Origin of the sequence: Demequina sp. NBRC 110053, assembly GCF_002090095.1 — a bacterium.
Taxonomy (GTDB): domain Bacteria; phylum Actinomycetota; class Actinomycetes; order Actinomycetales; family Demequinaceae; genus Demequina.
Window position 1 is genome coordinate 115,344 of record NZ_BBRJ01000002.1, and the last position, 57,038, is coordinate 172,381.

Genomic DNA, 57,038 nt, shown 5'->3' on the forward strand with positions numbered 1-57,038 from the left:
AGGGGCTGATCGCGCTCGGCGTCGCCGCCGGCGACCGGGTCGCCATCCTGTCCCGCACGCGCTACGAGTGGACGGTCCTCGACTTCGCCATCATGTCGGCGGGCGCGATTCCCGTGCCCATCTACGACACCTCATCCGAGTCGCAGATCGACTGGATCACCTCGGATGCCGAGGTCAAGCTCGTGGTCGCGGAGACCACGGCTCACGCCGCCAGGACTCGCGCGGCGGCCGCTGACGAGGAGAGCCCCATCGAGACGGTGCTCACCATCGACGACGGCGCGCTCGACGATCTGATCGCCCAGGGGCGCGAGGTCACCGACGATGCGCTCGCCGCGAGGATCGCGTCGCTGGGGCACGACTCGCTCGCGACCATCATGTACACCTCGGGCACGACGGGCCGTCCCAAGGGCGTGCGCCTGACGCACTTCTCCTATGTGCGCCACATCGCGGGCATCCAGGACACCATGGGCGCCGTCCTGTTCGAGGAGGGCGCGTCCACGGTGCTGTTCTTGACGCTCGCGCACTCCCTCGCACGACTCGTGGAGATCGCGCTGGTCGCCTCGGGCATGGTGATCGGCTTCTGCCCCGACCCCTCGAAGCTCGTGCCAGCCATGCAGTCCTTCCACCCGACGCTCGTCCTGGCCGTGCCCCGAGTCTTCGAGAAGGTCTACAACTCGGCGGAGCAGAAGGCCGCCGCGGGCGGCAAGGTGAGGATCTTCCGCTGGGCGGCGAAGCAGGCCATCGACTACTCCAAGGCGCTCGACGCCGGGGGGCCGTCGATCGCTCTCAAGGTCCGCCACGCCGTCGCCGACCGCCTCGTGCTCTCCAAGATCCGCGAGGTGCTAGGCGGCAAGGCGCATTGGGCGATCTCCGGCTCGGCACCGCTGGGAGATCGCCTCGGGCACTTCTACCGCGGACTGGGCCTCACGGTGCTCGAGGGCTACGGGCTGACCGAGACCAATGCCGCCTCCCACGTGAACGTCCCCGAGCTCGCCAAGATCGGCACCGTGGGGCCCCCGCTGCCGGGCATCGAGGTGTCCATCGCCGAGGACGGGGAGATCCTCATGCGCGGCGAGCAGCTGTTCGAGGGATACCACCGCAACCCCGATGCCACGGCCGAGTCCATCGCCGACGGCTGGTTCCACACGGGAGACATCGGCGCCGAGGACGAGGACGGCTACCTGACCATCACGGGCCGCAAGAAGGAGCTCATCGTCACCGCGGGCGGCAAGAACGTCGCGCCGGCGGAGCTCGAGGATGGGATCCGCTCCTACGTGCTCGTGAGCCAGTGCGTGGTCGTCGGCGATGCGCAGCCCTTCATCGCCGCGCTCGTCACCCTCGACGCCGAGGCGCTACCCGGGTGGCTCAAGGCCAAGGGCATGGAGCCCATGACCGTCGCTCAGGCTGCGCAGGACGAGCGCATACTCGCGAGTCTTCAGAAGGCCATCGATCGAGCGAACACTGCGGTGTCGAAGGCGGAGTCCGTCCGCACCTTCCGCATCCTCGAGGACGACCTCACGGTCGACAACGGCATGCTCACGCCGTCGTTGAAGGTCAAGCGGGGGCGAGTCCTCGAGCAGTACGCCGAGGTCATCGACGAGATCTACGCGGCGAAGCACTCGCACAGCTGACACCGGGCGCGCGGCGCGGCGACACCGGGCGCGCGGCGAGCTGAGCGCGCCGACGGCCCGGGCGTCCGATGTGGGCGCGAGGGAACGCCACGGCTCGGCCGCACCGGCCGGGCCGCACTCGCGGCTGTCAGCTGGCGCGGTCGCCGCGCACCAGGCGCAGCGGCGGAACCAGACCGCCGCGCACCAGGGCGTCGACGGCTGCTGCCTGGTCGTCGTCCATCTCGACGGGCTCCGGCTGGCGCACCGGGATCGTCAGGAAGGACACCACGCAGTCGCCGCACGCCTTGCCGCGGACCTCGCACGTATCGCAGTCGATGATCATGGGGATCACGCTAGGGACACCGACTGACATCGCCTCAGCTGCGTCGCTCCGCGGTCAGCGGTGTCACACCCGCGGCGTACTGTCGTGCTCATGACCGTGACCGCACAGGCGACCCTCGCCGACTTCGGCGAGCCGCTCTCGCAGACCACCTTCGTCGTGGTGGACCTCGAGACCACCGGCGGATCGCCCCGCGACTGCGCGATCACCGAGATCGGCGCCGTCAAGACCCGCGGCGGAGAGGTCGTGGGCGAGTACCAGACGCTCGTCGATCCCGGGCAGGCGATCCCGCCCATGATCGTGGCGCTCACGGGCATCACGCAGGCGATGGTCACGACCGCTCCCCGCATCGGCGAGGTGCTGCCGTCGTTCCTCGAGTTCCTGGGCGACGGCGTGCTGGTCGCGCACAACGCCAGGTTCGACGTCGGCTTCCTCAAGGCGGCGTGCGCTGCGGAGGGATACGACTGGCCACGGCCGGAGGTCGTCGACACGGTCACCCTGGCGCGGCGTGCCACGACCAAGGAGGAGGCGCCCAACAAGAAGCTGTCGACGCTTGCCAGGGTGTTCGGCACGGCCGTGACTCCCAACCACCGGGCTCTCGAGGACGCTCGAGCGACGTCAGAGGTGCTGCACGGCATGCTGGAGCGCCTGGCCGCGTTCGGCATCACCCACCGCGAGGATCTCGACGCCCTGCGCAACCCGGTGCCGGCCACCCTCCGTCGCAAGGCCACCATGGCCGACCGCCTGCCCGCCAAGCCCGGCGTGTACGTCTTTCGCGGCCCGCGCGGCGAGAGCCTCTACGTCGGCACCTCGCGTAACCTGCGATCGCGAGTGAAGTCGTACTTCACCCGCGGCGAGACGCGCCGCGGGATCCGCGAGATGCTCGAGCTCGCTGTCGACGTGGACGCGACGGTGTGCGCGAGCGAGCTCGAGGCGAACGTGCTCGAGATCCGCATGATCGACGCCCTGCGACCACGCTACAACCGCCGCTCGATGCGACCCGAGCGCGCTCGGTGGGTGCGCCTGACCGACGAGCGCTACCCCCGTCTCGCAGTCTCGAAGGCCGCCGCCGGGCGAGACGGCTGGCTGGGACCCATGCGCTCAGGCTCAGCAGCGCGCGAGGCGATCACGGCGCTCGAGGACGCGCTCGGCGTACGGACGTGCACGACCCGCCTCACGATCGAGCCTCGCGCGGGCGCGCGCGCGTGCATCCTGAAGGACACGGGCGCATGCGCGGCGCCGTGCGTTCGGGGCGCGAGCGCTGGGTACGAGACCGCTGCCGAGAGCGCGAGAGCGGCGCTGGCGGGCGAGGTGTCGTCGGTGGTCGAGGCGCTCGCGGGCGCCGTCGCGAACCACGCGGAGCGCCTCGACTACGAGCGAGCGAAGGAGGTGCGCGACTCGCTCAGCGCGGTGGTCGACGCGGCGGCCCGACAGGAGCGACTGCGGTCTCTCGCCGCGTGCAGGATCGTCGCGGTTCGCCGCATCGACGACCGTTGGGAGCTGATGGCGACGGCCGGGGGCGCGCTCACGGGGGCCTCACGAGTGGAGCACGGCGTGTGGGCGGCCGCCGATGCGCTGCGCTCCACGTGGGACGGGCTGGACCTCGGCGCGCCGGTGCTGATCGAGGAGCAGGAGCTGATCCTCAGGTGGCTCGAGCGCCCTGGAACTCGGTTGCTCCACGTCGACGGCGAGTGGGCGTCGCCCGTCGACGGCGCAGGTCGACACCTGCGCTGGGTCGAGGCCAAGCGCGCGGACCCGGCGGACGGCAGCACGCGCCGCTGACGCCGGATCGCCGCGACGGTGCTACGACCGCGACGCAGCCGCCCAGCGCTCCAGCACGCCAGCGGCGGAGCCGGAGTCGATGGCGGATTCGGCGATCGAGATACCGGCGGCGAACCGCTCCGCGATGGTCCCCGAACGCGTGCCGTCGAGCGTCGCGTCCGCGACGAGGCCGGCCGCGGCGTTGAGCACGACCGTGTCCCTGACAGGGCCGTGCGCCCCCGCGAGGACCTCTCGCGCGACCGCGGCGTTCTCCTGCGCCTCGCCTCCCCGCAGATCCTCGAGACGGATCGCCGGCATCCCGAGGTCGGCGACGGGATCGAGGCGCATCTCGAGCACCTCTCCCCCGCGGACCTCCCACAGCGTCGCAGGCGCCGTAGGCGCGAGCTCGTCGAGCCCATCGTCTCCGTGGAAGACCAGCGCCTCGCGCCCCTGCGAGGCGATGACGCCTGCGAGGACTGGGGAGACCCGCATGCTCGACGACCCGATGGCGGTCGAGGCTGGCTGCGCTGGGTTCGTGAGAGGCCCCAGGATGTTGAACGTGGTGGGGATGCCCAGCTCCTTGCGGATGGGCATCGCGAAGCGCATCGACGGGTGGAACACCTGGGCGAAGCAGAACGTGATGCCCACCTCGGTCGCGAGCTCGGCCACGTGCGCCGGCGGCAGCTCGAGGTTGACGCCCAAGGCGGCCAGCACATCGGCGCTGCCCGACTTCGACGTCGCCGCCCTGTTGCCGTGCTTGACCACCGTCAGCCCGGCGCCAGCGATCACGATCGACGCCATCGTCGAGATGTTCACGGTCTGCGCCCCGTCGCCCCCTGTGCCGACGATGTCGACGGACCGGCCGGGCACCTCGAAGCGCACCGCGTGCGCGAGCATGGCGGCCGCGAGGCCTGCCACCTCCGCAGGCGTCTCGCGCTTCACTCGCAGCGCGGCGAGGAAGCCAGCGACCTGAACGGGAGAGGCCGCGTCGGTGAGGACGTCGTCCATGACCGCGGCGGTCTCCTCCGCAGTCAGGTCCTCGTGCTCGACCAGGCGTGACAGCAGATGCTGCAGAGTGGCCACGGTGCCTCCTCGGGCGGGTGGTCGGACGAGATCAGGCGGTGTGCTCAGCAGGCGCGAAGAAGGAGTCGACCGTGTCACGCACGGCGAACGGATCGAGCGGGTGCGCGACGGCGGCGTCCGCCTCCGACCACGTCGCGAGCCACGCGTCACCTGGCCTGCCGACCAGCAGCATGATGGGCGGGCAGTCATAGATCTCGTGCTTGATCTGCCGGCAGATCCCCATGCCGCCGGATTTGGCGGCCTCGCCGTCGAGGATCAGCAGGTCGAACCGCCTGGTGTCCACCGCGCCGATGACAGCGTCGTGCGTCGCCGTCTCGAGCCACTCGATCTCACGACCGTGCGTCGAGGAGCCCACCGCGAACCGCACCTTCTCGCGAACATTGCGGTCATCGCTGTACAGGAGGATGCGGGCCTTGGCGGATCCGACGGCGCTCTCGCCGCGCTTCGCCACGTCACTGATGCCAGTCATGACGGCCATTCTGTCACGAACTCTCGACCGCATCGGCTGCTCGACGAGGAACCTCCTGGACAGGCCGCGCGTTCTGGCCTCTAGGACGAAAGTCTTAGGCAATAATGGGTGCCATGTCCCACGCGACGACGACTGTGCCGTCCCCCATTCACGCGACCCGACCCAATCAGGTCGCGGTCGGAACCATCGTCTGGCTCTCCTCCGAGCTGATGTTCTTCGCGGGCCTGTTCGCGATGTACTTCACGCTTCGCGCGCAGGTGCCGGACGTCTGGGCCGAGCAGACGCAGCTGCTGAACATCCCCTTCGCACTCGCGAACACCACCATCCTGGTGCTGTCCTCGTTCACCGCGCAGGCAGGCGTGTTCGCCGCGGAGCGCTATCAGCGCCGTCGCGAGGGCTCGATCTGGAACGTCCGCCGCTGGGGCATGCACGAGTGGTTCGTCCTGACGTACATCATGGGCTCGATCTTCATCGCTGGCCAGGTCTTCGAGTACGCGGAGCTGGTGTCGCACGGCCTGACGATCTCGTCCAGCCCCTATGGTTCGGTCTTCTACCTCACCACCGGCTTCCATGGCCTCCACGTCCTGGGCGGCCTGATCGCCATGCTGTTCGTCCTGGCGCGCTCCTTCGCGGCCAAGAAGTTCGGCACGCACGAGGCCACCACCACGATCGTCGTGTCCTACTACTGGCACTTCGTCGACGTGGTGTGGATCGCCCTGTTCGCCGTGATCTACCTGGTTCAGTAGGGATGTCAAGCACGATGCACGCAATCGCCCGCAGGCGTCACCACCGCGCAGCCCCCCTGCTGCTGGTGCTGATGCTGCTCGCACTCATCACCGGCGTGGCCGCCGTCGCGGCTCCGAGCGCTACCGCCACCACGGAGGCCTCTGCCGACGACATCGCTGAAGGCGAGCGTCTCTTCGCCGCCAACTGCGCGTCATGCCACGGGCTCGACGCGCAGGGCACCGAGGGCGTCGCGCCGTCGCTCGTGGGCGTGGGCGCCGCGGCGGTGGACTTCCAGGTCGGCACGGGTCGCATGCCCATGCAGGCCTCGGGTCCCCAGGCTCTCGCCAAGCCCCCGCAGTTCGACCAGGAGGAGATCAACCAGCTGGCCGCCTGGGTCGCGTCGCTCGGCGCCGGTCCCGCGATCCCCACCCCAGAGCAGGTCGACCCCGAGCTGGGCGACGCCGCGAACGGCATGCTCGTGTTCCGCACCAACTGCGCGATGTGCCACGGCTCGATCGGCGGCGGAGGCGCCCTCACTCAGGGCAAGTTCGCGCCGTCGCTGCTCGAGACCACGCCCGAGCACATCTACGAGGCCATGCTCACCGGCCCGCAGTCGATGCCGGTCTTCAACGACGCCAACATCACGCCCGAGCACAAGCGCGACGTCATCGCCTACCTGGACTTCCAGAGCAATGGCTCACCCGGCGGATTGAGCCTGGGCGCCATCGGACCTGTCTCCGAGGGTCTGTGGGCCTGGCTGGTCCTCCTCGGCCTGATCATCGCCAGCACCATCTGGGTAGGAGCCCGTTCCTCATGAGCGCCCCCGAGAACCGCACCGACCACACCGACCTCACGGATCCCGACGTCCACGACGCGAGTCATGGTGACGGCGGAGGCGACGTGATGAACGGCTTCACGAACCCCGGACTGGGCGAGCACCGCCCGCGCAAGGCGGACGTCGACGACAAGGCCGACAGGCGGGCCGAGCGCCAGACCGCGGCGCTTTTCGGCATCTCCATCCTGGGCACCGTCATCGCGCTCGTCGCCTACTTCGTGCTGAACGACCACGACGCCGGCGATGTCGCGTCGATCCGCCAGGTGAACATGTGGATCGGCATCGGCCTGTTCCTCGCCATGATCGGCATCGGCCTGGGCGCGATCCACTGGGCGAAGTCGCTGATGCGCGACCACGAGATGATCGAGGACCGGCACGAGCTGCGCAGCTCCGACGAGGCCCGCGCAGGCGCGATCCAGAACCTCAAGGACGGCGTCGAGGACTCCGGACTGGGCGGCCCCAAGCGTCGCTCGGTGCTCAAGGGTTCGCTCATCACCGCGCTCGCCGTCGCTCCCCTCGCCGTGCTCGTCCCGCAGATCGGCAACATGGGCGGGGACTGGAACGTCTCGAAGTTCCGCCACACGCTGTGGGGCGCCGGCGTGAAGCTGACCCGCGACCCCGACGGCGCACCCATCCGCGCGGCCGACGTCACCATCGGCTCCGTGTTCCACGTCATCCCCGAGGGCCTCAACGAGCTCGACCACCACCACCTGATGCAGGAGAAGGCCAAGGCGGTCGTGCTGCTGGTGCGCCTCGACCCCGCGGACCTGAAGATCCAGGAGGGACGCGAGGACTGGTCGTTCGACGGCATCGTCGCGTACTCCAAGATCTGCACACACGTGGGCTGCCCCGTCGCCCTGTACGAGCAGCAGACCCACCACCTGCTGTGCCCATGCCACCAGTCCACGTTCGATGTGTCCGATGGCTGCAAGGTGGTCTTCGGGCCCGCGAAGCGTCCCCTGCCCCAGCTCCCCATCGCCGTGGACGACGAGGGCTACATCGTCGCTCAGGCCGACTTCGACGAGCCCATCGGGCCGTCCTACTGGGACCGCCTCAAGGGTGGCGACGTGACCGTTGAGGAGGAGTCCCACTGATGGGCGCCAAGCTGAACTCCGCTGCCGCTGGCACCGCCAACTGGGCTGACGAACGCACCTCGATCGGCGGGTTCGTCAAGTTCTTCGCACGCAAGCTGTTCCCCGACCACTGGTCGTTCATGCTGGGCGAGATCGCACTGTACTCGTTCATCGTCCTGCTGCTGTCGGGCGTGTTCCTCACGGCGTTCTTCGTCCCCTCGATGACCGAGGTGCACTACGAGGGTCCGTACGAGACCATGCACGACGTCGCGATGACGGAGGCATTCGCCTCGACGCTCAAGACCTCGTTCGAGGTGCCAGGCGGCCTGCTGATCCGTCAGATCCACCACTGGGCCGCGCTGCTGTTCCTCGCGGCGATCATGACCCACATGTGCCGCGTGTTCTTCACCGGCGCGTTCCGCAAGCCGCGCGAGCTGAACTGGCTCGTGGGCTTCACCCTCATGGTCCTGGGCCTTGCAGCCGGCTTCTCCGGCTACTCCCTTCCCGACGACGTGCTGTCGGGCAACGGCCTGCGCATCATCGACGGCGTGGTGAAGTCCATCCCGATCCTCGGCAGCTACATCTCGTTCTGGATGTTCGGCGGCGAGTATCCCGGTGTCGACATCATCCCCCGCCTGTTCACGATGCACATCCTGCTCGTGCCGGGCCTGATCCTCGCGCTGATCGCGCTGCACCTGTTCCTGGTCTTCCTGCACAAGCACACGCAGTACCCCGGCGGCGGCAAGACGCACAAGAACGTGGTGGGCCTGCCGCTGTTCCCCGTGTACACGGCGAAGGCCGGCGGCTTCTTCTTCGTCGTGTTCGGCATCATCGCGCTGGTCGCATCGGTGTTCACCATCAACCCCGTGTGGAACTACGGCCCCTACGATCCGTCACCGGTCTCCGCGGGCACGCAGCCCGACTGGTACATCCTCTTCGTCGACGGCGCACTGCGCCTCATGCCCGGATGGCTGTTCGGGCTGCCGCTGGAGTGGGAGATCTGGGGCTACACGCTGTCCTGGAACATCCTCATCCCCGCGGTGATCGTCCCCGGGATCTTCTTCGGGATCATCGCGCTGTACCCGTGGCTCGAGGCCTGGGCGACGGGCGACAAGGGCGAGAAGCACGTGCTCGACCGGCCTCGCAACGTGCCGGTGCGCACGGGCATCGGCGTCGCGCTGATCACCTTCTACGTGATCCTCGTCATCGAGGGCTCGAACGACATCGTGGCCAACCTCTTCCATCTGTCGCTCAACGACATCACGATCTTCTTCCAGTGGGGCATCTTCATCATTCCGCCGCTCGCGTTCTGGATCACGAAGCGCATCTGCCTGGGTCTGCAGCGCAAGGACCGCGAGCTCGTGCTGCACGGCCACGAGACCGGCACCATCGTGCGCTATGACCACGGCGAGTACATCGAGGTGCACCGTCCGCTCGACGAGCAGGAGCTGTGGCTGCGAGTCTCCTACGACAATCACACCCCGCTCGAGATCGCTCCGGAGCTCAACGACCACGGCGTGGCTCGCAAGGGCTACCGCTGGGATCGCTTCAAGCAGCGGCTGTCACGCTTCTACTACGAGGAGCGCGTCGAGCCGGTGACGCGCCTCGAGCTCGAGGCGGCACACCACCACCACGACGCGCAGGGCGCGCACGAGGCCGCCGAGGCAGAGGAGTCGAGCGAGCGGCTCGATGACGAGTGGGAGCAGCTCGAGGACGGCGCCAAGCGCTAGTCGCGATCTGGGCTCGTACGAGAGGCCGGTCACCCCGGGGGTGGCCGGCCTCTCTTCATCCCCCGAGGAATCCCCTGGCACCGACGTGTGTTGACACGCGAAGGTGCACCCTGCGGGCCGGTTCGCACGGCGCTAGGCTCGGGTGGTCACCCTGCTCAATCACTGCGTGGCGACCGCTCGCCACGCCCGAACCGGGAGGAACCATGGCTGACTACACGTTGCCTGACCTGAGCTACGACTACGGCGCCCTGGACCCGCACATCGCGGGCGAGATCATGGAGCTGCACCACTCGAAGCACCACGCGGCGTACGTCGCAGGCGCGAACACCGCACTCGAGAAGATGGCCGCCGCGCGCGAGTCGGGCGACTTCGGGCCCATCGCCGGCCTCGAGAAGGCGCTCGCGTTCAACCTGGGCGGCCACACCAACCACTCGGTGTTCTGGACCAACATGTCGCCCGACGGCGGAGACAAGCCCACCGGCGAGCTGGCCGCGGCCATCGACGAGCACTTCGGCAGCTTCGACGGCTTCCAGGCGCACTTCACCAACAACGCGATGACGATCATGGGCTCCGGCTGGTCCATCCTCGCGTGGGACAGCATCGGCTCGAAGCTGGTGATCGTGCAGCTGTACGACCAGCAGGGCAACGTTCCCGTCGGGCTCATCCCGCTGCTGATGCTGGACATGTGGGAGCACGCGTTCTACCTCCAGTACAGGAACGTGAAGGCCGACTACGTGAAGGCCTGGTGGAACGTCGTGGACTGGGGCAACGTCCAGCAGCGCTTCATCACGGCGACCGCGACCCAGGGCCTCATCGTCCAGTAGGCCGCACACCACTCCACGCCGCGGGGCGGGTCCGATCGGACCCGCCCCGCCGTGCGTCAGCACGAGGACGATAGGTTGTCACCATGTCAGTCAACGCCCTGAGCGACTCCAGTGCGCGCAAGCCCGCCTTGGCAGCGGAGCAGCGGTCGTCGCTGTGGCTGCTGCTGGCGAGCCTGGTGGTGCTGCAGTTCGGCTACCCGGTGACGGACGCGGGCACGTGGTGGACGGTCGCCTACCTTCTCGTCTATGGCGGGGTGATCGCCTTCGGCGTGCGCACGGTGCGGCCGGACCCTCGGCGGTACTGGCCCGTCGCCGCGGCGTCGGTCGCCCTGGTCGTCGGCGGCACGTGGTTCGCCGTCCAGCAGGACAGCGTGCAGGCGACCGGCGCGATGCTCTGCGGCGTAGGTCTGCTGCAGCTCACGCTGCTCGTCGTGCTCCTCACCCGCCTGATCCGTCCGCCGGACGACGCGCACACCGTGGACCTGCTGCTCGTGGCTGTGTGCGCCTACCTTCTGATGGGCGGCGTGTTCGGCGTCGCCGCGAGCCTGATCGAGTTCGGGCAGCCCGGGAGCTTCGTCGACAACGCCCACGGCGCGGTCGAGGTCGGCTGGCAGAGCCTCTTCTACGGCAGCTTCGTGACGCTCGCCACCCTCGGCTACGGCGACGTGGTGCCGGTCGAGGCCTGGGCACGCGCGTTGTGGTCGTTCGAGGGCGTAGCGGGAACGCTGTTCCTCGCCGTCGTGATCGCGAGGCTAGTGGGCGTGGCCGGGTTCGCCGAGCGCGACCGTCGCTCCAACGCGTCCTGACGGCGGCGCCGATCGCGCGCACCTCAGCGCTGCGTGCACCTCACCTGGTCGGAGTTCGCGTAGAGTGCTAGCACTGCGCTGACGACGGCTCCCGGTCGTCGTCAGCGGTCTCACCGGGCAAGGAAGTGCGGTCGAGGCGACCGGCGCTGACTCTTGGCGGTGAAGATGGCGAAGCGACGTCGCTCCGGTCAGGGGCGTGCCCGCCCGCAGCGGATGGAGCGCCAGGCTCCCTCGGGTGCCGTGCTGACGCGCCCGCGCGTCGCTCGCCCTGCGGCGCCGCGCGCGTGGACCAGGCGGTCCCTCACCTGGGCGGCAGGAGCGATCCTCGCGGTCGTCGCCGCCGGGTTGTTGCTGCAATCGCTGCCGGGAGGCGCGCTCCCCGACCGCGTTCAGGACGGCATGACGCTGGCGATCAGCGTCATCATCGAGGCGATGCCCTTCGTGATGCTCGGCGTGCTGCTCGCCGTCGTCGTCGAGGTGTGGGTGCCGTCGGGGGTTATCGAGCGCTGGCTGCCGCGCCGACCCGCCATGCGCCGTGCGGCGCTGTCGCTGCTCGGCATGCTCATCCCTGTGTGCGAGTGCGGCAATGTGCCGTTCGCCCGCGGCCTCCTCATGCGGGGGTTCACCGTCCCCGACACGCTGACGTTCCTCATGGCGGCCCCCATCGTCAATCCGATCGTGATCATCACGACCCATCAGGCCTTCGGCTTCTCCGATGGCATACTGGTGGCGCGACTGCTCGGCGGCTTCGCGATCGCGAACGTCATCGGGTGGCTGTACAGCCGTCATCCGCAGCCGCAGACGCTCCTCACGTCGCGCTTCCAGGCCGCATGCGACACGCCGCCCGACCATGTGCACGGCTCCCGGACCACCCGCTCGGTCGCGCAGATGGTGGTGGAGCTGCGCGCGATCATGCCCGCTCTGATCCTTGGCGCTGCGCTGGCGGGCGCGATCCAGGTGGTGGTGCCGCGCGACGTGCTGGTCTCGATCGGCAGCGATCCGGTGCTCTCGATAGCCGCCATGATGGCGCTGGGCGTCGTGGTGGCGATCTGCTCCAACGTGGATGCCTTCTTCGCGATGTCGTTCGCGTCGGCGTTCACGCCAGGCTCCATCGTCGCCTTCCTGCTCGTGGGCCCCCTGATCGATGTCAAGATGCTCACGCTGCTGCGGACCACGTTCACGACGCGCCTCCTCGTCGGGATGATCGCCGTGGTCATTCCCAGTGCCTACCTCATCGGATCGGCGGTGAACCTCCTTGCATGACCTCTGGGATCGATGGCTCGGCGTCGGGCTCGCCACGCTGCTGGGCGTCGCCACGCTGGTGCTGACCGCGACGGATCGGCTGTCGCTGTACATCAATCCGTCGAGCTCGTGGTTCGCGGTGGCGATGGCCGTCGTCGCGGTCGGCGTGGGCGTGGCGGGGATCGCGATGCGCCGTGGGCTGGAGAGCGACCACGGTCACGACCACGGCGACGGCGGCGCTCACGGCCATGGCTCGCGAAGCGCCGGCGACGGTTCAGCCACCACCATGCACGACGTGCCAGGCGATGAGGACTCGCCCCTCTCGCCCCAGCGTCTTGCGCCCCTCGCGACGGCGACAGGCGGCTCGTTGGCGTCCGTCGTGGTGCTGGCCGCATGGGCGCTGCCTGCCACCACCTTGTCGGTGGACGTGGCGGCGAGTCGCGCCTCGGACACTCCTGCGCTCTTCGGTGGCGAGGAGACCGTCGAGCTCGCCCGCAGCGGCGACACCGAGTCCTTCGGGATTCCCGAGTGGGCGACCGTCTTCGCATCCACCACGACGCCGGAGACGTTCCGGGGCGACCAGGTGGAGCTGCTGGGGTTCGTCATGGAGGATCCGGACTCGCCGGATCGCTTCCTCCTCACCCGGATGGTGATCACGCACTGCGCGATCGACGCCCAGCCCGCCTACCTGCCGGTGACTGACGCGGGTTGGCAGGCGGACCTCGAGGCGGGCGACTGGGTCGACGTGAGCGGCACGATCACTCTGACGGACGGCTCACTCGCGATCGATCCCACATCGGTGACCCCGGTCGATCAGCCCGAGGACCCCTATGAGTACTGAACAGTCAGCACGCGCCTTCCGCTGGCTCCTGACCCTCACCGTGGCGACTCTCGTCAGTGCGAGTGTGGTTGCCGCAGTCGTCACCTCCGCTCAGGGACCGCGCGTGACCGACGTGCTCGCAGACGCCGAGTCCGCGACCGTCACCCAGGGAAGCCGGGTCATCTTCACGTCCAATGTTCCCCTCACCGCGGTCGAGCCGTCGCAGGTGACCATCGAGCCCACGACGGCCTTCACCGTCGACACGGCGGGCCGCACCGTCGGCGTTCGCCTGGTCGAGGCGCTCGCGCACGACACGGAGTACACCATCACCGTCGACCGCGTGGTCGCCGTCGGGGGCGGCCCGCCGGCCACGTTCTCGACCTCCCTCCGCACGCCGCCAGGAGAGCTGCTGATCCTCCAGCGCGAGCCTGAGGGGCCCGACCGGATCGAGCGACTCACGATGGACGGAGAGTCGCTGGGCACCATCTTCGAGCACGACCGCATCGAGGACTTCCGTGCGACCCAGCACGGTGCCCTCGTAGCCGTCTCGGCCGACAGCGGCGCGGCGACGCTGATGCTCGTGAGCGACGAAGGGACGCAGGAGGTGACGGTGCCGGGACATGGCCTGCTCTCGCGACTGCAGGTTTCTGAGGCGGACGACCGGTTCGGCTACCTGTGGACCGCGCTGCCCAGCGCCCTGCCAGAGGACCAGCAGTCCGGGCTCTTCATCGGCGACCTGGAGAACCCTGGGGCCGAGCCGACCCTGGTCGAGATCGGCGACGGGGCGCCGCTGCTCACCGACTTCAGGCTGATCCCCCGATCGACGTCCGTTCTCGCCCTCGACACCTCGCAGCAGCTCCTGCTCGCGGATCAGACGTCGGCGACCGATCCGACCGTGCTCGGAGGAGCACGGTGGATCGACGACCTGGCCCGCTTCGAGCTCACCGCGCTGATCCGCACCCAGACCGGGCCGCAGCGGATCGACCTGACCACCGGCAGCCTCAGCGCCGTCGAGGTCCACGACGAGCTCGGCACGCCCTACGCGGCAGAGGACCTCGGGGACCAGGGCGTGCTCCGCTCCTACCTCCGCTTCGCCGAGAACGGACCACTCGAGTCCCAGTCGGTCGTGCTCGACGGGCCCGATGGCGAGTCGGTCGTGGTGGCAGAGGTCGACTCCGATGACGCCCTGGTGCAGGTGTGCGCCGCGCCCACGGGCGCGCGCGTGGCGGTCGCGGTCGCGCCGCAGATCGTCTCCAACCCTCTCGACGACCACCTGATGGCGGTGCCCGAGCGCGTCGAGACTCGGGTGGTCGAGGTGGAGTCGGGCGAGGTGCTGTTCACGGTTCCCGGCTTCGCCGCCTCGTGGTGCAGGGTGCCTGCGATCTAGCCCGTCCGCACACCGGTGCCGGGCGACCCTGCCCGCGACAGTGGTCGAGTGGCCCGCGCTGTGATCAGTGCGCGTGGAGGCCCGTCGAGAACTCCATCACCCAGCCGACGAGGCCGACGACGCCGACGATCACGGCGGGCACCATGATCCACCAGCCCACGGCCATCGCGAGGAAGGCCAGCGCGGCGCCGATGCCGATGACCAGGGGCCACCAGCTCCACGGCGAGAAGACTCCCTGCTCGCCCGACTGCTCGGAGATGTCCGCGGTGTTGTCGTCCTCGGGACGCATGCCGTGCCGCTTCTCGAGCATCTTGAAGTAGATGCCGACCATGACGAACATCCCACCGGTCAGCAGGATGCACGTGATGCCCACCCACTCGGACCATCCGGTGAAGATGCCGTAGGCGAGCGCCGCCACGAAGAAGAAGACCGAGGGGATCCAGAACACATTGGACTCGAGGCGCATGGGTCAGCCCTCCTTGCCGTTGGCGGTCGTCACCGGTGCGTGATCGCTGTCCGAGCCGCTGTGAGCGGCGTGGTCGCGCGCTGCGGCCTCGGGGTGATGCAGATCGAACGCGGGGCGCTCCGAGCGGATGCGCGGGATCGACGTGAAGTTGTGGCGAGGCGGTGGGCAGCTCGTCGCCCATTCGAGCGAGTTGCCGTAGCCCCACGGGTCGTCCACGGTGACCTTGGGCGCGCGCTTGGAGGTGATGTAGACATTCCATAGGAAGGGCAGCGTCGACAGCGCGAGGATGACGGCGCCCACGGTCGACAGCTGATTCATCCAGGTGACGCCATCCTCGGGCAGGTAGTCGACGTAGCGACGCGGCATGCCCTCGGCGCCGATCCAGTGCTGGATGAGGAACGTGGTGTGGAACCCGATGAACAGGAGCCAGAAGTGGATCTTGCCCCAGCGCTCGTCGAGCATCCGGCCGGTGAACTTGGGCCACCAGAAGTAGAACCCCGCGAACATCGCGAACACGACCGTGCCGAACACCACGTAGTGGAAGTGCGCCACCACGAAGTACGAGTCCGACACCGCGAAGTCGAGCGGCGGCGAGGACAGGATGATGCCGGTGAGACCGCCGAAGAGGAACGTGACGAGGAAGCCGATCGACCACAGCATCGGCGTCTCGAAGGAGATCTTCCCTCGCCACATGGTCCCGATCCAGTTGAAGAACTTCACACCTGTCGGCACCGCGATGAGCATCGTCATGAACGCGAAGAACGGCAGCAGCACCGCGCCGGTGACATACATGTGGTGGGCCCACACGGTCACGGACAGCGCCGCGATCGCGATGGTGGCGTACACGAGCCCGTGGTACCCGAACAGCGGCTTGCGGGAGAACACCGGGAAGATCTCCGACACGATGCCGAAGAACGGCAGCGCGATGATGTAGACCTCCGGGTGGCCGAAGAACCAGAACAGGTGCTGCCAGAGGATGGCGCCGCCGTTGTCGGGGTTGAAGACCTGCGAGTGGAGCACGCGGTCAGACCCGAGCGCGAACAGCGCGGACGCGAGCGGCGGGAAGGCGAGCAGCACGAGCATCGACGTCACCAGGATGTTCCAGGTGAAGATCGGCATGCGGAACATCGTCATGCCGGGCGCGCGCATGGTGACGATCGTGGTGATGAAGTTCACCGCGCCCAGGATCGTGCCGAAGCCGGCGAGGGCGAGACCGAAGACCCACAGGTTGCCGCCCACGCCGGGCGAGTACACGGAGTTCGACAGCGGCGCGTACGCGAACCATCCGAACGAGGCCGCCCCCTGAGGCGTGAAGAAGCCAGCCGATGCGATCAGGCCGCCGAACAGGTACAGCCAGTAGGCGAACATGTTGACGCGCGGGAACGCGACGTCTGGCGCTCCGATCTGCAGCGGGGTGATCACGTTGGCGAAGCCTGCGAACAGCGGTGTGGCGAACAGCAGCAGCATGATCGTGCCGTGCATCGTGAAGAGCTGGTTGTACTGCTCCGCGGACTGCACGACCTGCATGCCGGGCGCGAACAGCTCGGCACGGATCAGCAGGGCCATCACGCCGCCGATGATGAAGAAGATGAACGACGTGATCAGGTACATGTACCCGATGGTCTTGTGGTCGGTGGTGGTGATCCACTTCACCACGATCGAGCCGGACCGGGCGGGTGCGACGGGAATCGCAGGCGCGACGTCGGTGCTGCGCTGATCCTCGTATGCGACGGTGGCCATCACTCAGTCTCCCCGTGCTCGTCGGCGATGCGCACCGCCTGGTCGCGGCTGTACTCCAGACCCAGCGCGCCCTCGTTGCCGCGGTCTCGCAGCTCCTGCATGTGCGCGTCGTACTCTGCGCGCTCGACGACCTCGACGTTGAAGAGCATCGAGGCGTGGTACTCGCCGCACAGCTCGGCGCACTTGCCCTGGTAGGTGCCCACCTGCGTGGGCGTCACCATCCACTCGTTGGTCCGGCCGGGGACGGTGTCCTCCTTGTAGAGGAACGCGGGGATCCAGAACGAGTGGATCACATCGCGCGAGTCGAGGTAGAAGTGCACCTTCTCGTCGACGGGCAGGTAGAGCGTCGGGAGCGTCTCCTCGACCCCCTCCTCGCCCGTGAGCGTCGCCTGGACGCCGGGGTCGTACACGTCGTCGGAGAGGTAGTTGAAGTCCCAGCTCCACTGCTTGCCGACCACCTGGATCTCGATGTCGGCCTCGCCGGAGACGTCGGTGAGCAGTCCGATGTCCTCGGCGGTGTACTTGAACAGCACGCCGATCGCCATGAGCGGCACGAGCGTGTACATGAGCTCGAGCGGCAGGTGCACGCGGGTCTGGACGGGCAGCTTGGTGTCGTCCTTGCGCTTGCGGTACACGGCCACGCACCACAGGATCAGACCCCACGTGATCACGCCGACGACGAGCGCGGCGATCCACGACCCGTTCCACAGCGTGATGATGGGACCGGTCTGATCGGTGATCTCAGGCGTGGACGGCAGCGCGCCGTTCTCGATGCCCTGCGAGCAGCCTGCAAGCAGAGCCGAGACGCCCAGGGCACCGACGCCTACGAGGGCGTTTCGGGACATGGCAAAGCGTGGCTTCTTGGACACGCGGTCAGTCTAGCGCGCGATACCGTGGCGGCATGCCAGCGCGCCGTGTGTTCCTCGATGCCTCCGGGCGCTCTCCGGTAACGCCCAGGACGGCGGATGCGTTCCTCGCTGGGCTCGCTGAGGGGTGGGCCGATCCGGCGCGTCTGACGGCGGAGTCGCGTCGCGCGCGGGCGGTCCTCGATGGCGCCACGGAGGCGATCGCCGTTGCGCTGGGAGCCTCTCCCGAGCATGTCCACTTCACGTCTGGCGCCCACGTGGCGTTCGACCGCGCCGTCGCGGCCGTCGCGGCCGCCCGGCGGGGCCGGGACCGCATCGTCGCCAGCGCGATCGAGCGCAGGGCGGTGCTCGACGCCGCAGAGCAGGTGGCGCCAGGCGCCGTCACGCGCGTCCCGGTGGACCGCGCTGGACACGTCGACTCCGAGCACTTCGCGCGCGAGGTCTCCGACCCGGCCGTGTCGCTGGCGCTGGTCCAGCACGGCAACCACGAGATCGGAACGCTTCAGCGCCTCGATGGCGTCGCAGACGCGGCGGCGGCAGCCCAGGTGCCGCTCATCGTGGACGCGTCCGCGACCGTCGGCCACGTCGACGCGCCCGAGCGCTGGGACGCCCTCGTGGCCGACCCCGCGGACTGGGGTGCACCGCTCGGCCTCGGCGTGGTCGCGATGCGCCCCCGGACGCGATGGCTGACCGCCTGGCCTGGCGACGGCTTCTCCCCCGGCGGCGTCTCCATCCCGCTGGTCCTGGCGGCGGCGGTGGCGCTGCAGGAGCGTCTCGAGTCGCTCGAGGCGGACCGCTCGCGACTGGCGGCGCTCACCGCGACCCTCCGCGCACGGCTTGCTCAGCTCGAAGGCGTGACGGTCGTGGGAGACGAGATCGAGCGGCTCCCCCACCTGGTGACGGCGGCCTTCATGTATCTCGACGGCGAGCCCATCGTCTCCGCACTTGACCGGGAGGGCTTCGCGGTCGGATCGGGCTCCGCGTGCGGGTCGGACACGTTCGAGCCCAGTCAGGTGCTCGCAGCCATGGGCGCCCTGACCCACGGCAACCTCAGGCTCGGGCTGACGCCTGGCGTCGACGATTCCGACGTCGAACGATTCCTCGCGACGCTGCCGCGCGTCATGGAGGACGTGCGGCGCTCCATGACGGCCTGACGGAAGGTCAGCCGGGCGAAGCGGCGCGCGCCCCCGAACGCGCGAACGGGCGGCGACCGCACCGTGAAGGTGCGGCGCCGCCCGTCGGCGTGAGACTAGTCGCTCAGCTGAAGGAGTCGCCGCATGCGCAGGAGCTCGCGGCGTTCGGGTTGTCGATGGTGAAACCCTGCTTCTCGATCGTGTCGGCGAAGTCGATGGTCGCACCGTCGAGGTACGGCACCGACATCTTGTCGACGACGACCTCGACACCGTCGAAGTCGCGGATCGCGTCGCCGTCGAGCGTGCGCTCATCGAAGTACAGCTGGTAGATGAGTCCGGAGCAGCCTCCGGGCTGAACCGCCAGACGCAGGCGGAGGTCGTCGCGACCCTCCTGGTCGAGCAGGCTCTTGACCTTCCCAGCGGCAGCGTCGGTGATGACGACTCCGTGAGTGACAGCCTCAGTGGCAGTGTCAGTCATAGGCCGCCTCCTTTCCTCGTTCGTGTCTTCAAGGGTACGCCTGCCTCGCGCATTCCCGACACCCCCACCCGGGAGCGGCGTCAATCGCGCTGGCGCCAGGTCTGCGCGACGCGGGCGACCCCGGCCCCGAGTCCGGGGGCCCCTGGCTCGGCCGCATGGGCGGAGGCGATGCCGGCGTTCATGAGGTCGCGACGGCCGATGCGCGTGCTCGGGGCGAGCACGACGCACGGGACGCCGATGGCCGCGGCGAGCGCGCTCGCCGCCGGCACCGCGCCGTCGTCGAGAGCGCGCGGCTCGAGCGAAGGGACGACTGCGACGACGAGGTCGGCGCCCTCCACCGCCTGCGTCCCGCCTGCCAGGTGGGCCAGCAGAGGGCCGGCTGGCGCCAGCCGACCGCCCGCGGCGGCCAGGCAGTACGCCAATCCGCCTGCGGCGCCGGCGCCCGGACCGTCGGACAGCCGGGACGCGCCCAGCAGCGACCGCGAACCCGCGACGGGATCCGCCTCGCGCGCGATCTCGCTCCACCGCTCCTCCTGTCGCTGAGCTGCCACGGCCAGCGCGTGGTCGGACTCACGGCGCTCGCGCAGGGTGGCGCTCATGCCGCGCAGCCCCAGGAGGGGGCGTTGGGAGGTGACCGCGACGACCAGGTCGAGGCTCGCGAGGGCGCCGCGGAGCTGCGACAGTCCGCCGAGCCACAGATCGGTGGCATCACCGGCCGGGGCCTCGTCCCCGACGGGCACGACGACTGTCACTGGTCGCGACCGATCGGCGTGCTCGGCTGCGAGGCCGAGGAGCCCGGCCGCGAGCGCGTGGGGCTCCCAGCGGGCCGACGGCGACGCCGGCGCGACGATGACGGCGCCGCCTGCCTCGACGGTCTCGACGCCGCCTACGCGCGAGCGCGCCCCCGCCAGCGCATCGGCGCTGCGTGGCCCCCCGTCGCCCAGGGCGACGCAGGCGATGTCCGCACCCGAGTCCACGGCGAGCCAGCTCTCTGAGACGATCGCTGCCGCGTCCCGCGGGGACAGTGGCGCAGCGTCGAGGCCCGGCCAGCTCTGGGCGAGGACGGCGATGCGCATGGGCTCTAGTGTGCCGTGCCGACCGTGAGACAATGACCGAATGACCACGACGTTCACCGAGCCGTCCGCGTCGCCCGCCCTGCTGCTCCTGGGAGAGCGGCGCGATCCGCTGTCCGAGCGCGGCGTGGACTGTCCCGGCGATCTGCCGGCACCTTCCGACCCCGACCTCGTCGAGCGCGCGACGCGCGCGAAGGAGGCGCTGGGCGACCGGGTGTTCATCCTCGGTCACCACTACCAGCGCGACGAGGTCATCCAGTTCGCCGACGTCACGGGCGACTCCTTCAAGCTCGCGCGAGACGCCGCCGCCCGACCCGAGGCCGAGTTCATCGTGTTCTGCGGCGTGCACTTCATGGCCGAGAGTGCCGACATCCTGACCTCCGAGGACCAGACCGTGGTCCTGCCGGACATGGCGGCCGGATGCTCGATGGCGGACATGGCCAACATCAACCAGGTCGAGGATGCGTGGGAGCAGCTCGCCGAGGTCGGCGTCGCCGGCCGCACCGTGCCCGTGACCTACATGAACTCGACGGCGGCGATCAAGGCCTTCTGCGGCCGCAACGGCGGCGTGGTGTGCACCTCGTCCAACGCCGAGGTCGCGCTGCGCTGGGCCTTCGACCAGGTGGGCGGACTCGACGGCGACGGCAAGGTGCTGTTCCTGCCCGACCAGCACCTGGGCCGCAATACGGCCGTCCTCCAGCTGGGCCTCGCGCTCGAGGACTGCGTGCTCTTCGACCCGCGCAAGCCCTACGGTGGCAACACCCCTGAGGAGCTCGAGCGGGCCCGCGTCATCCTGTGGCGGGGCCACTGCTCCGTGCACGGCCGTTTCCGCAAGGAGAACGTCGAGGCGGCGCGCTCGAAGGTGCCGGGCATCAACGTGCTCGTGCACCCCGAGTGCTCGCATGAGGTCGTGACGCGCGCCGACCACGTCGGCTCCACCGAGTACATCATCAAGACGATCGAGGCCGCGGAGCCGGGCTCGAGCTGGGTGATCGGCACCGAGCTCAACCTGGTCCGTCGCCTCGCGAACGCGCACCCCGACAAGGACATCCACTTCCTCGAGGACACGGTGTGCTTCTGCTCGACCATGAACCGCATCGACCTGCCGCACCTGGTCTGGGCGCTCGAGTCGCTCGCCGCCGGCACGGTCATCAATCGCATCGTCGTGGACGACCAGACGCAGACGGAGGCCAAGGTGGCCCTCGACCGCATGCTCGCCCTACCAGCCAAGAACACCGCCAAGGACTGAACCCGGGCGCCCCACAGGAGCCACCCAAGGAAGCCATGAAGAAGAACGTCACCGACGCGACCACCCCCGCGACCACCGTCGACTCGACAGTCGAGCTCTCTGACGGCGAGGCCGTCGCCGCAGGCAAGGGTCGACCCACGCCCAAGCGCAAGGACCAGGAGGCAGCGAACCGTCGCGCGCTCGTCCCCAACACCAAGGCGGACAAGCAGGCGGTCAAGGCCAAGGCTCGCGCCCAGCGCGAGAAGGAGTTCCAGGCGATGCGCGAGGGCGACGAGCGCAACATGCCGCACGAGCATCGTGGACCCGAGCGCCGCTTCCTGCGCGACTTCGTGGATGCACGCACGTCGATAGGCGAGTTCCTGCTTCCCCTCGCGATCGTGTTCGTGATCCTGTCGCTGTTCATGAATCAGCTCGGCCCCGCCAGCCTGCTGATGGTGCTGTTCTTCTACGTGCTCGTGCTCGCCGCCGCGATCGAGACCTTCATCACGATCAGGCGCCTGAAGAAGGCGTTCATCGCGGCGTTCGGAGAGAGCAGGCTGCCGCGCGGCTGGACCTTCTACGTCATCTCCCGCGCCCTCAACCTGCGCCGCTTCCGCACTCCTCGCCCCAAGGTCAAGCGCGGCGAGTATCCCGTCTGACCGGTCGGTCAGGCAACGGCGCGCGGTCGTCGTAGGGTGGTCGACATGATCAACTATCGCTATCTGGGAAACTCCGGCCTCAAGATCACCGAGCTCACCTACGGCAACTGGCTCACTCATGCATCGCAGGTCGCGAACGAGCAGGCCGCCGCCTGCGTGAAGGCGGCCCTCGACGTGGGCATCAGCTCCTTCGACACCGCGGACGTCTACGCCAACACGGCGGCCGAGACGGTCCTGGGTGACATCCTCAAGGGCGAGCGGCGCGAGAGCCTCGAGATCTTCACGAAGGTCTACTGGCCCACCGGGCCGGGCGGCGCCAACGACACGGGTTTGTCGCGCAAGCACATCATGGAGTCCATCAACGGCTCGCTCAAGCGCCTGCAGACCGACTACGTGGACCTCTACCAGGCCCACCGCTACGACCATGAGACCCCGCTCGAGGAGACGATGACCGCCTTCGCGGACATCGTGCGCCAGGGCAAGGCCCACTACATCGGCGTGAGCGAGTGGACGGCCGACCAGATTCGCGAGGGCGTGAGGCTCGCGGACGAGCTCAACATCCAGCTCATCTCGAGCCAGCCGCAGTACTCGATGCTGTGGCGCGTGATCGAGGACGAGGTGGTGCCCGCCTCGGAGGAGTCAGGAGTGAGCCAGATCGTCTGGTCCCCCGTCGCCCAGGGAGTGCTCACCGGCAAGTACAAGCCGGGTGAGGCGCCGCCTGCGGGCTCGCGCGCGACCGATGAGAAGGGCGGGGCGAACATGATCAAGCGATTCATGAACGATGATGTCCTCGCGCGGGTGCAGAGGCTGCAGCCCATCGCTGACGAGCTCGACCTCACCATGGCGCAGCTCGCCATCGCCTGGGTGCTCCAGAACCCGAACGTGTCCGCCGCGATCATCGGAGCCTCGCGCCCCGAGCAGGTCACCGACAACGCCAAGGCCTCCGGCGTGGAGATCCCCGCCGAGCTCATGACCCGCATCGACGAGGCCCTGGGAGACATCGTCGAGCGTGACCCCGCCAAGACCGTGGAGACGAACCCGCAGGAGCGTGTCGCGTAGGTCGCCTTCGACGCGGACACACATCGGCCCCGGCACCTCGCGAGGTGTCGGGGCCGATGCGCATCAAAGGAGAAAACAATGCGTCTGGTGAGAGGCGCACATTCGGTGAACGCTCCGCCCCGGCGTCTCGTTCCCGGGCTACCGTGACAGGATGAGTCTCGACTGGTCGACCATGCGCGCGACGGTGCGCGACCTCGGCGTGTCGCCGTCCGAGGTGCTGCTGGCCGGGTCCGCCCCCCTGGTCGCCGTGGGTGCCCTCGACCACGCCGGAGACCTCGACGTGGTCGCGTGGGGCGAGGCGTGGGCCACCCTCGCATCGCGCGGGACGGTGCGCGAGGGGTCGCTGGGTGACCGCGTGGTCGACCTGGCCGGCGGACTGCAGGTGTTCTCGGGCTGGCACGGAGCACCGGCGGTCGAGGTCTTGCGCAGGGCCATGACGAGGGACGGCTTGCAGGTGCTGTCCCTGTCCGACGTGATCGCCTACAAGCGCACGCTCGATCGCGACAAGGATCGCGAGCACCTGCGTGCGCTCGCCCGGTGGGCAAGCGAGATGACAGATGAGGGCTCCGCCGCGTCGGGAAGGCCCCCACGCCGCCTCGCCGACCGGACTCACGCGGGCGAGCTGCTCGCCGCGCGCCTGAGCGACCCCGACCTGCCCCGCCCCGTCGTGCTGGCGCTGCCCCGCGGCGGCGTCCCGGTCGCCGAGCCCGTCGCGCGGGCCCTGTCCGCCGAGCTCGACGTGCTCGTGGTGCGCAAGCTGGGGGTGCCGGCCAACCCCGAGTATGCGTTCGGCGCGATCGGCGAACGCGGGGTGAGCGTGGTCGACCCGCGCATCGTCTCCGCGGCGGGGCTGTCGCACGACGAGGTCGAGGCTGTCGAGAGGGCGGAGCGCTCCGAGCTCGACCGTCGCCGCACCGTCTACCGCCCTGGCCGACCCGAGCTCGATCTGCGCGGTCGCACCGCTGTGGTCGTGGACGACGGCTCCGCGACCGGCGCGACGGCGCGCGCGGCGATCGCCGTCGCGCGCGGGCTGGGCGCCGCACGGATCGTCGTGGCCGTGGGCGCTTGCCCGCCTGACATCCTGGCGCTGCTGGGACGCGAGGCCGATGGGTCCGTCGCCGCCCTCACCCCTGAGCCCTTCGCGGCGGTGGGCCAGTGGTACCAGGACTTCGCTCAGACCTCGGACGACGAGGTACGGAGGCTGCTAGGTCTCGCGTAGCTCGCGAGATCGCGATTGAGGCGCGCCACCCATCCCGGCCCGTGGTAGACGAACCCCGTGTACGTCTGGAGGAGCGTCGCGCCGGCGTCCAGCAGAGCCCGCGCATCCGCCTCGGTCTCGATGCCGCCGACGCCGATGATCGCCAGCTCGTCCCCTGCCCTCGCGCGCAGTCGGGCGACGACCTCGAGCGCCCGTGCCCGCACGGGTGGACCCGAGAGGCCACCCGGCCCGAGGTCGTGCGCGATGGTGGTGTTGGTCGCGATCACGCCGTCCAGCCCCAGCTCGAGGGCGAGCTCCGCCACGGCGTCGACATCCTCGTCAGCGAGGTCGGGCGCGATCTTCACCAGCAGGGGCACATGGCGTCTCACGGCCTCGTCGGCGGCATGACGCACGGCGACCAGGATCGGTCGCAGCGCCTCCGTCGACTGGAGGTCGCGCAGGCCAGGAGTGTTGGGCGAGCTGACGTTGACCACGAGGTAGTCGGCGTACGGCGCGAGGGTGCGTGCGGAGTACGCGTAGTCGTCGGCGGCGTCCTCCGGCGGCGTCACCTTCGTCTTGCCGATGTTCACCCCGAGCACCACGCGACGGCCGCGCCGCGTGCCGCGCAGACCGGCGAGACGCGACGCGACCGCATCGGCCCCCTCGTTGTTGAAGCCCATGCGGTTGCGCAGCCCGTGGACGTCGAGCTCGCGCCACGACCGCGGCCGCTCGTTGCCCGGCTGGCCCTGCGCCGTGATGGTGCCCACCTCGACGAAGGCGAAGCCCGCCGCCGCGAGCCCCACGACGGCCTCCGCGTTCTTGTCCATCCCGGCGGCGAGCCCCAGTCGGCCGGGGAACGCGATGCCCATCGCCTCGACTCCGCTCCGAGGTGTCGGAAGGAGCCTCAGCGACCTCCCCACGCGGAAGGCCCACCCGCCCCACCGGAAGGCGAGCACGCCGAATCGGTGGGCGCGCTCGGCGTCCACGCGCACGAGGACGGTGTCGTAGAACAGGCGGTACACGGCTCCAACGTAGCGCGCGTTAGGCTCGTTTCATGACCTCATTGAACGCCACAAGCGAGACCGTCTCGACCCTCGACGCCGACGCCCTGATCCTGGGCTTCGACGGCGATGTCGCCTCCCACCCCCAGCTTCCAGACGAGGTGCGCACGGCCGTCGCCCAGACCGCCGCCGCGCTCGAGCCCTCCGCGAAGGTCGGTGCCACGACCATCCTGCCAGGCACCGGCGTGACCGCCACGCGCATCGTGCTGGTGGGCCTGGGCGACGCGAGCGAGGGCGACCTGCGCTTCGCCGCCGGCGCCGCCGCTCGGAGCTGCGGCAAGAAGCCGTCGACCGTGGTGGTCGCCATCCCCGCGGACTCCGACGCGAAGGCCTCGGCCATCGCGGAAGGCGCGCTGCTGGGCGCCTACACGTTCACCGACTACAAGTCCTCCGAGGACGACGCCGAGCCTCACGCGACGGCCTGGCACATCGCCGGCGCCTCTGACGCGGCGATCGAGCGCGCCCAGATCATCGCTGCCGCCGTGGCCTCGACCCGCGACCTCACCAACACCTCGCCGCTGGACCTGTACCCAGCGTCCTTCGCGGAGATCGCACACGAGTACGCGGGACAGCTGGGCGTCGAGGCGCTCACGTGGGAGCCGCAGCAGCTCGCCGAGCAGGGGTTCGGCGGCATCCTCGCGGTCGGCATGGGCTCGTCTCGCCTGCCGCGTCTGGTGCGCCTGTCCTGGAAGCCTGAGGACGCGACCGGGTCGGTCGCGCTCGTGGGCAAGGGCATCACGTTCGACACCGGCGGCATCTCGCTCAAGCCGCCCAAGTCGATGGAGACCATGAAGTCCGACATGACTGGCGCGGCCGCCGTCATGAACATCGTGTTCGCCGCGGCACGCGCCAAGCTGCCGATCGCCGTGACCGGCTGGCTGTGCCTCGCGGAGAACATGCCGTCGGGCACCGCGCAGCGTCCGTCTGACGTGATCCGCCATTACGGCGGCAAAACGGTCGAGGTGCTCAACACCGACGCCGAGGGCCGCCTGGTCATGGCCGACGGACTCGCGCGCGCGATCGAGGAGGAGCCTGACGTGGTCCTCGACATCGCGACGCTCACCGGCGCCCAGGGCGTCGCGCTCGGCACCCGCACCTCCGCCGTCATGGGCGACGACGCGATCCGTGCCGAGGTCGTGGAGGCCGCCGGCGAGGTCGACGAGGCCTTCTGGCCCATGCCGCTGCCCGCGCACCTGCGCGAGGAGCTCGAGTCGAAGATCGCGGACCTGCAGAACATCGCCGGTCCCGCAGGCGGCATGCTCTCCGCCGGCCTGTTCCTCAAGGAGTTCGTGGGCGACACCCCGTGGGCCCACCTCGACATCGCCCGCCCGGCGTACAACGAGGGCAAGCCGTACGGCTTCACGCCCGCAGGCGGCACGGGCGCCTCCGTGCGCACCATGTTCCGCTTCCTCGAGAAGCGCGCCGGACTCTAGCCCGCTGGCACCGAACGCCCGGCTCCCCGATGGGAGCCGGGCGTTCGCGCGTTCCCAGCCACCGCATCGGCCGTCCGTTCCCGCGCCCGCCACGACAGTTCCGAACATCTCCGTTCCCACACGCCGAGCGGTCAGCGCCGACGCGGGGGCAAGCGCCGCGCGTCGCGCCGACGGTGTTCGACAGTGTCGAGCGGGCGCACCGGTCACCACACACCTGGGACGCCCGTGAATGGTGCGACGCGTGGGGCGTCACTCGCGTCTCGCGCACGTCTCCCGTCACAGCCGTGTGTTGCGCGGCACGGACCGAGGGCATGCCCGGAGCGCGTGGGCAACGGCGGAGGGCCGATGCGCGGGCTGACTACGACCTCTTGCGCTGCTTCTCGTTCCACTCCCGCATGCGGGACGGGTACCCGGAGAGGTTCACGTCGAACACCGGGACGCCGAGCTGCTTGGCGACCTTGCGGGCCGTCGCGGTGTCGGGCACGCGACGCCGCGTCCACTCCCCCGTGTCAGCGACGATCACCATCGTCGTCTGGGTCACGCGCGTGGGCGGCTCGATGAACGCCTCGCAGCCCTGGTGCCCGGCGACGAACTCCTTGAGGTGGGCGATGGTCTCCGACCGGGCCTCCTTGGACCCCGCGCCGGAGGACGGCTCGGCACCCTTCGAGCCGAACATCCGCGATAGAAAGCTCATGGCCCCAGGGTAGTCACGCCTTGCGGTTCGCGTCACCGCTGACAGGTGGCAAGATGGGAAGCACCGACTTCCTCACAAGGAGACCACACAGTGACCGAGTCCACCCCTCGCTCGTTTGACCTGCTCATTCTTGGTGGAGGCTCCGGCGGTTACGCCGCCGCGCTCCGCGCCGCACAGCTCGGCCTCACGGTGGGCCTGGTCGAGGAGTCGAAGGTGGGCGGCACCTGCCTGCACAACGGCTGCATCCCGACGAAGGCGCTGCTGCACGCCGCCGAGCTCGCCGACAACGCTCGCGAGGGCTCCAAGTTCGGCGTGAACTCGACGCTCGAGTCGATCGACATGACCGTGGTCAATCAGTACAAGCAGGGCGTCATCGACCGCCTCTACAAGGGGCTGCAGGGCCTCGTGAAGTCGCGCAAGGTGGTGGTGATCGAGGGCCACGGCACGCTCGTGGGCCCCGACGCCGTCGAGGTGCGCGGCGAGCGCTACACGGGGAAGAACGTCGTTCTCGCCACCGGCTCCTACGCCCGCTCGCTGCCAGGTCTTGAGATCGGCGGCCGCGTGATGACCTCGGACCAGGCGCTCGCGATGGACGAGGTGCCCTCCTCTGCGATCGTGCTGGGCGGCGGCGTGATCGGCGTCGAGTTCGCCTCCGTGTGGAAGTCCTTCGGCGCGGACGTGACCGTGGTCGAGGCGCTGCCGCACCTGGTACCCAACGAGGACGAGGTCCTCTCGAAGGGCCTCGAGCGAGCCTTCCGCAAGCGCAAGATCGACTTCAAGGTGGGCGTGAAGTTCCAGGGCGTCGAGCAGACCGACTCCGGCGTCAAGGTGTCGCTCGAGGACGGCACCGTCCTGGAGGCGGACCTGCTGCTGGTCGCCGTCGGTCGCGGCCCCCGCACCTCGGGGCTCGGCTACGAGGAGCAGGGCGTGCGCATGGAGCGCGGATTCGTGCTCACCGACGACAAGCTCCACACCGGCGTCGCCAACATCTACGCGGTGGGCGACATCGTGCCCGGCCTGCAGCTCGCTCACCGCGGGTTCCAGCAGGGCATCTTCGTCGCCGAGACGATCGCAGGTCTGTCGCCCCAGCCGATCGTCGAGGCCAACATCCCTCGCGTCACGTACTGCGACCCCGAGGTCGCGTCCGTGGGCGTCACCGAGGCGAAGGCGAAGGAGATCCACGGCGACGATGCGGTGGAGACCCTCGAGTACAACCTGGGCGGCAACGGCAAGAGCCAGATCCTCGCCACCCAGGGATTCATCAAGCTGGTGCGGGTCAAGGACGGACCCGTGGTCGGCGTCCACATGCTGGGAGCTCGCGTTGGCGAGCAGATCGGCGAAGCACAGCTCATCGTCAACTGGGAGGCGCACCCGGAGGACGTGGCCCCGCTGGTCCACGCCCACCCCACCCAGAACGAGGCCATGGGCGAGGCCCACCTGGCCCTCGCCGGCAAGCCGCTTCACGCCCACGACTGATATCGGAGACAATCCTCATCATGAGCAACGACGTCACACTCCCGGCCCTGGGCGAATCCGTCACCGAAGGCACCGTCACCCGCTGGCTGAAGTCCGTGGGCGACACGGTCGAGGTCGACGAGCCTCTGCTCGAGGTCTCGACCGACAAGGTCGACACCGAGATCCCCTCGCCGTTCGCCGGCACCCTCACCGAGATTCTGGTCCAGGAGGACGAGGAGGCCGAGGTCGGAGCCGTCCTCGCTCGCATCGGCGACGAGGGCGAGTCGGGCGGCGAGCCGTCCGCACGCGCGGAGGCGTCGGCTCCTGCGGAGGCGTCGGCTCCCGCCGAGCCGTCGGCCGCCGCGTCGGCTCCCGCTGAGCCGTCGGCTGCCGCGTCCGCGCCTGCCGAGACCTCCGCGCCCGCGCAGGAGGCGGCGAGCCCCGCCGCGCCAGCGGAGCAGTCGGCGCCTGCAGAGGCATCCGCCCCGGCGCAGTCCTCTGCGGCAGCGTCGGCCGGCGGCGGGCAGGACGTGACGCTGCCCGCTCTGGGCGAGTCCGTGACCGAAGGCACCGTCACCCGCTGGCTGAAGTCCGTGGGCGACACGGTCGAGGCCGACGAGCCCCTGCTCGAGGTCTCGACCGACAAGGTCGACACCGAGATCCCCTCGCCGTTCGCCGGCACCCTCACCGAGATCCTGGTCCAGGAGGACGAGGAGGCCGAGGTCGGAGCCGTCCTCGCTCGCATTGGCGAAGCGGGCGCCGCACCCGCGCAGGCGTCCGCGCCCGCAGAGCCGTCGGCCGCTGCCGAGCCCTCCGCCGCTGCAGCTGCTCCCGCCGAGGCCTCTGCGCCGGCGCCGCAGGCGACGGCATCCGCGCCCGCGCAGGCAGAGCCTGCGACCTCCCCCGCCGCCGAGGCTGCCGCACCCGCATCGCAGGAGTCGGCGGCAGCTGCGGCTCCCGCCGCCACATCGGCCCCGGCTGCGGCCCCCACGTCCGGCGAGGCCGCCGCGGAGCCGTCGACAGGATCGGGCTACGTGACGCCGATCGTTCGCAAGCTCGCTCGTGAGCGCGGCGTCGACCTGGCGAGCGTGACGGGCACGGGTGTGGGCGGGCGAATTCGCAAGGAGGATGTGCTGAGCGCTGCCGAGGCTCCCGCGACGAGCTCCGCTCCTGCGCAGCCGTCCGCCAGCGCTCCCGATCGCGCCCCGGAGCCCCAGGTCTCAGAGCTGCGCGGCCAGACCATCAAGATGTCCCGCATCCGCAAGGTCACCGCAGACAAGATGATGAGCTCGTTGCACGGCATGGCGCAGCTCACGTCGGTCATCGAGGTCGACTGCTCGAAGATCTGGGCGCTGCGCGCGAAGTCGAAGGACGCCTTCCTCGACAAGCACGGCGTCAAGCTGTCCTTCCTGCCGTTCTTCACCAAGGCCGTGGCCGAGGCGCTCATGGAGCACGCCAATGTCAACGCCTCGGTGAGCGAGGACGGCAAGTCGATCGTCTACCACCCCTCGGTCAACCTCGGGCTCGCGGTCGATACTGAGAAGGGCCTGATGCTCCCGACGCTCCGCGATGCGGACTCGTTGACGCTCGCCCAGCACGCCCAGGGCATCGCGGACCTCGCGGACAAGGCTCGCAATGGCGGGCTGAAGGCAGACGAGATCTCGGGCGGGACCTTCTCCGTGACCAACACGGGGTCCGTCGGCACGATCTTCGACACCCCGGTGGTGCCGGAGCCGCAGGCGGGCATCCTGGCGACCTGTGCGATCGTGAAGCGTCCCGTCGTGGTCAAGGGCCCCGACGGTGACGACGTGATCGCCGTCCGGCCCATGTGCTACCTGCCGCTCAGCTACGACCACCGCCTGGTCGACGGCGCGGACGCGGCCCGCTTCCTGCAGACCGTGAGGAAGCGCATCGAGGCCGGAGCCTTCGAGGCGGACCTGGACCTGTAGGGCGCTGCGATGCGCGTCGTGGTCGCCGGCTCGTCCGGCCTCATCGGCACGGCTCTCAAGGAGTCGCTGACGGCCGACGGCCACGACGTGATCGCGTTGGTGCGCCGCGAAGCGCGCGGGGCCGACGAGTCCGCCTGGGATCCCCGCGGCGGCGCCGTCGATCACGAGCTCCTCGCGTCCGCGGACGTGGTGGTCAACCTGGCCGGCGCATCGATCGGCGACAAGCGCCTCACGGACTCGTATGCGGAGGTGGTGCTGCAGTCTCGCCTCGACGCGACGGGCACCCTGGCACGCGCGCTCGCCGCCGTGGAGTTCACAGGCCTGCTGCTGCAGGGCTCGGCCATGGGCTACTACGGCGACCGCGGCGAGGACAGCCTGACAGAGCGCTCCGGCGCGGGCACCACGCTGCTGGCGTCCATCGTGTCCCAGTGGGAGGCGGCCGCTCAGCCCGCACTCGACGCCGGTGTGCGCACCGTCTTCGCCCGCACCGGCCTGGTGCTGGCCCCGCATGGGGGGTTCGCGGAGCGGCTGCTGCCGCTTGTCAGGCGGGGCCTGCTGCGCTCGCTCGGCAAGGGCGACGCGTGGCACGCGTGGATCACGCTGCACGACCATATTCGAGCCCTGCGGTTCCTCGTCGACAGCGACCACGTGGGCGCGGTCAACGTGATCGCTCCAGCCTCGGTCCGCGACGCCCACCTGATCCGGGCCATGTCCGAAGCCGCGGGACGCTCCCCTGGCCTGCCAGCCCCTGCATGGGCCCTGCGGCTGGCGATCGGCCCCGCGGTGGAGGACCTGCTCTCGAGCCAGAAGGCGACGCCGGGGGTGCTGGCGCGCCTCGGTTTCGCGTGGGATCACCCGTACATCGACGCCGCAGCCCGCTGGGTGATCGGAGCTCGCTGAGAGCCCGGGCGCTCACGGCTCGCGCACCGCCTCCACCGTCCACCGTCCGTCCCATCGCAGGTGCAGGACGACGGACTCCACCGACGCCGCGACATCGGTCGTGCGTCCCGCCTCGATCACCCGGTGGGCGCCCAGGCTGTACGTCAGCGAGACCGTGGCTGCGCGCGCGGTGGTGTCCACCACCTCGACGCGCTCGATACGCGCCGCGAGCCCGGTATAGGTGAGCTCTCCCGCGTCGAGCGCGACGGCGATCCTCTCGATGCTCTCCGACAGTTCACGGGAGTCGGGCTGCGCTGCGGCAAGCCTCCGCAACTGCTCGCCGTCTCCGTCGCGCAGCGCACCCATACGTGCGAGCGTCAACGCGACAGCGGCACGCCCGGGATGCTCTCTGTCCGCGATGGCCGCCTCCGGCAATCCGGCGCGCGCGCCCATCGCGCGGGACCCACCGTGGCCGTCTGGCGCGGATGCCTGAGCCACGAGCTGCGCCGGAGCTGCGACCGTCGGAGGCTCACTGGTCGGGGCTGCGGCGACGGCGGCCGAGGACTGGGGAAGCACCGCGTCGACGGCCCAGGGCACGCCGACGACGATGGTTGCCGCCGCTGTGGCGACGGCGCCGGCCGCGAGAGCTCGCTCGGCAGTCCGACGCGCGCGCCACCACCGCCCGGCGGCGATGCGTTCGGTGCGGGGCGCGGCACGCGCACGCGCCGCCGCGATCACGTCCGCGCTGGACGGCACGCTCACGCGCGCAGGGGCGGCCAGGCCATCGAGCGCCCTGACGGCTACGTGGATGTCCGGGCGCTGGCGAGGGTCGGAGACGAGCAGCGGCGCCGTCCACGCCTCGACGATGGCACGGTCGGCATCGCCGACGGCCCATCGCAGCAGCGCACCGAACGAGTACACGTCGCCAGGGAGGGTCGCTCCCCCGACGCGCTCAGGCGCTCGAAACCCCGGCGTCCCGCTCTCGTCCTCGACGCATCCGGCGATGGTGTCGAGGAGCACCACGTATTCGGGACCGATGGCGACATTGGCCGGCGCGAGGTCACCATGCGCGAGCCCGGCCTCGTGCATCCGCGCGAGCCCCTCGCCCACGCCTCGGGCGAGCCACGCGCACTCGCCCACGGACAGCGGTGGACGCCGCATCGCCAGCTCCGCGAGATCGGGACCGTCGACCGCCGGCACGTTCACGAGCACCCTGCCGTGCGCATCGGCCCTCACGGATACCGGAGCGAGCACGCAGGCTGAGCGGATCGAGGCGAGGACGCGTGATCGCGCCCGCACCCGCTCGAGGAGGTCCGTGCCCTCGCCGACGGTGCGCGTCAGCGCGGGCCGTGCGCGGGAGTCGTCGTCCATGGGTCCACCGTGCCCGCCGCGCGGGCCCGGTGGACGTTTTCCACAGACTCAGTTCGGAATCCGCTTGGTCCACGGCCACCACACGGGGCGGCCGATGTCGCCGACGAGACCCGGCACCAGCAGCGACCGCACCACGAAGGTGTCGATGAGGACGCCCAGGCCCACGATCACCGCGATCTGTGCGAGGAAGATCAGCGGGATCACCCCCAGGGCGGCGAAGGTCGCGGCCAGCACGATGCCAGCGGACGTGATGACTCCGCCGGTCACGGCGAGAGCCCGCCTCACGCCCGGCCGCGTGCCGTGCTGCAGGGTCTCCTCGCGTGCTCTCGACATGAGGAAGATCGAGTAGTCCACGCCGAGCGCGACGAGGAAGACGAAGCCCAGCAGCGGCACCGCCGGATCCGATCCCGGGAAGTCGAGCACGTGGTTGAAGAGGATCGCGGAGATGCCGATGGTGGCGGCGTAGGACAGGATGTTCGCGAGCACGATGAGCAGCGGCGCCACGATCGCGCGCAGCAGCATCACCAGCACCACGAAGATCACGGCGAGGATGGTCGGGATGATCACGAGGGTGTCGCGCTGTGTGGTCAGTCGGGTGTCGAGCGACTCGGCGGCCTGGCCCCCGACCAGTGCCTCCTGCGACAAGGGATGAACGGCGTCGCGCACGTCCTGCACGATGTCCGCCGCCTCCGCGGAGCTCGACGAGACCTGCGTGACGGCCACCACCTCGACCATGCCGTCGACCACGATGGGGTCCTCGGGTCCCGCAGCCCCAGGAGGTGCGCCCTGCGCGACGGACGGGGTCAGCAGATAAGCCTGGTCGACGCCCTCCACGGCACCGGCGGCCTCCACAGCAGCGTCCGCCTGGTCCTCGGGTACGAAGATCCGGATCGGCGACGTCGCGCCCGCAGCGAAGTGGTCTTCGAGCACCTCGGTGCCCTCCACGGAGTCCACGCGCGCGGTGAAGACGTCGCCCTGTCCCAGGCTGCCGGTGTTGAAGGTGGGAAGGAACGCCGCAGCGATCACGAGCCCGAGCGCCGCGAGCGCCCACGTGCGGCGCGGGTGGGCGTCGACCCCGCGGGCGAGCCGTGGCCAGAACCCCTTGCCTTCGGACGGGTCGGCATGGACATCGGAGGACTCTGCGTTGTACCGCGGCATCGCGGGCCAGAACACGCCCCTCGCGTGCTTGCCGCCGATGAGCAGCAGCGCCGGCAGCAGCGTGAGCGCCGCGAACAGCGCTGATGCGATGCCGATGGCGCCCGCCGGGCCCAGCGCGGCATTGGACTTGAGGTCGCTGAGGAGCAGCACGAGGAGGCCCAGGATGACCGTTCCTGCCGACGCGGCGATGGGCTCGAGCGAGCGTCGCCACGCGTGGGCGAGCGCGTCGTAGGGAGACTCGGTGCGCAGCAGCTCCTCGCGGTAGCGCGCGACGAGCAGCAATGCGTAGTCGGTGGTGGCGCCCACGACCAGGATGAACATGATGCCCTGCGACTGGCCGTTGAGCGTGATGACGTCGGCGTCCGCGAGGGCGAAGACGGCCAGGATGGCGCCCGTCAGGGCGATGAGCGCGGTGGACAGGACGAGGAACGGCAGCACGGGGCTGCGGTAGACGATCAGCAGGATGACGAGCACCACGGCCAGCGCGACGAGCAGGAGGATTCCGTCGATGCCGGCGAAGGCCTCGAGCAGGTCGGCAAGCACGCCGAGCGCACCTGTGAGGTGACCGTCGAGGTCGGTGTCGACGTCGGCCCAGGTGGCACGGATGGTCTGGGCGACGAGTTCGCCGAGCGCCGCCTCTCCCACCGTCTGATCGACCAGCTCGGAGTCGATGCTGAAGGCGACCAGTGCCGCCTCGCCATCCTCCGACGGCACGACCTGAGGCGGAGCCTCGCTGGCAGGCGGAGAGAGCACGTCGCCCACCGTCCGGCCCTGCTCGTCGCCTTCGATCGGCGTCTCGACCACGTCGGCGACGAACTGCTCCACGGTCGCGAGGTCCTCCGGACCTGAGATGCCATCCACGACGAAGATCCCCGGCACCGCCTGAGTCGGCATGAACTCGGCCTGGAGCTCGGCCGCCTGGGTCGACTCCGCGGACGTCGGCAGGAAGGCCGCGGCGTCGTTCTCCTGCACCTCCGACAGCTTGCCGAACGTCTGCCCGCCGGCTCCGCCGATGGCGAGCCAGCCGACGATCACGAGAAGGACGAGAAGCGGCCTCAGCCACGCGCGCGAAGTCATCATCACATCCTGCCCTAACGTGCGAACCGTGCCGGTATTCCGTCGGGTTAGCCTGGAGCCCTATGGACGTCATCGACCTCGACCTCGGCGCGCGCCCGGTGCCCTACCAGGAGGGCTGGGACCTCCAGCGCGCGATGCACGCCGCTCGGGTCGCGGACGAGCGCCCAGACTCGGTGATTCTGCTCGAGCACGAGCCGGTCTACACGGCCGGGCGACGCACCGCGACGTGGGACCGGCCCGTGGATGGCACGCCCGTCGTCGACGTCGACCGTGGCGGCCGCATCACCTGGCATGGCCCCGGCCAGCTCGTGGGCTACCCCATCGTGCGCCTCGCCGAGCCCATCGACGTGGTGCGCTACGTGCGCAGCCTCGAGCAGGCCGTCATGGACCTGTGCGACTCCTATGGCCTCGAGACGATCCGGGTCGAGGATCGCTCGGGCGTGTGGCTTCCCGCGACGGGCTCCCAGCGCGAGCGCAAGATCTGCGCGATCGGCGTGCGCGTGGCCAAGGGCGTCACCATGCACGGCTTCGCACTCAATTGCGACCCCGCGCTCGAGCAGTTCGACCGCATCGTCCCCTGCGGCATCTCGGACGCTGACGTCACCTCCCTGTCGCGCGAGCTCGGTCGCCCCGTGAGGGTCGCCGATGTCCGCTCGCCCATGCTCGAATTCCTGGAAACCGTCCTGGCCCCCGTACGCTGGGAGACGTCGTCGCCCACAGGCGACGCAGGTCGCGTTCCCGATCACCCCAAGGAGACCGTGTGACCATCGCACCCGAGGGCCGCAGGATGCTGCGCGTCGAGGCTCGCAACGCGGAGACCCCGATCGAGCGCAAGCCCGAATGGATCCGCACCAAGGCGACCATGGGGCCCGAGTATCGGGACATGAAGGAGCGCGTCCACGGCCAGGGCCTTCATACGGTGTGCGAGGAGGCCGGCTGCCCCAACATCTTCGAGTGCTGGGAGGACCGAGAGGCAACCTTCCTCATCGGCGGCGCACAGTGCACGCGCCGCTGCGACTTCTGTCAGATCGACACGGGCAAGCCGTCGCCGCTGGATCGCATGGAGCCCACCAAGGTCGCGAACTCGGTCCAGCAGATGGGCCTCAAGTACTCGACCGTCACGGGGGTCGCCCGCGACGACCTCGACGACGGCGGAGCATGGCTCTACGCGGAGACCGTCCGCAAGATCCACGAGCTCAACCCCGGCACCGGTGTGGAGCTGCTCATCCCCGACTTCAATGCGGACCCCGACCAGCTCGCCGAGGTGTTCTCCTCGCGCCCCGAGGTGCTCGCGCACAACGTCGAGACCGTGCCGCGCATCTTCAAGCGCATCCGTCCCGCGTTCCGCTACGAGCGCTCGCTGCAGGTGATCACCGAGGCTCAGAAGGACGGCCTGGTCACCAAGTCGAACATCATCCTGGGGATGGGCGAGACCTTCGACGAGGCGATCCAGGCGCTGCAGGACCTCCACGACGCCGGCTGCGACCTCATCACCATCACCCAGTACCTGCGCCCGAGCCCGCGCCACCACCCCGTGGAGCGCTGGGTCAAGCCCGAGGAGTTCGTCGAGCTGTCCGACGCGGCGGAGGAGATGGGCTTCCTGGGTGTGATGTCCGGGCCGCTGGTGCGCTCGAGCTACCGCGCGGGGCGGCTGTGGGGCCAGGCCATGACGAGCAAGGGCCGCCCGATCCCTGAGGCGCTGGCCCACCTCGGCGAGCCCGTGGAGGCGCGCCAGGAGGCGTCGTTCCTGCTCAACCGCACTGCTCGCCCGGCCTGCTGAGGGAGCCCTGACCGCGCATCGGCCCGCGCGTGGCGAGCGACTACACTAGTCGCCATCATGGCTAAGGCACCCGAGAAGAAGCCGCGCTGGTACAAGCTGATCGCGCAGGCCTACACGTTCACCGCCCCCGAGGACAAGTGGCTGCTGCCGCTGATGATCCTGATCCCCGTCGCGATCATCGGGGCGTTCGTCGTGATCGGCCTGCAGTTCTCGACCATCGTGCTGGTGTACCTGATCATCTTCGGCATCCTGGTCGCCGCGCTCGCCGCGATGTTCACGCTGACGCGTCGCTTCGAGAAGGTGATGTACCGGCGCATGGACGGGCAGATCGGCGCATCGCTGTCGATCGCGCAGGGCATGCGTTCGAGCTGGCAGTTCGCCGATGACCCGATCTCGGTCGACCCGCGCGGCAAGTCCATCGTGTTCCGCGGGGTCGGCAAGGGCGGCGTGGTGCTGCTGGCCGAGGGCGGCAACGCGGCCCAGAAGCAGGTGGCGGCCGCGACGCGTCGCATCACCAAGCTGGTCCCCGGCGTGCCTGTCAACGCGATCTACGTGGGCAGCCACGAGGGCGAGGTGCCCCTCAAGGACGTGCCGAAGGCCATCAAGAAGCACAAGAAGGTCCTGGGCCGCAACGAGCGCGCGGCGGTCACTGCGCGTCTCGACGCCATCGGCGGCCAGAAGCTCCCGGTTCCCAAGGGCGTCGACCCCATGCGAGCGCGCCCCGACCGCAAGGCGATGCGCGGTCGCTGAGGCACCAGCGCGCGCCCGGCGCACGTGGCGGCCGATGCGCGGGGCCGGCACGCACGGCAGGGTCAGGTGGCGAGGGTGAGGACGAGGCTCTCGCCGTCGCGGCCGACCGTCACCTGGGTCATGTCCGGGACGCGGGGCAGACCGTCCGTGGCAGGCGAGCGATTCTCCCCCACCACCACGACGGCGCACCCGGCGACCCGGCCGGCGCCGATGCCAGCGTCGGTGTCCTCGAACACCACGCAATCGCGGGGATCGGCGCCGAGCTCCCGCGCGGCTCGCAGGTATCCCTCAGGATCGGGCTTGCCCGCGTTCACGTCATCGGCACCGATGAGGACGGCCGGAGGCTCGATCCCGACCGCCGCCAGTCGAGCGCGCGCGGGCTCGGCGAGCGCGGAGGTGACGACCGCCCACCTCTGCGTAGGCAGCGCGCGCGTGAAGCGCGCCGCGCCGGGGATCTCCACGACCTGGTGGAACCGGCTTGCCTCCATGTGATGGATGCGATCGATCCAGATGTCGATGTCCCGCTCCCCCGCGACATAGCGCGCGATCGTGTCGCGCGATGGCCGGCCGTGCGCGAAGGCGCGCACCTCCGTGCCATCGAGTCCCAGCCGGTCCGCGAACTCGTTCCACATCGCGTCGACCACGGCGTTCGAGTCGACGAGCGTCCCGTCCATGTCGCACAGCACCGCACGAACCCGCAGCTCCGTCACGTGCGCCTCACCGCGCCGCCCGGGCACGAGCCACGACGATACGGGTCCCTGCCGCGCTGTCGTGCAGACCCCTGCCCTCGCCATCCCAGACGACGGCAGGGATCACGAGCGCGAGCAGGACGGTGCGGATGAGCGCCTTGACGAGGCCCACCACGGGGGACCCGTCGACGCGGACCACCCGCATGCCCAGCAGCCGATGACCGGTGGTCGACCCGAGGGTGGCGACCAGGATGAGGTGCTGCGCCATCCAGATCCCGACGGTGGCCAGCGGCGCGCCGGCGACGAGCACACGCTCGACAGGGCTCAGCTCCGCCGCGGCTGGAACGGCGAAGAAGGCGGAGGAGATGAGCAGGCACAGCACCCAGTCGATGCCGACGCCGGCGAGCCTGCGACCGACGGAGGCGCGCTCACCATGGTCGGTCGCGGCTGTCACCGTTCCATCGTATCGAGGGTTCCGCTAGGGTCGGATGCGTCGCCTGGGGTCCGCCAGATGAAGCGTCGTGCTGTCCCGGACTCGCGTGAAACAGTTTCGTAACATGCCTTGAATCTGGGTGAAACTGCCGGACCCTATGGTGGGCACTGCTGTACCTGGCACCTATCACATTGCAAGGAGCAACCGGATGTTCAAGTCTGCCGAAGAGGCCATCGCTTTCGTGAAGGATGAGGCGGTCGAGTACATCGACATCCGCTTCTGCGACCTTCCCGGCGCGATGCAGCACGTCAACGTTCCCGCGGCCCAGTTCGAGACCGTTCTCGAGGACGGTGCCGCATTCGACGGCTCCTCGATCCGCGGCTTCCAGGCCATCAACGAGTCGGACATGAAGCTGATCGCGGATCTCGCGACCGCGTACATCGACCCGTTCCGCAAGGCCAAGACGCTCGTCATCAACTTCTCGGTGGTCGACCCCTTCACCGACGAGCCCTACTCCCGCGACCCGCGCAACGTCGCGATGAAGGCGCAGGAGTACCTCAAGTCGACCGGCATCGGTGACACCGCGTACTTCGCTCCCGAGGCCGAGTTCTTCATCTTCGACTCCGTGCGCTTCGACACCAATCAGCACGAGGGCTACTACCACATCGAGTCCTCCGAGGGCTGGTGGACGACGGGCGACAAGACCGACCTCGACGGCACGCCCAACCGCGGATACAAGACCCGGTTCAAGGGCGGCTACTTCCCCGTCTCCCCCGGCGACCAGCTCGCCGACCTGCGCGACGAGATCTGCACCGTGCTGGGCCAGGTTGGCCTTGAGCTCGAGCGCGCGCACCACGAGGTGGGCACCGCCGGCCAGATGGAGATCAACTACCGCTTCAACACGCTGCTGCACGCTGCTGACGACATCATGAAGTTCAAGTACGTCGTCAAGAACGTGGCCTGGAGCGCCGGCAAGACCGCGACGTTCATGCCCAAGCCCCTGTTCGGGGACAACGGCTCGGGCATGCACGTGCACCAGTCGGTGTGGAAGGACGGCTCGCCGCTGTTCTACGACGAGGCCGGCTATGGCGGCCTGTCGGACACCGCCCGCTGGTACATCGGCGGCATCCTCAAGCACGCCCCCGCGCTGCTCGCCTTCACCAACCCCACGGTCAACTCGTACCACCGCCTGGTGCCGGGCTACGAGGCCCCGGTGAACCTGGTGTACTCGGCTCGCAACCGCTCCGCCGCGGTCCGCATCCCGATCACCGGCACCAACCCCAAGGCCAAGCGCATCGAGTTCCGCGCCCCCGACTCCTCGGGCAACCCCTACCTCGCGTTCGCGGCGCTGCTCATGGCGGGCCTCGACGGCATCAAGAACAAGATCGAGCCGCCGGCTCCGATCGACAAGGACCTGTACGAGCTTCCCCCGGAGGAGCACGCGCAGATCCCGCAGGTGCCGGACAGCCTGTCGAAGGTGCTCGACACGCTCGAGGCGGACCACGCGTTCCTCACCGAGGGCGGCGTGTTCACCGAGGACCTCATCGCCGAGTGGATCGACTACAAGCGCTCCAACGAGATCGACCCGCTGCGCTTCCGTCCGCACCCGCACGAGTTCGAGCTGTACTACGACGTCTAAGCAGTAGCGCACCCGCACGAAGGGCCGTCCCCGCGAGGGGGGCGGCCCTTCGTCGTTGCCGGTCACCCGGGTCCTGGTAGGCAGTGACAGCCGTCCCCGGCGCAGGGGCTGGCGCCCAGTGCGTGCGGGAGCGCAGCTCCCGTCCGAGTCAGCGCAAGGCGTCGATCACCAGCGCCGCCGTCGAGGCGAAGCGCTTGTCATCGGTGGCCGGCGTGAAGCCCAGCCTCGCGATCACGAGGTCCTCCGAAGGCACGACGATCACCCACTGACCGTCGTGGCCGCTCGCGTGATAGGCGTCGGCTGGGAGCTCGGGATCGACGAGGCTTCCATCCGGGCGGGCGTTGGCCCACCAGCCTGAGGCGTAGCCGTCCGACCCACGCTCGATCTGGGCGTCCACCGCCACCGTCGACTCTGCGATCCACCCCTCGGGCAGCAGTCGCTCGCCGTTCCACATGCCGTCCTGGAGAGCGAACTGGCCGATGCTCGCCCAGTCCCGCGGCGTCGCCCACATGTACGAGCTGCACACCGGCGTGCCCGTGGCGTCGGCCTCCATCACCGCGCTCGCGAGACCCAGGCGATCGAACAGCTCGCGGCGCGGGGCATCGGCCAGTCCACGGGTCTCGGTGATGATGTCGCACAGCACCGTCGTGGACCCGCTCGAGTACTGGAGGTAGGTCCCGGGCTCGTGCGCAAGCGGCTGCGACGCGACGTACGCGCCCATGTCCGGCTCGTCATAGAGCATCTGGGTGATGGGCGTGCCGAGGTCATACGTCTCGTCCCACGCGAGCCCGCTCGTCATCTGCAGCAGGTGGCGGATCGTGATGTCAGCGCGACCGTCCGTCCACTCCTCGCGCAGCTGATCGTCGTCGAGCGACAGCTCCCCCTGCTCAACGTACCGACCCACGAGGAGGTTCGTGACCGACTTGGTCATCGACCAGCCCAACTGCGGCGTGGACTCGTCGAAGCCATCCGCGTAGCGCTCGGCCACCAGCTCGCCGTCCTTGAGCACCACCATTCCTCGGGTCCCGAGCGCCGCCCGGTCCTGCTCGGTCAAGTCGTCGCCGAACCCATGCGCGATGGCGGCCGTGAGCTCCGCGTCGGTGCCAGGCGTGAGCGCGAGGTCGGCGTACGGGTTGGGCGCGGCGGTGACGACGGTCGCCTCTCCCCACGGCTCCGGCCTCTCGGGGGCGACGGTGCAGCCGTAGCCTGGCACGAGCCACGCACCCTGGGACGCGACGATCCCGAGCACCGAGGCTCGCGCACCGTCGCTGTCGGGCGTCATCCCCACATCCAGCACGGGCACCAGCGGGTTGTCGGGAAGGTCCGTCTCGGGGTTCGTGCGTCCGGCGATGTTCTCGACAGCGCACGCGTTGTGCGCTGCGTAGCCGGTGCCGGTGCCGGTGAGGAGCAACGGTCGCGCGTACACGTAGGCAGCGGCTGCTCCGACGGCGAGGACGGCGACCGAGGCGATCACGATGGTGCGCTTCCGTGGCATGCGGCTCTGCTCCAGGGTGCGGCGGCCGTTGGCCCGGCTCACACCGCGTCGTGCGAGTGGCGAGCGCACCCGGGCGCCCGTGGGACCGCCCCAGGGTACGCGATAGCCGCGCAGTCGATGTGCACCGTCCGGCGTGCCTACGATGGACGGCATGACCCACCCGACCTCATCCGACCAGGCCCGTCCGACCGAGTGGTGGAGGACGGCGGTGATCTATCAGATCTATCCGCGGTCGTTCGCGGATGCGTCGGGTGACGGGATCGGGGACCTGGCGGGCATCACGGCGCGGCTGGACTCGCTTGCGGCATTGGGCGTGGACGCGATCTGGCTGTCGCCGTTCTACACCTCGCCCCAGAAGGACGCGGGCTACGACGTGGCCGACTTCACCGACGTGGACCCCCTGTTCGGCACGCTCGCCGACTTCGATCGGATGCTCGAGCGCGCCCACGACCTGGGCCTGCGCGTGATCGTCGACATCGTCCCCAACCACACCTCCGACGCCCACGCCTGGTTCCAAGCCGCCCGCGCATCGGCCCCAGGCTCACCTGAACGCGCCCGCTACATCGTGCGCGACGGCCGCGGCCCCGAAGGCGAGCTGCCACCCAACAACTGGGAGTCCGTGTTCGGCGGCCCGGCCTGGACCAGGCTCGACACCACCGACGGCAGCCCCGGCCAGTGGTACCTGCACCTGTTCGACTCCTCCCAGCCCGACCTGGACTGGACCAACGAGGAGGTGCGCGCCGAGTTCGACCGCATCCTGCGCTTCTGGCTCGACCGCGGCGTCGACGGCTTCCGCGTCGACGTCGCCCACGGGCTCGCGAAGCATCCTGACCTTCCCGACTTCGTCATCAGCGAGGACATCGACTCGATGGGCGCAGCCCAGATGGGTCACCCCGCATGGGCGCAGCAGGGAGTTCACGAGATCTGGCGGCGCTGGCGCTCGGTGGTCGACGAGTACGACGGCGACCGCATCCTCACGGCGGAGGCGTGGGTCGAGCCGCTGTCGGAGATGGCCGCCTGGGTGCGCCCGGACGAGATGCATCAGGCCTTCAACTTCCCGTACCTCATGACGCCGTGGGACGCGGACGCCGTGCGGACGGTGATCGACGACTCGCTGGCCGCGTTCGCCTCCGTCGGCGCGCCGAGCACTTGGGTGCTGTCCAACCACGACGTGATCCGCCACCCCTCGCGCCTGGCGCTGACGGTGCCGAGCCCGCAGGGCCACGGCATCGGCCCGGACTCCCCTGGGCTGCCCGACCCCGCGGTCGCGCAGATGCGGGGGCGAGCAGCGACGCTTCTGATGCTCGCGCTGCCGGGCTCGGCCTACCTGTTCCAGGGCGAGGAGCTCGGGCTGCCCGAGGTGCTCGACATCCCTGCGGACCGTCGCGAGGATCCCACCTTCCACCGCACCGGGGGCGAGCGGTACGGCCGCGACGGCTGTCGGGTTCCGCTTCCGTGGGAAGCCGATGCGCCGGCGTTCGGCTTCTCGCCGAGCGGTGAGTCGTGGCTCCCCCAGCCCGGTTGGTGGGGCGAGTACGCGCGAGACCGGCAGGAGGGCGACCGCGAGAGCTCGCTCGAGCTCTACCGGGCCGCGCTTGCGGCTCGGCGCGAGCACGGCCTGGCATCGGCGTCGCTCTCGTGGGAGACGACCGATGGCGACGTCCTGATCGCACGGGTGGGCGACGTGATGGTCGTGTGCAACTTGTCGACGTCGCCCGTCGACCTGCCGGCGGGCGAGGTCATCGCCGCGTCCGAGCGGCTCGACGACTCGCTGCCGCCCAACGCCGCCGCCTGGCTCCTGACCACCTGAGCAGCGCGCCGCCGACTCGCGTCGGTGGCGACTGGGTCGCGGTGCGTCCCGGCGAGCTGGTGCTCTCCTCGAGTCCCGTGACCGATACGATTCCGGCAGACACCTGCGTCTGGATGGTCCTCTAGCCCACGGCGCCCGAGGAGGAGACGATGGCGAAGATCCAGAAGGTCGCGGAGCTCGCCGGAGTGTCCACCGCCACCGTGTCGCGCGCCCTCGCGGGCAAGGCGTCGGTGTCGCCGGCGACGCGCCTGCGCGTCGAGGAGGCGGCCAAGGAGCTGGGCTACGTGGTCTCGGCGAGCGCCTCGAGCCTCGCCTCCGGCCGCACGCGCAACGTCGGGATCGTGACGCCTCAGCTCGACACGTGGTTCTACATGAAGGTGCTGAGCGGCGCTCAGCACGCGCTGCTCGACGCAGGCTACGACCTCACCCTGTATCACCTCGACGCGAACCCCGACCCCGACGTCTCTTCCGAGACGAATCCTCGGCGTCGCCGTCTGTTCGAGGAGTTCCTGCGGCGGAAGCGCGTGGACGCGCTCATCGCCGTCAGCCTCGAGCTCGACAGCGCAGAGGTGGAGAGCATGCGCGGGCTCGGCAAGCCGGTCGTCGGCGTCGGCGGTCCCCTCCCTGGGGTGCACACGCTGTCGATCGACGATCACGCCATCGCCCGACTGGCCACCGACCACCTCGTGGGGCTCGGTCACCGCCACATCGCGCACATCTCGGGCGACCCGGACTTCGAGCTCGACTTCCACCTCCCCGCTTCGCGGCGCGCGGGGTATGAGGAGGCGCTCGCCGATGCCGGCATCGAGGCCGACCCGCTCATGCTGCGCGGCGCCGACTTCACCATCGCGGGAGGCTACGACGCCACCCTCCAGCTGCTCGGCGACCCCCGCGTGCATCCGACGGCGATCTTCGCGGCATCGGACGAGATGGCGATCGGGGCGATCCTCGCCGCCCGCGACCTGGGCAAGCAGGTTCCCTCCGACCTGTCCGTGGTCGGCATCGACGGGCACGACCTCGCCGAGTTCTTCTCCCTCACGACCATCGATCAGTTCTCGGAGCTTCAGGGACGGCGAGCTGTCGATCGGGTGCTACGCGAGCTCGGATCGGGATCCACTGACCCGGAGCATGAGGCTCTGCCGTTCGAGCTGGTCATGCGCCGGTCGACGGCGCCGCCGCCACGGGCCTAGCGGCGGCGGCCCCACGCCGCGGCGAGCGCCGCCGCCAGCAATGCCGCCACGAAGGCGCCAGCCGCTGCCCACAGCGATCGCTCCACGATCACCGGAGCGGCCTCCTCCGTCAGCGCGTCGCGCCACAGGCTCCCGTAAGCACCATCCACGGCTCCAGGCACGAGCCGGAGGATGGTCTCTGGTCCGAGCACCGTGATCACCCCGGCCACGATCAGGCAGGCGACGGCGAGAGCGAGAAGCGCCTTCGCGGGGAACCACCGGCGCCGGTGCGAGACGAGAGCGCCCACCCCGAGCACCGCGAGCCCGCTCCACACCCCCCACGCGGCGAGCCACGCCACGGGACCATAGGCCGCGCGCACGGCGTCGAACCGGTCGGCGCTCAGCACCTCGACGGCGACGGGCGGCACCGCAGTGTCGGGCACGACGTCGCCGATGACCGGGATGTCATCGATCCGAGCATTCACGGCGCCAGAGACGTCGACGTTCAGGACCAGCGGGGCGCTCTCGCGATCCGGATCGGTGAGCGCGGCGGCGAACTGCTCGTGCGCGGCGTCCGCCTCCTCGAGCAACGCATCGCGGAAGCCCTCGGACTCGACCGCGGACTCGAGCGCGCCGCCGATCGCGGACTCGATGAGCGGGCCGTCGAGCGCCACACCTGCGTCCGCCAGAGCGTCGAGCGCCTGCTCCGTGACCTGTGCCGCGACCTGAGAGCGCACGGCGTCGGAGTCCATCGCACGCTCGGCGAGCGCGCGCACAGCGTCGCCGTCCTCAACGGCCCGGACCACGATCGAGCTCACTGCGCCGGCGACGACGAGCAGCACGCCGGCGAGGATGCACAGCGCCGAGACGAGCGTCCGCAGTCCCCTCATCCGCCGTCCTCCCATCCGAAGAACACCCGCTCGGTGACGGCCCTGGCTCTGCGCGTCGCGCGGCCATATCGGTCGAGCAGCTCCGCGCCCGTCTCCGCAGAGTTCATGATCTCGGCGTAGACCCGCAGCTCGCGCATGTCGCCTGGCAGCACGTCCGGCGTACGGGAGCGGCCTCGCAATGCGATCGCGCCGCGCAGGTCAGTCGCGAGTGCCCAGGCCCGCTCGAGAACCAGGGCATCCTCAGCCGACAGGAGGCCCTCATCGCGCGCGACGCCGAGTGCCTCGAGCGTCCGAGTGGTGCGCAGGCCTGCGACCTCATGAGCATGCTGCAGCTGCAGCAGCTGCACCGTCCACTCCACGTCCGACAGACCGCCGGGGCCGAGCTTCAGGTGGCGGTGCGGGTCCACGCCACGCGGGAGCCGCTCCGCCTCCATGCGCGCCTTGAGGGTGCGCATCTGCTTGAGCGCGCTCGCCTCCAGCGACTCGGGATAACGCACCGCGTCGATCATCGCCGTGAAGCGCTCGATGAGGTCGGGGTCCCCCGCGCATGGCCGCGCGCGCAGCAGCGCCTGTGCCTCCCACGGGTCCGACCAGCGCCCGTAGTACTCCGTGCTGGACGCCAGGGAGCGTGCCAGCGGACCGTTGCGTCCCTCGGGTCGAAGGTCGGCGTCGACCTCGAGCGCCGGCTGCGACATGGGCGACTTGAGAAGTCGCTGCACCGTCTGCGCGACCTTCACGGCGAGGCCCGGAGCGCGGTCATTGTCGCCGTCGAACACGAACTGCACGTCGGCATCGGACGTGTACCCCATCTCCTGGCCGCCGTAGCGGCCCATGGCGACGACCGCGAACGTCAGGGGCAGCTCGTCGAGGCCCTCTGCCCGCGCCACGACAGCGCGGGCGATGCGCACGGCGCCAGCGATCAGCACGTCAGCCGCGACCGTCACGGAGCTCGCCGCCTGGACCGAGTCGATGAGGCCGAGCACGTCGGCGGCGGCGGCACGCGCGAGCTCTCGACGTCGCAGGCTCCGCAGCGCCGTGATGCACTGGTCGGCATCGTCCGATCTGGTCAGGATCGCGTCCGCCTCACGCGCGAGGCGCTCGGGGGCACGGGGGTGGAGCTGTGCAGGGTCGCCCAGCCATGTCACGTCCTCGGCGGATGACAGCAGCGCGTCCGTCACGTAGACGGACGTGGACAGCAGCCGCGCGAGACTCTCGGCCGCGGTGCCCGAGTCCCGGAGCATCTTCAGGTACCAGTGAGCATCGCGCAGGAGCTCGGACAGCCTCCTGAACGCGAGCAGGCCCGCGTCGGGATCCGCTCCCTGCGCGAACCAGCCGATCATCGCCGGCAGCAGCTGGCGCTGAATCGAGGCGCGGCGCGACACGCCCTCCGTCAGCGCCGTGATGTGGCGGAGCGCCGCCTGGGGGTCGTCGAATCCCACGGCGGACAGGCGGTCGCGAGCCGCGACGTCGTCGAGGCTGGCCTCGTCCGCGCTGAGGGAGGCCACGACGGGCAGGATGGGCCGGTAGAACATGTCGAGGTGCATGCCGCGCACATCGCGCCTGGTGTCCTGCCACACCTCGTCCATGTACTCGACGGTCGCGAAGCCGGAGGCGCGCGCGAGCACGCGCTTCGCGTCGGCGTGCTCCGGCATCAGGTGGGTGCGCTGCAGCTTGCGCAGCTGCAGGCGGTGCTCCCACACGCGCAGCTGCCGGTACGAGCGGTCCATCTTGGCGGCATCCGGTCGGCCCACGTATCCTCCTGCTCGCAGCGCCGAGAGCGCCTCGAGCGTGGTGCGCGAGCGCAGGGACTCGTCGTGGCGCCCGTGCACGAGCTGCAGCAGCTGGACCGTGAACTCGACGTCGCGCAGCCCGCCGGGGCCGAGCTTGATCTGTCGGTCGCTCTCGTGCGAGGGAACGTGTTCCTCGACGCGCTTGCGCATCGCCTGCGCGCTCTGCACGAACCCCTCGCGCTCGACGGCCTTCCACACCAGCGGGCTCATGGCCTCGACGTACTGCCTGCCGACCTCCGCGTCGCCCGCGATCGGCCGGGCCTTGAGCAGCGCCTGGAACTCCCAGGTCTCCGCCCAGCGCTCGTAGTAGGCCAGGTGCGAGGAGACCGCGCGCACCAGCGCGCCATCCTTGCCCTCCGGCCGCAGGTTCGCGTCCACCTCCCACAGGGCGGGTTCCGCTCCCGGCCGGTCGCACGCCCTGGACGCGGCGCTCGCGAGCCGGGTGGCCACCTTCGTGGCGCGTGCATCGTCGGCGCCCTCGGCTGGCTCGGCGGCGAAGATGACGTCGACGTCGGAGACATAGTTGAGCTCGCGGCCGCCGCACTTGCCCATGCCGATGATCGCGAGTCGGGTGAGGGCATGGTCGGGCTCGTTCGCGCGCGCGATCGCGAGCCCGGCCTCGAGCGCCGCGCCGGCGAGGTCGGCGAGCGCCGCCGCGACGTCGGGAAGGATCGCCGTCGGCTGGGCCGCGAACAGGTCCTCGGCGGCGATGCGCATGAGCTGGCGTCGGTACGCGATGCGCATCGCACCCACCGCGTCGCCATCCATCGTCGCGACCGGCGCGTCGTGATCCGGGTCGGCGCCCACGGCCGCGAGCAGCACCCGGCGCTGGTCGACGGCGGTGAAGGACTCGTCCTCGGGCCACTGGGCGAAGTCCGCGATGTACTCCGGGTGGCGCACGAGGAAGTCTCCGAGCGCGATGGACGCTCCCAGCAGCACGCCCAGCTTGGCCCCGGCTCGCGTCTCGCGCAGCTCGACGAGCGAGTCGAGCACGCCGGCGTCGCGAGCGGACTCGGCGACGCGCAGCAGCTGCAGGAGTCCCGCGTCGGGGTCGGCGAGATACGACAGGGCGGTCGCTGGATCCTCGAGCGTGGCGCCGGTGATCTGCCCGAGCTCGGACAGCAGCGTCTGGGCCCGCGAGGCGTCGGCGACGCCCGCGCGCCGCAGCCGGGTCGCGAAGGAGACCTCGCGCGTGCTCACGTCAGCTAGAGGACGGGCAGGTACTGCTCGAGCTCGAACGGCGTCACCTGCGCCCGGTACGACTCCCACTCGGCCCGCTTGTTGCGCAGGACGAAGTTGAACACCCGCTCGCCCAGCGTCTCCGCGACCAGCTCCGAGCGCTCCATGACCTCGACCGCCTGGGACAGCGAGGCCGGCAGCGGCTCGTAGCCCATCGCGCGGCGCTCGGCCGGGCTGAGCTCCCACACGTCGTCCTCGGCGCCGTCGGGCAGCTCGAGGCCCTCCTCGATGCCCTTCATCCCGGCTGCGAGCAGCACCGAGAACGCGAGGTACGGGTTGGTCGCCGAGTCCATCGCGCGATACTCGACCCGCGTCGACTGGCCCTTCCCCGGCTTGTGGATCGGGATGCGCACCAGCGCCGAGCGGTTGTTGGATCCCCAGCACACGAAGGACGGCGCCTCGGCCCCTCCCCACAGGCGCTTGTACGAGTTGACGTATTGGTTCGTGATCGCGCTGATCTCGGGAGCGTGCTTGAGGAGCCCAGCGATGAACTGACGCGCCACAGGCGACAGCTGGTGATCGGCGCCGGCCTCGTAGAACGCGTTGCGGTCGCCCTCGAACAGGCTCATGTGGGTGTGCATGCCGGAGCCGGGGCCGTTGGCAAGCGGCTTGGGCATGAAGGAGGCGAACACTCCCTGCTCGAGCGCCACCTCCTTGATGACCGTGCGGAACGTCATGATGTTGTCGGCGGTGGTGAGCGCATCCGCATACCGCAGGTCGATCTCGTTCTGGCCCGGTCCCGCCTCGTGATGGCTGAACTCGACGGAGATGCCCATCGACTCGAGCATCGTGATCGCCTCGCGGCGGAAGTTGTGGGCCGTGCCGCGCGGCACGTTGTCGAAGTAGCCGGCCTGGTCGACCGGGCGAGGCGGCTTGCCTGCCTCGGGCTTCTCGAACAGGTAGAACTCGATCTCGGGGTGCGTGTAGAACGTGAAGCCCTGCTCGGACGCCTTGTCGAGGTTGCGCTTGAGCACCTGACGCGGGTCGGACAGCGCGGGCTCGCCGTCGGGAGTCGAGATGTCGCAGAACATGCGCGCCACGCCTTGGCTCGCACCCCGCCACGGCAGGATCTGGAACGTCGACGGGTCGGGCTCGGCAAGCATGTCGGCCTCCGACACACGGGTGAGGCCCTCGACGGCCGAACCATCGAAGCCGATCCCCTCGGCGAAGGCGTTCTCCAGCTCGGCCGGCGCGATCGCGACCGACTTGAGCACGCCCAGCACATCCGTGAACCACAGGCGGATGAACCGGATGTCCCGCTCCTCGACGCTGCGGAGCACGTATTCCTGCTGCTTGTCCATGTGCCCATCCTGCCGCAACTGTGTGTCATCCGGGTAACGTGACCGGCCGAGCGCCGCGGGCTACGCTGACGCCATGCCACTGCTCCGTGTCGCACTCGCCCAGATCAACACCTGCGTGGGCGACATCGCTGGTAACGCGGCGCTCGTCATGGACCGCAGTCGCGCCGCTGCGGCGCTCGGCGCGCACCTGGTGATCTTCCCCGAGATGACCACCACGGGCTACCCCATCGAGGATCTCGCGCTGCGCGAGAGCTTCCAGCGCGCCGCCGAGCGGTCCGTCGCCCAGATCGCGACCGCACTCGCTGAGCAGGGGCTCGGCGACCTGGTCGTGATCCTCGGCACTCTGGGCGTGAGCAGGGCGGGCCGGCCCTTCAACCAGGCCGTCGTCATCCGCGGCGGCGAGGTCGTCGCCCGCTACAACAAGCACCACCTCCCCAACTACGGAGTGTTCGACGAGCGTCGCATCTTCGACTCGGGCGAGGACGGGTGCGTGATCGAGGTGCGCGGCACGCGGGTCGGGGTGGTGATCTGCGAGGACATCTGGCAGGACGGCGGCCCCGTCGCCGCGATGGACGACGCGGACGTGCAGCTGCTCGCGGTCCTGAACGGGTCACCCTTCGAGGAGGGCAAGGGCCACGTCCGCACCGAGCTCGCGCAGCGCCGCGCGCGGGAGGTGCGCGCTCCGGTGGCGTACGTCAACATGTGGGGCGGGCAGGACGACCTGGTGTTCGACGGGCACAGCTTCGTCGTGGGCGCAGACGGCCGCCTGCTCGCCTCCGCGCCCGGTTTCGCCGATGCGCTCATGATCTGGGACGTGCCGGACGACGTCGACACCCCCGCGCCGTCGGACATCGCGGACCCGGCGAGCGATGACGAGCAGGTGTACTGGGCGTGCGTGACGGGGCTGCGGGACTACGTCCTCAAGAATGGCTTCTCCTCCGTGGTGCTCGGACTGTCGGGCGGCATCGACTCGGCTCTCACCGCCGCGATGGCGGCCGATGCGGTTGGCGGCGCGAACGTCGTGGGCGTATCCATGCCCTCCCCGTACTCGTCCGACCACTCGCGCGACGACGCTGCTGACCTCGCCAAGCGCATCGGCGCCGACTACCGCGTCGAGCCCATCGACCGCATCGTCGCGGCGTATCAGGACCAGCTCGCGCTCGACGGTGTGGCCGAGGAGAACCTCCAGGCGCGCGTGCGCGGCGTGATCCTCATGGGGGTGTCCAACCGCGAGGGCCATCTGGTCATCGCGCCGGGCAACAAGTCGGAGCTCGCCACGGGGTACGCGACCATCTATGACGCGGGATCGATCGGCGGCTTCGCGCCCCTCAAGGACGTGGACAAGTCGCGCGTGTGGCAGCTCGCGCGGTGGCGCAACGCCTACGCCGAGTCGCGCGGAGAGGTCGCGCCCATTCCCGTGCGCTCGATCGACAAGCCTCCGAGCGCGGAGCTGCGGCCGGGCCAGACCGACCAGGACTCGCTGCCGCCCTACGAGCTGCTCGACGAGGTCCTCGATGCGTACGTCGAGCACGCCGAGGGCCGCGAGGAGCTGCTCGCCCGCGGGTTCGACGCCGGGGTGGTGGACACCGTCCTGAGGCTGGTCGACCGTGCCGAGTGGAAGCGCCGTCAGTACCCGCTCGGGCCGAAGGTGACGGCGCTCGCCTTCGGGAGGGACCGGCGGCTCCCGGTCACGAGCCGCTGGCGCGAGAACCCCTGACCCCTCCCTGGACGGTCGCGTCGACGGCCCGCGCCTGCAGCGCGCCCGCATAGAGTGGTTCCCATGAAGAAGGTCCGGATCCACCACCTCAAGGACATGAAGTCCCGCGGCGAGAAGATCACCATGCTCACCGCGTACGACTTCCCCACCGCCCGCGCCTTCGATGCCGCGGGCGTCGACATCCTGCTGGTGGGCGACTCGTTGGGCGACAACATCCTGGGCTACGACTCGACGGTCCCGCTGACGCTCGACGAGATGATTCCGTTCGCGCGTGCGGTCGCCAGGGGCGCCGAGCATGCCTTCGTCGTCGCCGACCTGCCGTTCGGCAGCTACGAGGTCTCCCCTGAGCAGGCCGTCGAGTCGTCGATCCGCATGATGAAGCTGTCAGGGGCGAACGCCGTCAAGTTCGAGGGCGGACGCCGCATCGAGCGTCAGGTCAAGGCGGTGACGGATGCGGGCATCCCGTTCTGCGGGCACCTGGGTTTCACGCCGCAGTCGGAGAACGCCCTCGGGGGGCGGCGCATCCAGGGACGCGGCGACGGCGCCTACGACGACATGCTGGCCGATGCGCTCGCTCTCCAGGAGGCAGGAGCCTTCGCCGTGGTGCTCGAGATGGTGATCGCGCCCGTGGCCGAGAAGATCACGGCGGCGCTGGACATCCCCACCATCGGCATCGGTGCGGGTGCCCACACCGACGGCCAGGTGCTGGTCTGGCTCGACGCCTTGGGCGTGGGCGACTGGCACCCGTCCTTCTCCCGTCAGTTCGCCCAGGTGGGCGCCGTCATGCAGCGGGGCGCTGCGGGCTATGTCGAGGCCGTCAAGGGCGGCTCATTCCCCACCGCAGACCACACCTTCGACGAGTAGCGCCCATCCGATCCCGCTAGCGGCCTTCGCGCCACTCCCGATCGTCCTCATCCCATTCCTCGGTGCGCTGTTGCGCCTTCTCGAGCGCGCGCGCGGCCTCGGCCTCGGACGAGTACGGTCCCATCAGATGCTCCCACGAGCTCTGACGCCCCTTCTCGACCATGCGCGTGCGGGTGTTGAACCAGTACTCGGTTGCCTCGCCGGAATCAGATGACATTCGCCTCGCCTCCACGCATAGACTGCCAGGCATGAGCGCAGTTCGCGACAGGATCTCCAAAGGCACCGTGTCCGCGTGGCGCGATGTTCCCACGTCGATCGCCCGCCCTGACTACGTGGGCCGCAAGCGGGCGCCGCAATGGCCGGGCGGCGACGTCCACGATGCCGAGCTGGTCGAGCGGATCCGCACGAGCGCGCGCATCGCCGCTCAGGCTCTCGCGGAGGTCGGTCGAAGCGTCCGTCCCGGCGTGACCACGGATGAGCTCGACCGCATCGGGCACGAGTTCATCCTCGACCACGGCGCCTATCCCTCGACGCTCGGCTACCCGGGCGCCGCGGGCCGACCTCCGTTCCCCAAGGCCCTGTGCACCTCCGTGAACGAGGTGATCTGCCACGGCATCCCCGACTCGACGGTCGTCGAGGACGGCGACATCGTGAAGGTCGACATCACCGCCTACAAGGACGGCGCCCACGGAGACAACTGCGGCTCCTTCATCGCCGGCGAGGGGTCCGATCAGGCGCGCAGCCTGGTCGAGGTCACCCACGAGGCGATGATGCGCGGCATCAAGGCCGCCCGTCCCGGCCGCGAGGTCAACGTGATCGGGCGAGTCATCGAGAAGTACGCCTCTCGCCATGGGTTCGAGTCCGTCCGCAGCTACACGGGCCATGGCGTTGGCCCCGCCTTCCATACCGGCCTGGTCATCCCCCACTACGACGCTGCGCCTCACCACGCGGACGTCATCGAGGCAGGCATGGTGTTCACCGTCGAGCCGATGCTGTGCGCGGGCTCGCAGGACAACCACGAGTGGGACGACGGCTGGACTGTCGTGACGAATGACGGCTCGTGGGTGGCGCAGTTCGAGCACACCATCCTCATCACCGACGACGGCCCGGAGGTTCTGACCCTGCCATGAGTAAGCACATCGCGCTGGGCGTCGACATCGGCGGCTCCGGCATCAAGACAGCTCCGGTGAACCTCAAGACTGGCGAGTTCACGCAGGACCGCTACCGCATCCCGACACCTGATCCCTCGACGCCGGACGCCGTCGCGCGCACGGTCGCCAAGTGCATCGCGAAGTTCTCTCCCGATCGCAAGACCGCCATCGGCGTCGCATTTCCCGGTGTCGTGCAGCATGGGGTCGTCAAGACGGCCGCCAATGTGGACGACGCCTGGATCGGCACGAACATGCGGGACATCATTCGCGACTACGCGGGTCACGACGTGTTCGTGATGAACGATGCGGACGCGGCCGGGTACGGCGAGTACAAGCACGGCGCGGCGCACGGCCAGGACGGCGTCATCCTGATGACGACGCTCGGCACCGGCATCGGCACCGCGCTGATCGTCGACGGCCAGCTGGTGCCGAACACGGAGCTGGGGCACATCGAAATCGACGGGAAGGACGCGGAGACGTTCGCGGCGGAGTCAGCACGCGACCGCCTGGGCCTGGACTGGGACGGCTGGATCAAGAACCTGCAGAAGTACTACTCCACGATGGAGAAGCTGCTGTGGCCCGACCTCATCATCGTGGGCGGCGGAGTGTCGAAGTCGCATCACATGTTCCTGCCGCACCTGACCTTGCGGGCTCCGATCATCCCTGCCGAGCTGCGCAACGGCGCCGGCATCGTGGGCGCGGCCGCGCTCGCCAGCGCTGAGCACAAGAAGGCGGAGAAGCGACGCAAGGACGACGACAAGAAGTCCTCCAAGTCCACGACCCGCTGACGCAGCGCTCAGCACCTGCATCGGCAGTCCCGCACCGCGCGACGCGACTGACGTGCGACGCGTGGTGCTTGCCACGAAGGCGAGCGCCGATGCCTGGTGGACGCTACGCCTGCTGGAACTCGAGGCGATTGCCGAAGACGTCCCGCGTGTGGAAGCGCTGCACGCCGGGAGTGGCGCTCTCCGAGCGCCGGCAGGCGTACCCGCGATCCTCGATCGCCGCCTGCAATGCGTCGAGGTCCTCGACCACGATGGCGGGGTGCGCCATGGTGGCGGGCACGAAGTCGCTGGCGGGACCGAGATGCAGCACGACGTCGCCCGTCTCGAAGCAGCACCCGCCGTGCGAGCGCATGGGCTCGGGACAGTCCATCTCGACCATGCCGAGCACGCCCCCGTAGTACTCTCGCGCCGCCTCCCGGCCCCCCGCCGGCATGGCGAGCATCACGTGGTCGACGCCCGTGAAGACGGTGACGCGGCCGGCGATGCGGCGATCCTTGCGACGCACGCCTGCATGCACCATCTCCGGGTCCACGATGGTGAGCCGGAACACCGGCGGCCCCAGGCAGTACAGAGCGACCAGGAGATACCAACCGCTCTCGACCAGCAGGCGCGACTCGGTGAGCGCCTGCATGGACAGGAACACCGTCAGCAGGACCCAGCCCAACGGGATGTACGTGTCCCCCATGCCGGCCCGCTCCACCAGGCGCCAGGTGCTGCCGAAGAGCAGCAGCACCATCGCGACGAGCAGCACCAGACCGATGAGGCCCAGCTGCAGCCAGACGTCGAGGAAGGCATTGTGCGCATGGGTGGGGCGGACCCACTTCACCTCGGTGCCGATCTCGGAGTACGGGTACTGCCAGATGGGCCAATAGCCCACGAAGCCCCACCCCTCTGGACGCATCAGTGCGTACTCGAGGACGTCCTCCCAGATCTCCGTGCGGCTGGTCAGGTCGGAGTCGCGCCCGAGAATCCTGAAGATGCCCTCCGAGAACCTGATCGTGAGGATCGCCCCCACCGCGCTCACGGCGAGGATGGCGAAGGACAGCACGCGCTTCCAGCGGAAGGAGACGCGGCGGATCGCCAGTGCGCCCAGCGTGAGGGCAACGAGGTAGACAGCCGCTGCCGTCACGGTCGCCGACTGCGTGAACAGGTGGACGAAGCCGGCGGCGCACAGCGTGATCCACCCTTCCACGCGGCCGATGCGGCGTTCGAGCATCAGGACGAACGTGACGATCGCGAGCGTGATCGCGATCGCGCCGAAGGGATTGCGGTTGCCCACGAACCCCTGGATGGGGCCCCCTTCGAAGAGCCGGCCCTCGGACCACGCGACGAACTTGACGCCGCCCGCATCGCCACCGAGCGCCACGAGGTCGTTCACGGCCGGCGACACCGTGCCGAGGAAGAGCACGGCGATGAAGAGTTCGAAGACGATGCCGATCGCGAGGCTGAGCTGAAGTCCGCGGAACAGCCTGAACATGAACTCGGTCGCCGTGGCGCCGCGAGCGGTGATGATCGCGACGACCGTGATCGTGGCGAGGAGGACCGCGGCGACCAGCGTCACGAGCCTGGTCGATGACCACAGCACCGACAGCGCCGCGAGGCCCACGAACGCGCCCACGAGAAGCGGCGGTCGCAGCTCGCGCCACGACGGCCGGTAGCTCACCACCACGGCGGCGATCGTCGCAGCCGCCAGCGCCGCGAACGCCGGAAGTCCCATCAGGTAGCGAAAGCCCTGGCCCGAGACCAGCAGGACCACGAGCCAGACGCCGACGGCGGCCTGCCCGCGCTCCGAGGCGAGGCGGCGCGCGGCTGCTCGATACAAGGGCTTGATGGGGATGCTGGCTCTCCTCGGG

At 69.8% G+C, this 57,038-nt stretch carries 50 protein-coding genes (1 of these 50 only partly in view); 30 read left to right on the plus strand and 20 right to left on the minus strand.

The genetic code is table 11. The annotated features are described in order from the left end of the window. Positions 1-1,631 carry the 3' portion of a long-chain fatty acid--CoA ligase gene (locus B7K22_RS00570; RefSeq protein ID WP_234983243.1) on the plus strand. It extends 199 nt beyond the left edge of the window, so 1,631 of the gene's 1,830 nt are visible here — the last part of the coding sequence; the start codon falls outside the window, past its left edge; it ends in the stop codon at positions 1,629-1,631. A 127-nt stretch (positions 1,632-1,758) separates the two neighbouring features. Here B7K22_RS00570 and B7K22_RS00575 read toward each other — a convergent pair whose 3' ends face one another. After that, a complete protein-coding gene (locus B7K22_RS00575; RefSeq protein WP_084037872.1) occupies positions 1,759-1,953 on the minus strand; it encodes a hypothetical protein in 195 nt (64 codons plus the stop codon). Between the two features lie 90 nt (positions 1,954-2,043). On the opposite strand from B7K22_RS00575, the gene B7K22_RS00580 reads away from it, so the two are divergent. Then, entirely contained in the window at positions 2,044-3,732 is a 1,689-nt protein-coding gene (locus B7K22_RS00580; RefSeq protein ID WP_084037873.1) for a DEDD exonuclease domain-containing protein, read from the plus strand. 21 nt (positions 3,733-3,753) lie between these two features. Here B7K22_RS00580 and trpD read toward each other — a convergent pair whose 3' ends face one another. Together trpD and B7K22_RS00590 are read right to left on the minus strand one after the other, a co-directional pair. Further along, positions 3,754-4,794, minus strand: a complete 1,041-nt coding sequence (gene trpD / locus B7K22_RS00585; RefSeq protein WP_084037874.1) for an anthranilate phosphoribosyltransferase — start codon at positions 4,792-4,794, stop codon at positions 3,754-3,756. Positions 4,795-4,825: 31 nt separating this feature from the next. Then, positions 4,826-5,263, minus strand: coding sequence for a response regulator transcription factor (locus B7K22_RS00590; protein ID WP_084039602.1), 438 nt, complete (start codon positions 5,261-5,263; stop codon positions 4,826-4,828). Between the two features lie 113 nt (positions 5,264-5,376). Here B7K22_RS00590 and B7K22_RS00595 point away from each other — a divergent pair, with 113 nt between their 5' ends. From B7K22_RS00595 to B7K22_RS00635, 9 genes are all read left to right on the plus strand, one after another. Continuing rightward, a complete protein-coding gene (locus tag B7K22_RS00595) occupies positions 5,377-6,009 on the plus strand; it encodes a heme-copper oxidase subunit III (RefSeq protein ID WP_084037875.1) in 633 nt (210 codons plus the stop codon). 14 nt (positions 6,010-6,023) lie between these two features. Beyond that, the gene (locus tag B7K22_RS00600) at positions 6,024-6,806 is read left to right on the plus strand and encodes a c-type cytochrome (protein ID WP_084039603.1); all 783 of its coding nucleotides are present in this window, start codon (positions 6,024-6,026) and stop codon (positions 6,804-6,806) included. Beyond that, the gene (locus tag B7K22_RS00605) at positions 6,803-7,918 is read left to right on the plus strand and encodes a Rieske 2Fe-2S domain-containing protein (protein ID WP_084037876.1); all 1,116 of its coding nucleotides are present in this window, start codon (positions 6,803-6,805) and stop codon (positions 7,916-7,918) included. Before B7K22_RS00600 ends, B7K22_RS00605 begins: the two co-directional genes overlap by 4 nt. Then, positions 7,918-9,627 carry a cytochrome bc complex cytochrome b subunit gene (locus tag B7K22_RS00610; protein ID WP_084037877.1) on the plus strand — a complete coding sequence of 570 codons (1,710 nt, stop codon included), beginning with the start codon at positions 7,918-7,920 and terminating at the stop codon, positions 9,625-9,627. Before B7K22_RS00605 ends, B7K22_RS00610 begins: the two co-directional genes overlap by 1 nt. Positions 9,628-9,830: 203 nt before the next feature. Continuing rightward, complete coding sequence (locus B7K22_RS00615; protein WP_084037878.1) at positions 9,831-10,451, plus strand: superoxide dismutase; 621 nt, start codon at positions 9,831-9,833, stop codon at positions 10,449-10,451. 83 nt (positions 10,452-10,534) lie between these two features. Beyond that, positions 10,535-11,257, plus strand: coding sequence for a potassium channel family protein (locus B7K22_RS00620; RefSeq protein ID WP_084037879.1), 723 nt, complete (start codon positions 10,535-10,537; stop codon positions 11,255-11,257). 213 nt (positions 11,258-11,470) lie between these two features. Next, positions 11,471-12,520 carry a permease gene (locus B7K22_RS00625; protein ID WP_084039604.1) on the plus strand — a complete coding sequence of 350 codons (1,050 nt, stop codon included), beginning with the start codon at positions 11,471-11,473 and terminating at the stop codon, positions 12,518-12,520. Further along, positions 12,513-13,340, plus strand: coding sequence for a TIGR03943 family protein (locus B7K22_RS00630; protein WP_084037880.1), 828 nt, complete (start codon positions 12,513-12,515; stop codon positions 13,338-13,340). Before B7K22_RS00625 ends, B7K22_RS00630 begins: the two co-directional genes overlap by 8 nt. Before the next feature lie 103 nt (positions 13,341-13,443). After that, positions 13,444-14,706, plus strand: a complete 1,263-nt coding sequence (locus B7K22_RS00635; RefSeq protein WP_084037881.1) for a hypothetical protein — start codon at positions 13,444-13,446, stop codon at positions 14,704-14,706. 64 nt (positions 14,707-14,770) lie between these two features. On the opposite strand, the gene B7K22_RS00640 is transcribed toward B7K22_RS00635, so the two are convergent. Genes B7K22_RS00640 through coxB form a run of 3 tightly spaced genes read right to left on the minus strand, consistent with a single transcriptional unit; the run spans position 14,771 to position 17,757 of the window. Beyond that, on the minus strand, positions 14,771-15,172 hold the full coding sequence (locus B7K22_RS00640; RefSeq protein WP_084037882.1) for a cytochrome c oxidase subunit 4: 402 nt from the start codon (positions 15,170-15,172) through the stop codon (positions 14,771-14,773). Between the two features lie 3 nt (positions 15,173-15,175). Continuing rightward, positions 15,176-16,912 (minus strand): cytochrome c oxidase subunit I, encoded by a 1,737-nt coding sequence (ctaD, locus tag B7K22_RS00645; RefSeq protein WP_084037883.1) that lies wholly within the window; start codon positions 16,910-16,912, stop codon positions 15,176-15,178. After that, on the minus strand, positions 16,912-17,757 hold the full coding sequence (gene coxB / locus B7K22_RS00650) for a cytochrome c oxidase subunit II (protein ID WP_084037884.1): 846 nt from the start codon (positions 17,755-17,757) through the stop codon (positions 16,912-16,914). Before coxB ends, ctaD begins: the two co-directional genes overlap by 1 nt. A 56-nt stretch (positions 17,758-17,813) precedes the next feature. Here coxB and B7K22_RS00655 point away from each other — a divergent pair, with 56 nt between their 5' ends. Then, positions 17,814-18,932 (plus strand): cysteine desulfurase family protein, encoded by a 1,119-nt coding sequence (locus tag B7K22_RS00655; RefSeq protein WP_084037885.1) that lies wholly within the window; start codon positions 17,814-17,816, stop codon positions 18,930-18,932. A gap of 103 nt (positions 18,933-19,035) precedes the next feature. Here B7K22_RS00655 and erpA read toward each other — a convergent pair whose 3' ends face one another. Together erpA and B7K22_RS00665 are read right to left on the minus strand one after the other, a co-directional pair. Next, positions 19,036-19,389, minus strand: a complete 354-nt coding sequence (gene erpA / locus B7K22_RS00660) for an iron-sulfur cluster insertion protein ErpA (RefSeq protein ID WP_084037886.1) — start codon at positions 19,387-19,389, stop codon at positions 19,036-19,038. 80 nt (positions 19,390-19,469) lie between these two features. Beyond that, positions 19,470-20,465: a glycerate kinase gene (locus tag B7K22_RS00665; RefSeq protein WP_084037887.1), complete on the minus strand. Its 996-nt coding sequence runs from the start codon at positions 20,463-20,465 to the stop codon at positions 19,470-19,472. A gap of 40 nt (positions 20,466-20,505) precedes the next feature. On the opposite strand from B7K22_RS00665, the gene nadA reads away from it, so the two are divergent. The 4 genes from nadA to B7K22_RS12295 all read left to right on the plus strand — a co-directional run bounded on the left by nadA (position 20,506) and on the right by B7K22_RS12295 (position 24,627). Continuing rightward, positions 20,506-21,711, plus strand: a complete 1,206-nt coding sequence (gene nadA / locus B7K22_RS00670; protein ID WP_084037888.1) for a quinolinate synthase NadA — start codon at positions 20,506-20,508, stop codon at positions 21,709-21,711. A 35-nt stretch (positions 21,712-21,746) separates the two neighbouring features. Continuing rightward, the gene (locus B7K22_RS00675; RefSeq protein ID WP_084037889.1) at positions 21,747-22,349 is read left to right on the plus strand and encodes a DUF3043 domain-containing protein; all 603 of its coding nucleotides are present in this window, start codon (positions 21,747-21,749) and stop codon (positions 22,347-22,349) included. Positions 22,350-22,394: 45 nt separating this feature from the next. Further along, positions 22,395-23,408 (plus strand): aldo/keto reductase family protein, encoded by a 1,014-nt coding sequence (locus B7K22_RS00680; protein ID WP_084039605.1) that lies wholly within the window; start codon positions 22,395-22,397, stop codon positions 23,406-23,408. Between the two features lie 151 nt (positions 23,409-23,559). Continuing rightward, complete coding sequence (locus B7K22_RS12295) at positions 23,560-24,627, plus strand: phosphoribosyltransferase (protein ID WP_234983244.1); 1,068 nt, start codon at positions 23,560-23,562, stop codon at positions 24,625-24,627. On the opposite strand, the gene B7K22_RS00690 is transcribed toward B7K22_RS12295, so the two are convergent. Then, positions 24,582-25,628, minus strand: a complete 1,047-nt coding sequence (locus B7K22_RS00690) for a quinone-dependent dihydroorotate dehydrogenase (protein WP_084037890.1) — start codon at positions 25,626-25,628, stop codon at positions 24,582-24,584. The two genes, B7K22_RS12295 and B7K22_RS00690, sit on opposite strands and share 46 nt — an antisense overlap. Before the next feature lie 32 nt (positions 25,629-25,660). On the opposite strand from B7K22_RS00690, the gene B7K22_RS00695 reads away from it, so the two are divergent. Then, a complete protein-coding gene (locus B7K22_RS00695) occupies positions 25,661-27,100 on the plus strand; it encodes a leucyl aminopeptidase (protein WP_084037891.1) in 1,440 nt (479 codons plus the stop codon). 358 nt (positions 27,101-27,458) lie between these two features. Here B7K22_RS00695 and B7K22_RS00700 read toward each other — a convergent pair whose 3' ends face one another. After that, positions 27,459-27,794 (minus strand): oxidoreductase, encoded by a 336-nt coding sequence (locus tag B7K22_RS00700; RefSeq protein ID WP_234983245.1) that lies wholly within the window; start codon positions 27,792-27,794, stop codon positions 27,459-27,461. Between the two features lie 90 nt (positions 27,795-27,884). Between B7K22_RS00700 and lpdA the strand changes: the two genes are divergently transcribed. Genes lpdA through B7K22_RS00715 form a run of 3 tightly spaced genes read left to right on the plus strand, consistent with a single transcriptional unit; the run spans position 27,885 to position 32,098 of the window. Further along, complete coding sequence (gene lpdA, locus B7K22_RS00705; protein ID WP_084037893.1) at positions 27,885-29,270, plus strand: dihydrolipoyl dehydrogenase; 1,386 nt, start codon at positions 27,885-27,887, stop codon at positions 29,268-29,270. 20 nt (positions 29,271-29,290) lie between these two features. Beyond that, on the plus strand, positions 29,291-31,198 hold the full coding sequence (sucB, locus tag B7K22_RS00710; protein WP_084037894.1) for a 2-oxoglutarate dehydrogenase, E2 component, dihydrolipoamide succinyltransferase: 1,908 nt from the start codon (positions 29,291-29,293) through the stop codon (positions 31,196-31,198). Positions 31,199-31,207: 9 nt separating this feature from the next. After that, positions 31,208-32,098: a TIGR01777 family oxidoreductase gene (locus B7K22_RS00715; RefSeq protein WP_084037895.1), complete on the plus strand. Its 891-nt coding sequence runs from the start codon at positions 31,208-31,210 to the stop codon at positions 32,096-32,098. 12 nt (positions 32,099-32,110) lie between these two features. On the opposite strand, the gene B7K22_RS00720 is transcribed toward B7K22_RS00715, so the two are convergent. After that, positions 32,111-33,448, minus strand: a complete 1,338-nt coding sequence (locus B7K22_RS00720; RefSeq protein ID WP_084037896.1) for a hypothetical protein — start codon at positions 33,446-33,448, stop codon at positions 32,111-32,113. Positions 33,449-33,496: 48 nt separating this feature from the next. Beyond that, positions 33,497-35,683: an MMPL family transporter gene (locus B7K22_RS00725; protein WP_084039607.1), complete on the minus strand. Its 2,187-nt coding sequence runs from the start codon at positions 35,681-35,683 to the stop codon at positions 33,497-33,499. Between the two features lie 62 nt (positions 35,684-35,745). Between B7K22_RS00725 and lipB the strand changes: the two genes are divergently transcribed. Genes lipB through B7K22_RS00740 form a run of 3 tightly spaced genes read left to right on the plus strand, consistent with a single transcriptional unit; the run spans position 35,746 to position 38,213 of the window. Continuing rightward, positions 35,746-36,447 (plus strand): lipoyl(octanoyl) transferase LipB, encoded by a 702-nt coding sequence (gene lipB / locus B7K22_RS00730; protein WP_144276183.1) that lies wholly within the window; start codon positions 35,746-35,748, stop codon positions 36,445-36,447. Next, entirely contained in the window at positions 36,444-37,463 is a 1,020-nt protein-coding gene (lipA, locus tag B7K22_RS00735; RefSeq protein ID WP_084037897.1) for a lipoyl synthase, read from the plus strand. The genes lipB and lipA overlap by 4 nt, the downstream gene beginning before the upstream one ends. A gap of 57 nt (positions 37,464-37,520) precedes the next feature. Continuing rightward, on the plus strand, positions 37,521-38,213 hold the full coding sequence (locus B7K22_RS00740; protein ID WP_084037898.1) for a DUF4191 domain-containing protein: 693 nt from the start codon (positions 37,521-37,523) through the stop codon (positions 38,211-38,213). Between the two features lie 62 nt (positions 38,214-38,275). On the opposite strand, the gene B7K22_RS00745 is transcribed toward B7K22_RS00740, so the two are convergent. Then, a complete protein-coding gene (locus tag B7K22_RS00745; RefSeq protein WP_234983246.1) occupies positions 38,276-38,923 on the minus strand; it encodes an HAD-IA family hydrolase in 648 nt (215 codons plus the stop codon). A 7-nt stretch (positions 38,924-38,930) separates the two neighbouring features. Beyond that, positions 38,931-39,356: an RDD family protein gene (locus B7K22_RS00750; protein WP_084037900.1), complete on the minus strand. Its 426-nt coding sequence runs from the start codon at positions 39,354-39,356 to the stop codon at positions 38,931-38,933. A 187-nt stretch (positions 39,357-39,543) separates the two neighbouring features. Between B7K22_RS00750 and glnA the strand changes: the two genes are divergently transcribed. Next, complete coding sequence (gene glnA / locus B7K22_RS00755; protein WP_084037901.1) at positions 39,544-40,974, plus strand: type I glutamate--ammonia ligase; 1,431 nt, start codon at positions 39,544-39,546, stop codon at positions 40,972-40,974. Positions 40,975-41,122: 148 nt separating this feature from the next. On the opposite strand, the gene B7K22_RS00760 is transcribed toward glnA, so the two are convergent. After that, positions 41,123-42,469, minus strand: coding sequence for a serine hydrolase (locus B7K22_RS00760; protein ID WP_084037902.1), 1,347 nt, complete (start codon positions 42,467-42,469; stop codon positions 41,123-41,125). Positions 42,470-42,620: 151 nt separating this feature from the next. Between B7K22_RS00760 and B7K22_RS00765 the strand changes: the two genes are divergently transcribed. Beyond that, positions 42,621-44,279, plus strand: coding sequence for a glycoside hydrolase family 13 protein (locus B7K22_RS00765; protein WP_084037903.1), 1,659 nt, complete (start codon positions 42,621-42,623; stop codon positions 44,277-44,279). Between the two features lie 149 nt (positions 44,280-44,428). Further along, positions 44,429-45,469, plus strand: a complete 1,041-nt coding sequence (locus B7K22_RS00770; RefSeq protein ID WP_084037904.1) for a LacI family DNA-binding transcriptional regulator — start codon at positions 44,429-44,431, stop codon at positions 45,467-45,469. Here the strand turns inward: B7K22_RS00770 and B7K22_RS00775 are convergent. The 3 genes from B7K22_RS00775 to B7K22_RS00785 are packed head-to-tail and all read right to left on the minus strand — an operon-like array spanning position 45,466 to position 50,668. Further along, positions 45,466-46,338, minus strand: a complete 873-nt coding sequence (locus tag B7K22_RS00775) for a hypothetical protein (protein WP_084037905.1) — start codon at positions 46,336-46,338, stop codon at positions 45,466-45,468. The two genes, B7K22_RS00770 and B7K22_RS00775, sit on opposite strands and share 4 nt — an antisense overlap. After that, positions 46,335-49,328: a bifunctional [glutamine synthetase] adenylyltransferase/[glutamine synthetase]-adenylyl-L-tyrosine phosphorylase gene (locus tag B7K22_RS00780; RefSeq protein WP_084037906.1), complete on the minus strand. Its 2,994-nt coding sequence runs from the start codon at positions 49,326-49,328 to the stop codon at positions 46,335-46,337. Before B7K22_RS00780 ends, B7K22_RS00775 begins: the two co-directional genes overlap by 4 nt. Positions 49,329-49,333: 5 nt before the next feature. Then, the gene (locus tag B7K22_RS00785) at positions 49,334-50,668 is read right to left on the minus strand and encodes a glutamine synthetase family protein (RefSeq protein ID WP_084037907.1); all 1,335 of its coding nucleotides are present in this window, start codon (positions 50,666-50,668) and stop codon (positions 49,334-49,336) included. 73 nt (positions 50,669-50,741) lie between these two features. Between B7K22_RS00785 and B7K22_RS00790 the strand changes: the two genes are divergently transcribed. Continuing rightward, complete coding sequence (locus tag B7K22_RS00790) at positions 50,742-52,385, plus strand: NAD+ synthase (RefSeq protein WP_084037908.1); 1,644 nt, start codon at positions 50,742-50,744, stop codon at positions 52,383-52,385. Between the two features lie 63 nt (positions 52,386-52,448). Next, positions 52,449-53,249, plus strand: a complete 801-nt coding sequence (gene panB, locus B7K22_RS00795; protein ID WP_084037909.1) for a 3-methyl-2-oxobutanoate hydroxymethyltransferase — start codon at positions 52,449-52,451, stop codon at positions 53,247-53,249. Between the two features lie 16 nt (positions 53,250-53,265). Here panB and B7K22_RS00800 read toward each other — a convergent pair whose 3' ends face one another. Next, positions 53,266-53,466 carry a hypothetical protein gene (locus B7K22_RS00800; protein WP_084037910.1) on the minus strand — a complete coding sequence of 67 codons (201 nt, stop codon included), beginning with the start codon at positions 53,464-53,466 and terminating at the stop codon, positions 53,266-53,268. A gap of 31 nt (positions 53,467-53,497) precedes the next feature. On the opposite strand from B7K22_RS00800, the gene map reads away from it, so the two are divergent. Together map and ppgK are read left to right on the plus strand one after the other, a co-directional pair. Next, on the plus strand, positions 53,498-54,379 hold the full coding sequence (map, locus tag B7K22_RS00805; protein ID WP_084037911.1) for a type I methionyl aminopeptidase: 882 nt from the start codon (positions 53,498-53,500) through the stop codon (positions 54,377-54,379). Further along, entirely contained in the window at positions 54,376-55,188 is an 813-nt protein-coding gene (gene ppgK, locus B7K22_RS00810; RefSeq protein WP_084037912.1) for a polyphosphate--glucose phosphotransferase, read from the plus strand. Before map ends, ppgK begins: the two co-directional genes overlap by 4 nt. A gap of 103 nt (positions 55,189-55,291) precedes the next feature. Here the strand turns inward: ppgK and B7K22_RS00815 are convergent, their stop codons facing one another. Next, on the minus strand, positions 55,292-57,007 hold the full coding sequence (locus B7K22_RS00815; protein ID WP_084037913.1) for an O-antigen ligase family protein: 1,716 nt from the start codon (positions 57,005-57,007) through the stop codon (positions 55,292-55,294). Positions 57,008-57,038 lie beyond the last annotated feature (31 nt).

Excerpts from the sequence above, each read along its gene's own strand:
- B7K22_RS00720 (WP_084037896.1), bottom strand. The coding sequence starts at position 33,448 with ATGGACGACGACTCCCGCGCACGGCCCGCGCTGACGCGCACCGTCGGC.
- B7K22_RS12295 (WP_234983244.1), top strand. The coding sequence starts at position 23,560 with ATGAGTCTCGACTGGTCGACCATGCGCGCGACGGTGCGCGACCTCGGC.
- lipB (WP_144276183.1), top strand. The coding sequence starts at position 35,746 with ATGGACGTCATCGACCTCGACCTCGGCGCGCGCCCGGTGCCCTACCAG.
- B7K22_RS00700 (WP_234983245.1), bottom strand. The coding sequence starts at position 27,794 with ATGAGCTTTCTATCGCGGATGTTCGGCTCGAAGGGTGCCGAGCCGTCC.
- B7K22_RS00760 (WP_084037902.1), bottom strand. The coding sequence starts at position 42,469 with ATGCCACGGAAGCGCACCATCGTGATCGCCTCGGTCGCCGTCCTCGCC.
- B7K22_RS00775 (WP_084037905.1), bottom strand. The coding sequence starts at position 46,338 with ATGAGGGGACTGCGGACGCTCGTCTCGGCGCTGTGCATCCTCGCCGGC.
- B7K22_RS00695 (WP_084037891.1), top strand. The coding sequence starts at position 25,661 with ATGACCTCATTGAACGCCACAAGCGAGACCGTCTCGACCCTCGACGCC.
- B7K22_RS00575 (WP_084037872.1), bottom strand. The coding sequence starts at position 1,953 with ATGATCATCGACTGCGATACGTGCGAGGTCCGCGGCAAGGCGTGCGGC.
- panB (WP_084037909.1), top strand. The coding sequence starts at position 52,449 with ATGAAGAAGGTCCGGATCCACCACCTCAAGGACATGAAGTCCCGCGGC.
- B7K22_RS00605 (WP_084037876.1), top strand. The coding sequence starts at position 6,803 with ATGAGCGCCCCCGAGAACCGCACCGACCACACCGACCTCACGGATCCC.
- nadA (WP_084037888.1), top strand. The coding sequence starts at position 20,506 with ATGACCACGACGTTCACCGAGCCGTCCGCGTCGCCCGCCCTGCTGCTC.
- B7K22_RS00615 (WP_084037878.1), top strand. The coding sequence starts at position 9,831 with ATGGCTGACTACACGTTGCCTGACCTGAGCTACGACTACGGCGCCCTG.
- B7K22_RS00785 (WP_084037907.1), bottom strand. The coding sequence starts at position 50,668 with ATGGACAAGCAGCAGGAATACGTGCTCCGCAGCGTCGAGGAGCGGGAC.
- B7K22_RS00655 (WP_084037885.1), top strand. The coding sequence starts at position 17,814 with ATGCCAGCGCGCCGTGTGTTCCTCGATGCCTCCGGGCGCTCTCCGGTA.
- B7K22_RS00725 (WP_084039607.1), bottom strand. The coding sequence starts at position 35,683 with ATGACTTCGCGCGCGTGGCTGAGGCCGCTTCTCGTCCTTCTCGTGATC.
- B7K22_RS00800 (WP_084037910.1), bottom strand. The coding sequence starts at position 53,466 with ATGTCATCTGATTCCGGCGAGGCAACCGAGTACTGGTTCAACACCCGC.
- B7K22_RS00580 (WP_084037873.1), top strand. The coding sequence starts at position 2,044 with ATGACCGTGACCGCACAGGCGACCCTCGCCGACTTCGGCGAGCCGCTC.
- coxB (WP_084037884.1), bottom strand. The coding sequence starts at position 17,757 with ATGTCCCGAAACGCCCTCGTAGGCGTCGGTGCCCTGGGCGTCTCGGCT.
- B7K22_RS00770 (WP_084037904.1), top strand. The coding sequence starts at position 44,429 with ATGGCGAAGATCCAGAAGGTCGCGGAGCTCGCCGGAGTGTCCACCGCC.
- B7K22_RS00665 (WP_084037887.1), bottom strand. The coding sequence starts at position 20,465 with ATGCGCATCGCCGTCCTCGCCCAGAGCTGGCCGGGCCTCGACGCTGCG.
- B7K22_RS00590 (WP_084039602.1), bottom strand. The coding sequence starts at position 5,263 with ATGACTGGCATCAGTGACGTGGCGAAGCGCGGCGAGAGCGCCGTCGGA.
- map (WP_084037911.1), top strand. The coding sequence starts at position 53,498 with ATGAGCGCAGTTCGCGACAGGATCTCCAAAGGCACCGTGTCCGCGTGG.
- B7K22_RS00595 (WP_084037875.1), top strand. The coding sequence starts at position 5,377 with ATGTCCCACGCGACGACGACTGTGCCGTCCCCCATTCACGCGACCCGA.
- B7K22_RS00675 (WP_084037889.1), top strand. The coding sequence starts at position 21,747 with ATGAAGAAGAACGTCACCGACGCGACCACCCCCGCGACCACCGTCGAC.
- B7K22_RS00765 (WP_084037903.1), top strand. The coding sequence starts at position 42,621 with ATGACCCACCCGACCTCATCCGACCAGGCCCGTCCGACCGAGTGGTGG.
- sucB (WP_084037894.1), top strand. The coding sequence starts at position 29,291 with ATGAGCAACGACGTCACACTCCCGGCCCTGGGCGAATCCGTCACCGAA.
- B7K22_RS00600 (WP_084039603.1), top strand. The coding sequence starts at position 6,024 with ATGCACGCAATCGCCCGCAGGCGTCACCACCGCGCAGCCCCCCTGCTG.
- B7K22_RS00740 (WP_084037898.1), top strand. The coding sequence starts at position 37,521 with ATGGCTAAGGCACCCGAGAAGAAGCCGCGCTGGTACAAGCTGATCGCG.
- B7K22_RS00640 (WP_084037882.1), bottom strand. The coding sequence starts at position 15,172 with ATGCGCCTCGAGTCCAATGTGTTCTGGATCCCCTCGGTCTTCTTCTTC.
- B7K22_RS00680 (WP_084039605.1), top strand. The coding sequence starts at position 22,395 with ATGATCAACTATCGCTATCTGGGAAACTCCGGCCTCAAGATCACCGAG.
- B7K22_RS00715 (WP_084037895.1), top strand. The coding sequence starts at position 31,208 with ATGCGCGTCGTGGTCGCCGGCTCGTCCGGCCTCATCGGCACGGCTCTC.
- B7K22_RS00610 (WP_084037877.1), top strand. The coding sequence starts at position 7,918 with ATGGGCGCCAAGCTGAACTCCGCTGCCGCTGGCACCGCCAACTGGGCT.
- ctaD (WP_084037883.1), bottom strand. The coding sequence starts at position 16,912 with ATGGCCACCGTCGCATACGAGGATCAGCGCAGCACCGACGTCGCGCCT.
- B7K22_RS00625 (WP_084039604.1), top strand. The coding sequence starts at position 11,471 with ATGGAGCGCCAGGCTCCCTCGGGTGCCGTGCTGACGCGCCCGCGCGTC.
- ppgK (WP_084037912.1), top strand. The coding sequence starts at position 54,376 with ATGAGTAAGCACATCGCGCTGGGCGTCGACATCGGCGGCTCCGGCATC.
- glnA (WP_084037901.1), top strand. The coding sequence starts at position 39,544 with ATGTTCAAGTCTGCCGAAGAGGCCATCGCTTTCGTGAAGGATGAGGCG.
- erpA (WP_084037886.1), bottom strand. The coding sequence starts at position 19,389 with ATGACTGACACTGCCACTGAGGCTGTCACTCACGGAGTCGTCATCACC.
- B7K22_RS00620 (WP_084037879.1), top strand. The coding sequence starts at position 10,535 with ATGTCAGTCAACGCCCTGAGCGACTCCAGTGCGCGCAAGCCCGCCTTG.
- B7K22_RS00790 (WP_084037908.1), top strand. The coding sequence starts at position 50,742 with ATGCCACTGCTCCGTGTCGCACTCGCCCAGATCAACACCTGCGTGGGC.